The following is a 57671-nucleotide window of genomic DNA, read 5'->3' on the forward strand; positions in this document are numbered from 1 at the left end:
CCCGCTTCCCGTGCTCCGGTGTCCGAAGCACGAAAGAGCGAGATTCTAGCGAGCCAAACGGCCCCTTGCAAGCGTTATTTTGATACGCATGGACTGCGCCAGAAATGGCGCGAGAATTGAAAACGACTGGCACAACAAGCCCACCCGAAGCTCAGCCGAAAACCACCCCGTTCAGGCAGCCACGTGCTTCTGCATCACACGTTCCACTACGCTCAAATAATGATCGAGCCCCGGCGTCGCACAGCTCTCTTCTTTTGCGCGGTCGTCCCATTTGCGCAGACGCAAGGCGTCTTCCGCGTAGGGCTTCTGCAGGAACGCTTCTGCCTCTTCCTTACTGAAGATGCCGCCTTGCAATTCCAGGCTCCGCACCGAATCAGCGGAAAGCTGGCCGAAGTACGCATCGTCGATTGCGCAGAGACAGCGCTTGGCGTCGACGTGCAACCGGATCGGCTCCAGCACCGCGTCCGACAACACCGGCCGCAAGAACGGCAGCGCGAAATACTGATGCAGATCGTCGATGCCCCGCTCCGTCGGCGTTTCACCTTGCAGATTCAGCAGATGGCCGAGGTCATGCAGAAACGCGGCGGCGACGAGTTCATCGTCGGCACCCGCCTCTTCCGCCAGTGCGCCGCTCTGCAGCGCATGTTCAAGCTGCGTCACCGGTTCGCCGCTATAGGCGAGCTTGCCATATTGCTCATATAACGAACGGATGTCGTTCAGACTCAATGCCACGTTCTTACTCCCACGGTAATGAAAAGGTCTTCAGATTGGTGAAGCTCTTCATCGCTTCCTGAACACCTTCCTTATAGCCAAGCCCGGAATCCTTGATGCCGCCGAACGGCGTCAGTTCGATCCGGTACCCTGGCACTTCCCACACGTTGACTGTTCCCACGCGCAATTCATTGATGAAGCGCGTGATCGCGTCCTGCCGGTTCGTGCACACACCGGAGGACAATCCGAACGCCGTCCCGTTACTAATACGAATGGCGTCATCGAGCGTGTCGAAGGTAATGATCGGCGACACCGGGCCGAACGTTTCCTCGCGTACCAATGTCATCGACGGGTCGACGCCATCCAGCACCGTCGGCGAATAAAGCGCGCCGTCGCGTTGGTTTCCGATGCGCAAGCGCGCGCCACTCGCCACAGCCTCGTTCACACGCGCCTCGAATAGTTGCGCCGCGGCGACGTCGATCACCGTGCCCATCTGATTCGACGCATCGAACGGATCGCCATAGGTCCATGCGCGCGTCTTCTCCACAACCAGATCGGTGAAGTCCGCCGCGATGCTCTTCTGCACCAGCATTCGTTTGACTGCAGTACACCGCTGCCCGGAGTTCTTATACGAGCCCTGCACGGCCAGTGTCGCCGCGCGATCGAGATCGGCGTCTTCGAGCACGATCAGCGGATCGTTGCCGCCAAGCTCCAGCACGACGCGCCGGTAAGCCGCCTTCGACGCAATATATTTGCCGATCGCCACGCCACCGGTGAACGTGACGAGATCGGCCAAAGGATGCGTAATCAGTTCATCGGCGATTTCGCGCGGATCGCCGGTCAGCACCTGCAGCATCGGCGTCGGCAAACCCGCTTCATAAAGAATGTCCGCCAGATAAAACGCCGACAACGGCACCTTCTCCGAAGGCTTCAACACCACGCGATTATTGGTTGCAATAGCCGGCGCAATCTTGTGCGCGACCTGGTTCATCGGATGGTTGAACGGCGTAATCGCGACGATCACACCCGCCAGCGGCTCACGCTGCGAAAACACCCGGCGCTTCTTGCCATGCGGCGTGAGATCGCAGGAAAAACTCTGCCCGTCGTCGCGCAAGGCTTCGATCGAGGCAAACTTGAACACATCGGCGACGCGGCCGATCTCATAGCGCGAATCCTGCTTCGACAAACCCGACTCGAGCGAAATCAGGTCAGAAGCTTCCTCGGTCCGCTCCCGCAGCAGCGCCGCAGCGCGTTCGAGAATCTGCGAGCGCTCGTAGCGCGTGAGCTTCGCCTGATAGGCGGCGGCGTATTCGAACGCGGCGCGCACATCGTCGATGCTCGCCAACGGAACCGTACCCACCCGCGTCCCTGAATAAGGATCGAACACGTCGAGCGTGCGCGAGCGCATCGCGCGCTCGCCTTTGAGCCGCAGCGCTTCCGCCCGAAATGCCGGATGGTCCCGCAGCACGGCGTTCATGATGGCGACACGTGATTCAAAGCGACGTCGAAGATATCGAAGTTGCGCAACCGTTTCCCAGAAGGCAAACCCTCGACGCGGCGATTGAACAACAATGGCACTTCCTGCTCGGAGATGCCGCCGTGCGAACGCAACGGCACGGTCAGTCCGGACAGATCGTGTTCGTCGCGACGCGTGCCGAGCACCACATGCCGGGTACTGACCACGACGATATCGCCGACGCGGTCATTCGGCAGCTCGAAGCGCTCGCAAGCGGCGTGATTGTCGAGCACGACTTCAATGCCCTGCAATCCGCCGATCCGTTCGATCACCTGCGTAACGCTCACATCGTGCGGCAGGTAAATCGTCGCGAACGAACCGAGCGCGCCGTGATGCACGACATAGGGATCGGTAATCGGCAAGATGACACGGGCGCGCCCAACACCAAGCCAATCGTCCAGCACGTCCTGCAGATAGATCACATTCGGCTCGCCAGTCTTCGGATCGTGCTTGGCGTTCATGCCGTGGTCGGCGGTGAGGCCGATCACCCAGCCGAGCGCATCGAGTTTGGCGAGGTAGCCGTCCATCATCGCGTAAAACGCGTTCGCGCCTTCGGTGCCCGGCGCCCATTTATGTTGAATGTAATCGGTGGTCGACAGATACATCAGGTCGAGCTTGCGGGTTTCAGCAAGCCGCACGCCGGCGGCGAACACGAACTCGGACAAACCCGCGCTATACACATCGGGCACCGGCAAGCCGACCAGATCGAGTACTTCATCGATGCCGTTTTCTTCGCGCGTCACCTTGTCGGCTTTTTCCGCCGAGAAGCAGATGCCCTTCAATTGCCAGCCGAGCAGCCGGCGCAGCTTGTCTTTCGCGGTGACCACGGCGACCGCCGCGCCTGCTTCCGCCGCGGCAGCCAGCAAGGTCCCCGCGCGCAGATAGGCCGGATCGTTCATCATCACTTCCGCGCCTTCGCCGCCGTTCGCGTCCGGGTCCCAGAAGTAGTTGCCGCAAATGCCGTGCACCGAGGGCGGCACACCGCACACGATCGAAAGATTATTCGGGTTGGTGAACGACGGAATCACGCAGTCACCCTTGAAGGCCGCGCCGCCCTTGAGCATCTTACCGATGAAAGGCGCGACGCCGGCCGCGACTGCGGCTTCGAGGTAATCGTATTCACAGCCGTCGACGCACACCACGACCGTGGGTTGCGAGGGCAGCCGGTAACTGCGGCCGTTGACTTCGATCGTACGTTCGCTTGCGTTTGCCATTGTTACCTTCCGTCCGTTGAGAGCACGTGTGCTCCAGTCAATCCGTTGCAGCCAGTCTCAATCGTTCGATGCCGCCGACATCCGCACCGCACCCAACGACCCCGCCGGTTCGCACGCCTCACGCGCGCGCTGCAGGCCACCGTTCACATGAGCATGCATCAACGCCGCAGCATGTTCGGCATCGCGCGAGGCCAGCGCCGTCAGAATCGCGCGATGTTCGGCGAGCGAGCGTTCCATCGCATCGGCATGCACCACCAGCGCGGCGCGGCGAAACAGACTCAATTCGCTCACCAGCCTTCGATAGGTCTCGTACAGCTTCACATTGCCCGACGCCGCCACGATCGCGTCGTGAAACGCCACGTTGGCGCGCGCGTAGGCATCGTGATCCTGCGCATCGAGCGAGGCGCGCATCGCGTCGAGCCACTCGCGCAACACCGCAAGCTTCTGCGCATCGATACGCGAAGCCAGCATCCGGCACGCCGCTTCTTCGAGCACCGCGCGCACCGCATAAATCTCGTCCGCTTCCGCGAGCGATACTGTCCGCACGAACACGCCGCGGTTTTTCTCGGTGCGCACGAGACCCGCTTGCTCCAGCGCGCGAAACGCCTCACGCACCGGCCCGCGTGACACCTGCAGACGCGCAGCCCAGTCGGCCTCGTTGAGTTTGTCGCCGGGTGCGAGTGCCCCTTCGGTGATGTGCCGTTCGATTTCGTCGCGGACCAGCGTCGTCAGCGAATGCCTGCGCACAACCTCGATCGGATCGACAGAAGCAGTTTGCATATATTCGGTCATTTTGACAAATTTCGCCACATTGATATGTGTCTGCACGCCCGCCGCCTGGCATGCGCACGCAAACACAACAATCAGAAGGTGTGCCCGTCAGTCCACCCGACGGCGCGGGACACGCGCCGCGATCAGCAGCAACGCAGCAAGCGAGACCATCAGCAGAATCAGCGACAACGCGGAGGCCGGCAGGTAATAACCGCGCTCCACCTGCCCGACCACCACGATCGGTACCGTTGCAAAGCCCGGCGGGTACACGGTGAGCGTGGCGCCGAGTTCGCCGAGCGAGAGCGCGAAACCGAGTGCGAGACTTGCGCGGATCGCCGGCACCAGTTGCGGCAGCACGACGCGGCGCAGCACCATCGACGGCGGCGCACCCAGGCTCGCCGCAGCTTCGCGCAGAACGGTCAATTCCGGACGCAACGCGGCGGCCGCGCAGCGGTAGCAGAACGGCAGCACCAGCGCGAGCTGCACGAACACGACAATGGCCGCCGAGCTCGACAGATCGAGCGGACGCTTGTGGTACGCGATCAGCACGGCCAGCCCGAGCACCACGCTCGGCACGCCGTTGGGCATCATCGCGATGGTGTCGACGAATGCGCCGAGACCACGCCGGTCACGGCCTTCGAGCGCCAGCGCCAGCCACAGCCCGAGAATCGTGCCGAGCACGGCGACGCCCATGCCGATGCTGAGGCTTGTAGTCAGCGCGTCGAAGTCGCTGGAACCGAGCCGCTCGAACCAGCGTGTGCTGAGGCTGTCCGGCAGGATCGTGCCCGACCAGTGCCCGGCGACGCTCGACAGCGCGACCACCAGCACCGGCAAGACGAACAGCCAGAAGCACACCAACGCGGCAAAGCCGAGAAACAGACTGCCGAGTATGCGCACCGGCAGACTGCGGCGCACCGGCCGCGCCTTCTTGTGCATGACCGGCAAAACGGTTGGGTCGAGTTCAACGGCCATGGCCCGCTCCTTTCACCTTGCGACGGTTGACCTGGCGGTACAACGCGTACAGCGACAACGACATGATCAGCATCACGACCGCGCCGGCGGCGGCGGTCGGCAGATCCAGGTCGACGGTCGCCGAGCTGTAGATCGCGACCGGCAGCGTAATCAGGTGCGCGCTGCCGAGCACGAGCAGAATGCCGAACTCGTTCAAGGTCAGCAGAAAACACAGGATCGTGCCCGCGGCGATGCCCGGCCACGCGAGCGGCAGGATCACCTTGAACGCGACCATCCAGCCGCTTGCGCCGAGACTGCGGGCGGCTTCGATCAGACGCATGTCGAGCGTGGCAAACGACGCCAGCGTAGGACGCACAACAAATGGCGCGTAGAAGACCACTTCCGCGAGAATCACGCCGCCCACGCCGAACAGGAAATTGAGCGGTGGTGCCTCGAGATGAAACAGCTGCTGCAAGGCGATGCTGACCGAGCCTTGCGAGCCGTACAGAAAGATCAGCGTGAACGCGACCAGAAACGAGGGGAACGCGACGAACAGCTCGAGGAACCGCGTGACCATGCGCGCGCCGGGAAACGGCTTGAAGAACAATAGCGACGCGAGACCGATACCGAGCAAGGATGCGAGCCCGGCGCTCACACACAGAATCCACAGCGTGGTGCCGACCACGCCGCGCGTTTCCGGATTGCCGAAAAACGCCGAGTAGGCCTGCAGACTCAAACCGTGCGGACCGGTGAAACTCAGCAGCACCAGACGCACGAGCGGATAGATCACCAGCGGACCCAGCACGACCACCGCGAGGAACAGCAGGTGCCATTGCGCCGCGCGTTCGCGTCGCTTCACCGCCGCCGTGTGCGAGGCCGCGCTCGCGCTGCGGCGGGCATCCGCAGCAGCGTCGCTGATCGAATTGGGGGTATCAGGGGTTGATAAGGACGACATCGTCAGCCTCATAACGCAGGGAAACACGCGCGCCCTTCTCCGGCATCATGCCGTGGCCACGCTGCATGGTGACCAGCACAGGCTCGTTAGGCATCGCGTCCAGAGCGACCGACACCGACAACACCGCGCCGTACCATTCGACCGACGCAATCGCACCATGCAATTGCCCCTCGCCAAGCGGCACGATACGCAGCGCTTCCGGACGCAGACAGGCGACCCGCTCGCGCTCGTTGTAGCGCACGTCGTCCATGCCGAATGCCACCTGCGGCGGCAACAGATTGGCCGCGCCCAGATAGCGCGCGACGAAACCGTCGCTCGGCGTGTCGTACAACTGTTGCGGCGTGCCGAGTTGCGCGATGCGGCCTTCGCGCATCAGCAGCGTGCGGTCGGACAGCACCAGCGCGTCGTCCTGATCGTGCGTCACGCAGACGATCGTCAGATTCGGCAGGCGCTCGTGCAGCGCCTTCAGTTCGGAACGCACCGAGGCGCGCAGATTGGCGTCGAGTGCGGAAAGCGGTTCGTCGAGCAACAACACATCGGGCTCGATCACAAGCGCACGCGCGAGCGCCACGCGCTGCTGCATGCCGCCCGACAATTGCGCCGGCATGTGATGACCGGCGTCGCCCAGTTGCACGAGCTTCAACGCGTCGGCGACACGTCGCGCGACATCCTTCGACTGCGTGCGGCGTGCACGCAATCCGAACGCCACGTTGTCGAATACCGATAGATGCGGGAACAGTGCATAGCTCTGGAACAGCAAGCCGAGATTGCGCTTATGCGGCGGCACGTGCGTCAGGTCGTGACCGGCGACGGTCAAAGTGCCCGACAGTCCGTCCGCTTCGATGAACCCGGCGATGAAGCGCAACAGCGTGGTCTTGCCGCAACCGCTGCGACCAAGCACGGTGAGCAACTCGCCGCGCTGAATGGTCAACGACAGATCGTCGAGCACGGTGCGCGTGCCGAAGCGCACCGTCAGATGGTCGATCTGCACGCCGCCCGGCGTGTTCGAACGCGCGCCGTCGAGCGCGTCCGGTGAGGCGCCGAGCGCGCCTGGGTGAGCAAGACTGGCCGTATTCACCGGGTTCATCCTCCAACTGGATTAATGCTGATACGGCGCCCCGCACGGATGCGGGAAGCGCCGCCTGACTCAATTGCGAACTGCGGCTTACTTCGGCTTGACGACTTCGAGCTGCTTGCCCGACGAGCCGATCACATCGCTCTTCCAACGTGCCGTCCAGTCAGCCTTCTTCGCCATCACTTGCGTCCAGTCCACCGGAATCAGCGTCACGCCGGCGATCGCCTTCTTGACTGCTTCGCCGTTCTTGCCGGCGAGCGGCACGTCCGTGCGGCCCGGGATACCGAAGATGTCCGGCACCTTGGATTGCACATCGGTCGACATCAGGTAGTCGATCAGCTTCTTGCCTTCAGCCTGGTTCGGACCGTTCTTGATCAGGCCGATCGCGTACGGCAGCTGGAACGTGGTCGGCTTATCGCCGGCTTTGGCTGCGAGGAAGATCGGCTTGAGCGACAGGCCGCCGTTCGCTGCATCGTCCAGATCCATCTGCAGGTCGCCGTTAGCGAAGGCGATTTCGTTACGCGAGAGCAGTACGTCGAGGTAGCCCGTGCCCTTGGTGTGGAACTTGGCGCTCTCTTCAAGCTTCTTCAGATAGTCGAACGCCTTGTCTTCGCCCATCAGCGACGTGGTCAGGATGATCACGGCCATACCGTCGCCAGCCGTAGCCGGGTTCGAGTAGGCGACCTTGCCGGTGTAGTCCGGGTGCAACAGGTCGGCGAAGGTCTTCGGCTGGTTCTTGGTGACGTCCGGGTTGATCGCGAACGAGAAGTAGTTGTTCACGAAAGTCGCCCACGAACCGTTCGGCGCCTTGGCAATCGCCGGCACGTTCTTGTAGTTGGCGCTCTGATAAGCCTGCAGCAGGCCGGCCTGGTCGGCTTGCTGGATGAACGGCGGCAACGTGACGATGACGTCGGCCTTCGGCTGATCCTTCTCGATGGTGGCGCGGTTCACCACTTCGCCGCTACCTGCCGTGACGATGTTGACCTTCACACCTTCCTTCTTTTCGAAGGCCGGCAGCACATCCTTATAGAGGTTTTCGAGGCCGTCGGCGGTGTACAGCACCACGGCGTCAGCCGCATGGGCCTGCATCGCCGTGCCGCCGAATGCTGCCGCGGCGATCAGCGCCGGCAACAGTTTGCGTGCGAGGCCAGCCGTGGCGTGAAGGGAATTCGTCTTTGTCATGTCGCTCTCTCCGAAAGGCAAAAAACCAGACGGTCGGGATATCCCGATACCTGTTGTGATTGAACGGCGGTAGCGCCGCGCCGCTTGCGTGTTGCCCGCAGCCAGTTGCCGTGCAGTTTCGCCCGAATTCGCGGGGATTGCAGATTGCCGACAACTTTGCTGCTTCTTCTCCAGCCTGACTTACAGCTCACCTACCACATTCGCGCTGCCGGCCATGCCTGAACGGGCACGGCAAGGATCACAGGTTTCCGTGACAACGCCATGACGATTCTGGCGAATTCCAACAATTGACACAATTCGCCAATAATATCCAAATCAATCTTTTCGTCACCCTGCCTGGGTGACGGACATTCATCTGATGACGGAGGCGCTGTGATTCCTGGAAACGATCCAATCCTGTTGACGCCGGGCCCGTTGAGCACTTCGCCGCAAACCCGCGAGGCGATGCTGCGCGACTGGGGCTCGTGGGACGCTGCTTTCAACCGTATGACCCATAGCGTGTGCGCCGACCTCGTCAAAATCGTACATGGCGAAAATGACTATGTTTGCGTACCGCTTCAAGGCAGCGGCACGTTCGCGGTCGAAGCGGCGCTCGGCACGCTGGTGCCGCGTCAAGGCTGCGTGCTGGTTCCGAACAACGGCGCGTATTGTGCCCGTCTGATCCGAATATTGCAGCGTATGGGGATCGCTTATGTGGAACTGACGCTGCGCGAGGACGAACCGGTCAGCGCGGCCGCCATTGAAGACGCCCTGAACCGCGACTCGCGTATCACTCACGTCGCGCAAGTCCACCTGGAAACGAGCGCCGGTCTGCTCAATCCGCTCGACGATATCGCCGCGGTGTGTCAGCGGCACGGCAAAAGCCTGATCGTCGACGCGATGAGCTCGTTCGGCGCACTGCCGATCGATTTACGGCGCGGCGGCATCGACGCGCTGATCTCGGCGAGCGGCAAATGCCTGGAAGGCGTGCCGGGCATGGGATTCGTGATTGTGCGGCGCAGCGTGCTGGAGCGAAGCGAAGGACGTTCGCCGTCGCTCGCGTTGGATCTGTACGATCAATACGTCTATATGCAGAAGACGACCCAGTGGCGCTTCACCCCGCCGACTCATGTGGTCGCGGCTTTGCGTCAGGCGCTCGATCAGTTCTTCGCGCAAGGGGGACAAGCGGCACGCGGCGCACGCTATACGCGGAACTGCGCGGCGTTGGTAAGCGGCATGAAAGCGCTCGGCTTCGAACCGTTTCTGAAACCCGAAGTACAGGCGCCGGTGATCGTCACGTTCTACGCGCCGCGCGACCCCGCGTGGAATTTTGCAAACTTTTATGCCGCGGTGCGCGAGGCGGGTTACGTGCTGTATCCCGGCAAGCTGACGCAAGTGGACACGTTCCGCGTGGGTTGCATCGGCGCGATCGATGCGGACGAACTGCATAGCGCGGTGGCCGCGATCGACCGTACGCTGAAATGGCTTGGGATTCGCGTGAAGTGACGTGACGTGGATGCCGCAGAGCAGCCGTGGCGCGCAGGTATGCGGGGCGCTCGCTCATGCGTTTCTCCGCTCTGGCCACCTGCCGCCCGTGTGCTCCATGGGCGCAGCCGCTCAGGCGATCAGGATTTCCGGCCCATGCGCCGTGATCGCCTTGCCGAGCGCCTTCTCCGGCGCCAGCTCGGTGACCAGATAACGCGCCGATTCGATCCCGTTGATGCGCACCGGGGTCACGCGCCCGAACTTCGAGTGGTCGGCGACAACCACCACCATGTCGGCGGCGGCGATCATACGGCTGCGCACTTCGGCGGCCATGCGGCTGTAGTCGGTCAGGTAGCCGTCCGGCGAAATGCCGCCCGCACCGATGAAGGCGAAATCCGCGTGGTACTGCGTCAGCTGTTGCACAGTGTCGAGGCCGAAAGTGGCGTCTTCGATATCCGACAGCTCACCGCCGAGCAGCGTCACGCGGTTATCGTTGCGGCGGCCGAGCAGCAGCGCGATACGCCAGTCGTTCGTATAGACCGACAGGCGGTGCCGGTCGAGCAGCGCCCGGGCCACCGCTTGCGTGGTGCTGCCCGAATCGATGATCAGCGAGGCGCCGTCCGGCACGAACTCGGCCGCGCGTTCGCCGATGGCGCGCTTGGCGCCGGCGTTGGCGGCTTCGCGCGTATCGAGGTCCGGCTCGCGCCGGTCGCTGGAGAGCGCGCCGCCGTGGGTCGTGACGAGCAGACCGCGCCCGGCCAGCGCATTCAGATCGCGGCGGATGGTCTCGCGCGACACATTCAGTTCGCGCACCAGTTCAGCGACCGAGAGCGCGCCGGTTTTAGCGACTTGCGCCAGGATGTATTGGTGACGTTGTTCTGCGAGCATCTGTTGGAGGCCGGGAACCGGCACGCTTGGGTTTCGCCACGATTGGAGAAGGCCGCGGTATTGTATTACGCGTGGCACGGGGACGCTCCTCTTATGGCGCTTACCTGCTAATCTGAACGCCCTGGCCGCGCGCCGACGCCTGTCGAAACCGCGTAGCCCGTCAACCGAACTGCCGATGCCGCCACTGTTTCGCCGCTTACTGCTGCTGTTCCACGCGTTGCGTTATGGCACACGCCTGATCTGGCTTGCCGCCCCATCCGACCACAAACTGCACTGGATGATCGAGCTGATCGGCCGCGTGCACGCGGCCGGGCGCAGCGGCGCGAGCCTGCACGGCGTGCTGCCCGCGCTCGGGCCGCTCGCGAGCCGCTTCGCGCAGACCCTGGCCGAACGGCCCGAACTCGCGAGCGGCACCCTGCACGATGCCATCGACGCAATCGATCATCTGGAAGCCGCGCTGCCGCCGCAGGAATCCGAATTGGCTTTGGCACGCGCATTCGGCCGGCCGCTCGCCACGATCTTCAGCGCAGTCGATCTGGTGCCGGTGCGCGGCGGCTTTGCCGAACAGACGCACTTCGCGCGGCTCATCGTGCCGGTCAACGGCCATAGCGAAGTGGCCATCAAGCTGGTGCACGCCGATCAGTTGCAACAGATCGGCGACGAGCTCGCGCTTCTGCGCTGGGTCGCGCGCTGGCTGGAGAAATTTTCCGGCTCGGCCCGCCGCCTGCAACTGCGGACGTTGGCGCAGACCTTCACCGACGATATCCAGCGCCGTTTCGATCTGCGCGCCGAAGCCGCCAATCTGAGCCAGACCGGCCATCATTTCGACGGCGACCGGCGCATCGTCGTACCGGACGTGATCTGGGACCTGTGCACCAACCAGACGCTGACGATGCAACGCGTCAGCACCTTGGCCGCAAGCGACCTGCCCGGCCTGCATCTGCACCACGTCAAGCTTGCGCCGCTGGCCGCGCATATCGTCGAGGTGGTGACTGAACAGGCATTCGAGCACGGCTTCTTTCACGCGACGCTCGATGCGCGCAAAGTGCGCGTGAGCATCGAACCGGACACGCTGGGACGCCTCGTGCTGGCGGAGTTTTCGATCATGTCGAGCCTGTCGACCGGCGAGCGCGAATTCTTCGTGCACGGCGCGACTGCCCTCTTCGACCAGGACTACGGCCGGCTCGCCGAACTGCATCGCGACGCCGGTCATGTGTCCGACGACACGCGCAAGGAGATACTCGAAGCCGAGTTGCGCACGCGCGCCGAAGCGCACTTTGCAGCCGCGCCGGAGGACCGCTCGGCGGGTTCGCTATTTCATCATCTGCTGCATGCGGTGCATCCGTTCGACGGCGCCGTGTCCGGGCGGCTCGCCACCGCGCAGCGTTCGTTCCAGCAGGCGGAAATGCTCGCGCGTGCGCTGCATCCGGGTGTCGATACGTGGAATGTCACACGCGGCGTGCTGGCAGGCATAGCGCAGCGCGATATGGATCATCGCGGCTGGATCAAGCGCATCTCGCGCGAGTTGCCACATCTGGCGCATATGCTGCCGCGCGTGCCGCAATTGGCCGTGCGCTATCTGCAGCATGAGCACGATCGCGCCCGCACCCCGCAGCAGAATGCGCAGTTGATGGTCGATATCAGCCATGAATATCGGCGCACGCGTGTGCTGCTGTGGGCGTGCGCGGTGTGCGGCGGAGTACTCGGCGCGGGGACGGTATTGCTGATGTGGTGATGATTGCAGCTTCGAACAAGACGCGCGTCTTGCGTCCCGGCAAGATGGCGGCTTTTCAAGCTACCTGTTGCCGATGCTCGCCTCCTCCATCGCCGCTGTATTCGTCGTGTTGTGGTCGACCGGTTTTGTGGTCGCCCGGGCGATCACACCGTATGCTGATCCCAATCTGTTCCTGCTCGCGCGCTTCGGCGGCACCGCGCTGATATTCGCGCTTGCGGCGCTCGCTGCACGCGCCGCGTGGCCGACCGGCCGCGATCTTGGCAAGCACCTGATAGCGGGCGCGCTGCTGCAAGGCGTCTATCTCGGCGCGGGCTACTGGGCTGTCGCACAGGGATTGAGCGCCGGAGTGATGGCGCTGCTCGGCGCACTGCAGCCGCTTGCGACTGCCGCCGTCGCGGCGCCGCTATTCGGCGAACGGCTTTCCCGGCGTGGCTGGACAGGGATGGCGCTCGGCCTCGCCGGCGTCGTGCTGGTTCTCGAACCGAAACTCGCCGCAGCCGCGCCGTCCGCCTCGCATGGCGACGCGCCGCCGTGGCTGGTCGTGCTTATTTCGATCCTCGCGATCGGCGCGATCACTGCAGGCACGCTGTTTCAGAAGACTTCGCTCGCAAAGGCCGATATCCGCAGCGCAAGTGCGGTGCAGAACTTCGGCGCGGCAGTCGTTGCGGCGATGCTTGCGCTGGCGCTCGGCGAGCATCGCTGGATTGCATCGGCCACTTTGTGGGGGTCGCTGGCGTGGGGCATCGTGATGCTGTCCGGAATCAGCGTCACCTTACTGGTGTGGATGGTCAGGCGCGGCGATGCAGCGCGCGCCACCGCGCTGATGTTTCTCGCGCCGCCGCTCGCCGCGCTCGAGGGGTATGTCGGCTTTGGCGAAACGCTCCTGCCGGTGCAGATCGCCGGATTTGCGGTGGCGTTGGTGGGCGTGGTGCTGGCGCGGTCGTGAGCTTTTTCGATCGACGCAGACCGGCATGCGTCGATCAATGCGCGTTCGTCGCGCGTTCCGGGCGGCATGGTCGCGTGACCGTGGCCAGATCGATATCGGCTCCGGCACCCGCGCCCGCCACTCAACCCGCCGCTTAATCCGCTGTATCGGCTCCCGCAGGCACTTTCGCGCGCACCTTGCTGCCCGGGGCCGGTGCCCAGGCCGGGCGGCTCTTGCGCGCGGAATCCACCACGACGATATAGCGCCCCGCCCACGGCGTCACCTGGCGATCGCTTTTCAATACCCACAGCGATTTGCCCGACTCGACGAGCGCGACATATTCAGCGTCGAGAATGCCGTAGTGGTCGATAAACGCGTTGAGCGACGCAGGAATCCGCACGCAACCCTTCGAATGGCGAATACCGAGCAGCGGCTCGAGCCGGTCCGGATCGGTGGCGTGCATCTGGAAACGCATCTGCGACATGCCGCCCTTGCCCCAACCCCGTTCGCCCTGCGCCCAGCCAAGGTCGAAGATCCGCATGTCGCGCTTGCCGTAGCCGCGGATGTGGTTCTCGTTCAGCGTGCCTTCGGAGCGAAAGTCCATATTGGACGGCGTATGTTCGAACACACCGAGCGGCGTGATGAAGTGGTCGTACTCGCCAGGCCGGCCCGTCGAGACCGGCGAAGCGCCGATCATCTGCCAACCGTCGGACGGCGCTGCCCGGAAATAGATGAACAGCGCCTGCACGTTGGCGTTGCGATCGACCAGCACGACATACTCGCCTGACAGGTTGCCGAGCATATGTTCGCCGAGCGCCGTTTGCAGACGGTCGGCATAGGCGCGCTGCTCCGCGGCCGGCACTTTCAGCCGGCGCGTGACGTCTTGCGCGAACACGTCGCGCAGCAGGAACGCGCGACGTGGGTCGACCACGCCGGCCGCATCGGGCGCGGCAACGCCCGATGCGTCGACCGCACGCGCCGGGTGGTTCGCCACTACGGATGCCGATGGCCGTGCGGACGTGGCGACTGAAGCCGGAGCCGATGCCGTACCCGTCGCCGCAATAGCGACGCCACATGACACCGCGCAAATGACAGCCGTGAACACGCGCGCCAGGTAGCGCACTGAACCAACGGCGCGCACGAAACGCGGCACGAAGCGTAAATCCGACATGCACACCACTTCGCTTCGACGATCTACCGATGCAGAAGTACTGCGGTCCGGTGCAGGCTGACCAGGCCAATTGGGGTAGTTCATCGCGTGTTTGAGCAAACCTGATTATTATTGACTGCTCGCCGGCTCATGCGGCGCTCGGAACGAGGATGTTACTAAGCGCGTTGGCATCTGTCGATGAAGACTCGGCCAATTCACCCACATTGCCGTACCAACAATCAATATCCAACGTTCTGCGCCGCGGTTTTAAAAGCAGCGCAAAGTGAATTGAAAGCCAATATCCGCGATAAAACCGTACAACCGATTCGTCGCGACATACTCGCAGAATCGACTCGTTTGTGGACCGGTCGCTCATGCAATCAGCGCGAGCATTCATGGTCGACACTCGCGTTACCGCACATGGAGGAAAGAGGAACATGACGCAACAAGACCCAGCCGCACGCCAGGCAAGCATTGCAGCGGAAATGCACATCGCCGCCGAGTTCGACGCCGCACAGGAAATCGAGCGCCGGGTCGCCTTTCTGGCGAACTATCTGCGCAGCAATGGCCTGAAAACCTACGTGCTCGGTATTAGCGGCGGTGTCGATTCAACTACCGCCGGCAGGCTTGCACAACTCGCGGTCGAGCGATTGCGCGCCGAACAGTACGACGCGCGTTTCGTTGCGATCCGTTTGCCTTACGGCGTGCAAAAGGATGAAGCCGATGCGCAGCAGGCCTTGAGCTTCATTCGCGCGGACGAAAATCTCACCATCGATATCAAAGCCGCCGCCGATGCAATGCTCGCCGCACTGGATAACAGCGGCATGCGATTTAACGACGACTCACAGCAGGACTTCGTCCACGGCAATATCAAGGCGCGCCAGCGAATGATCGCGCAGTACGCGGTCGCCAGCGCACGAGCGGGCGTGGTGATCGGCACGGATCATGCGGCCGAATCGGTGATGGGATTTTTCACGAAGTTCGGTGACGGCGGCGCCGATGTGCTGCCGCTCACCGGTCTGAACAAACGTCGTGTGCGGGCACTGTCCAAAGCCTTGGGCGCACCCGAATCGCTGGCGCACAAGGTGCCGACTGCCGACCTGGAAATGTTGCGTCCACAACGACCTGACGAAGACGCGTACGGCATCCCTTACGACGATATCGACGACTTTCTGGAAGGCAAACCGGTGAGCGATGCGGCGCGCGAAACTGTCCTGCGCTTCTACGACATCACGCGACACAAGCGGGCGCTGCCCTACACGCCGTTCGATTGGCCGATAAAGACAGGCGGGGAATGAAAAAAGGGAAGTAACGAGCAGAATGCGCGGGGAGGATGGGCGTCAGGAATTTGCGCCTGACGCAGGGCGTTCTCCCCACTCGGCGCTTTCGAAGCAATCGGCAAATGCGGTTGTGACTGACTCAGTGAGCAGGCGGTGTGTCGTCACTGAACAGATCGGCGCTGGCTTCGAGCGTCAAGCCACCTAACTGCTTGCCGTGAATCTGCCGCGCGATCACCTCGCCCACATATGGCACTTCCGCGTTTAACTCGACCGTGGCGTAGGCGCTGGGCTTCCCGGCATCGACCACCTCAACGTTTTTCGCGTAATGCCCAAGCTCACGCTTGAGGAACTCCCGCACTTCCTGCTCGCTGCACGATTCCGCGATATTGCGCACGATCAGGTTCATGCCGCCTACCCTCGGCGCGCGCTGCGATCCGCGGCCTGTACCCGCACCGGGCGCAGCGCTGCACGCTGTTTCGCCTGAGCAGCCGCGAGTTCGCGGATCAAGGCGGCGCCGGCCGCACCCACAGCAGCCAATGTCAGATAGAAGGCAATCATTTAAATCTCCCCTTCGAATTTCGTCCTGTTTTCAGGATAGCCACAATCGACAACAAAAGCGATGCGACACAATGTCGTAAAAACGGACCTACAAAAACTTCCGTTAATGCACTGTACCTGAATAAGCGGCCGTAAAAATAGCAAAACACATGTTCATTCAGTGGTGCAGGCCCGGCACACGCGCCAGACGCGGACTCTGCGCAAAAACCGGGCCGCACAGGACAGCGACATTTATCGCCACCGGCATCCTACGGGGGACGTGGGCAAAGGGCGGGCTGATCGTCGGGATCAGTCCGCCGCTTGCACGTTTGCCGCGCTCACCCACCATGCATTCTTGCCTTGCGGCACGTGAACCAGTACCGCGGATGGATCGTCGACGCCGTCGTCGGCAACTTCACATACCGCCAAACCGTCCGGCAGGCGTTTCACCTCGCCGGCCGCCTGAAACAGCGCGACGCGCTGCGCGTTCAGCGGCCGCAGTTGCCGGTACACGTCGAAACTGATTGCTGCGGGCACGTCGCCGCGAATCTGCAGCGAGTCGGCACTGCCGCAGTGCACGGGCTCGGCGGCAAGCGCCGCAGCGCTGCCGAACAGAGAGCCGAATGCGAGCGCCAAGGCGGTAAGGCGTGAATGGGTCATGGTGGTCCTCCGGGAATATGTTGGGGCAGCGCGCCGCGAGCGGCGCTGAGTGAACGCGAATGAACCGCGAGGACAACGCAGGCAAAGACAGGCAGCCTCATGGCGCGCTGTCGTGACCTTCGCCTCGTCCGTTGCTGTCGCCGGTTGCGACATCGAGACGGCTCACGTCGCAAGACGTCTGGCTGAAGCCCGAATAGACCACCGACCAGTTACCGACAATCGCGGCTTGCGCCTCCGCGAGACTCAGCTTCCCTTCGCAAACGCAGCGTTTGAGCATGACCGCGGCGCGCGCCTTGCGACGCTCGCCCTGGTGGCCTGCCCACGGCAGAAGATCGAGATTGGCGGGTGCGTTCGGCGAGCCGCCGAGCACGATGGGCACGCGCCTGTCCAGCGCGAAAGCGGAACCGTTCTCGGCACCGATGCCGCGCGCGGCAAGCATGCGGTCCTTGTGGGCCATCAACTCGTCGAACGGCGGTGCAACCGTGTCCGCATAGCCGGGTCGGCAAATCGTTTCGCCGACGGACTCCTGCGTGACGCGCTCGTCGAGCATCGATGAATCCTGAGCCCGGACTTCACCGATTCGCAAAGCAAGCAGCGCGGTGAAGCCGAGCAGGAACGCAAGACGCATCTTGCGGCCGGGACGCGCGGCACTGCACCGGCGCGCGAGCGTCGACGGAGCCTCCTGGTGTGTCCTGCTGGTTGCGTCGCTGTAATAGATGATGCGGCGCCTGTCTGCAATGCCTGCGTTCATTCGTCGGCGCGCCGGCAGCGGCGCGCAATAGTTCAATTCGCAGACTAATTAAAACACATTCAATATGCCTACGCTAAAAAGGCTTACATACGCAGGTTAGTGAAGGTGCGTCCCAATGCACTCGCAGGCGAACGCCGGCGCGGCCCTGGCCTGCACGGATACAGGTAGCAGGACCGTGCCGAAACACCGTACAAAGGCAACGCAGCTGCCTGAGCCTCGCTCAGGCGCGGCCCAGGCACCGCGCGACCGCAACCTACTTCGGCTTTTGCACCACCCGGGCCTGCAAGGCGCGGATACGGAAGAGCGCCTGGGTGTTGGACACTGTCGTCTCGTACATCTTGGCGAGATCCGCCTTGAGCGCGGTACGCGAACCGCCGTCGAGATAGACCATATGCCCCGACGGATAAAAACGCGCCGACAGATTCTGCCGGACCTGCTGACTGACAAGCGGCATTTGCTGCAGATCGAGCACGGTCTGGTAGAACGGTGTGACGTAGTCGAAGAACCCGTTCGCCGACAGCACCTTCAGGTCAGGATTGAGCGCCATCACGGCGGCAAGATCGCCGGCGGTGTACAGAATGATGTTGCCCTTCGCGTCCAGCCCCTTCTGCGCGCCGGTCGGATCGATATGGCTGAAGTCCCAATACTGAAATGCCTGATCGTTGAGGTCCGTGAACGCCGAATTCGACGTGTATTTCAACTGCTCGTTCAGATACACGTTCCACATCGTCGTATAGACGCCGGTCACCGCCGTCATGGTCGGATCGTTGCCACCGGAATTCGGGTCGATCTTGCCGGCGATGCCGGTGTTGATCGCCGTCACCCGGCCATCGTATTCACCGAGCGCGAGACCCTGCGATTTCAGCAGCGTGGTCAGGAACAGCGAATTGCCGCGGCTGTCGTACGACGCGATATCGAGGCTCCAGGCGAGCAAGGTGGTTTTGTCGATACCGGTGTATTCGCTGAGTTTTTCAACCGTTGCGGAATCGGTCGTCGGAAACTTGCGCAGCGCCGCCAGATAGTCGGTGCGCGCGAATTGCGCCACTTCTTCGGCAAACGTGCCGAGGTCGGTCGGCCGCGGTGCAATGCCGAGCTTCTTGTGATACCACGCGTCCGCCGCGGTGGTGGGCAACGCGCCGACCGGGTTGCCCGATTGCGTGTAGTCGAGAATGGACGATTGCAGCGTAATGCCGTTCAGATCGACGCCGTCTTCGTGCAGCCGGTACGCCAGCACGCAACTGCGCGCCGTGCCGTAAGACTCGCCGAACAGGTACTTCGGCGAATTCCAGCGATTGTTTTTCGTGAGAAAGCGCTTGATGAACTGCTTGATCGAGTCGGCGTCCTGGTCGACACCCCAGAAGGCGCGGTTCGTTTTCGGCGCAATGGCCGCCGAGTAGCCCGTGCCGACCGGATTGATGAAGACGAGGTCGCTCTTGTCGAGCAGGCTGTCCGGATTGTCTTCCATCGAATACGGCGCGGGCGGCGTAAAGCCCGGCATCGACGTCTTGATGCGGCGCGGCGCGAACGAGCCCAGCAGCACGAACACCGACGACGAACCCGGGCCGCCGTTGTAGAAGAACGTCACCGGGCGGGTTTCCTCCTTCTGGCTGTCCTGCGTGAACGCGACGTAGAACATCTTGGCTTCAGGCTGCGAACTGCTTGGGTCGACAATGACGAGGTGACCCGCCGTCGCCGTGTAGTTGATCTTCTGGCCGCCGATCGTGGTCGAATGGTGCGTGACCGCGGCTGTTTCAGTGGTATCGGTGACGGAATCGTCCGGTCCGTTGCCATAAGCGACCGGATCGAAGAACGGCTGATCTCCGCCTTTGTGCGACGCACCGGCGGCGGCCGTTGCGGACGAAGCATGCGTGTTGTGTGACGACTGCGGACTAACGGAAGCTGACTCGGTGTTCGTCATGATCGCTCCATGGATTCGTTAAAGTCTTGGTGTGTCTTGGTGTGTCTCTCTGGATGTGTCTCGATGTCTCTTGATGTCACTCGTGTGTCCTGCGTTGCCTGCGCCTCCTGAAGACAAGCACCGAACCGCCTGCGGCCTGAACGCAACGTACCGGGACCAAGCGCGGACAGCCGGTCAGCGCCGGAGCTGGCAATCAGCGAGGCGTCTTCCGAACTGAACCGCGACTCATCAGACTATAGTGCCGCCGCCACCTTCTGACCATTGGGACTGCCGAGTCCCGTGCACGCATCCCAGCCTGGCGACGCGGCGAAGCTGCCATTGTTGCCCTGGGTGATGTCGTTGAGCGCACTCGGCGCCTTATACAACTTCGGGTTGATGAAACCAGCCGGTTGCCCCTTCGCCGCGTTGATCCGCGCAATCAACGCCGCCCACAGCGGCGCAACCGCACTGGTGCCGCCGACCACCGTCTGCGTGCCGTCGATCAATACGCTATAGCCGGTGATGGGCGATGCATCGCCGGCCACGTCCGGCACGCCGCGCCCGCTGAGCGCCGTCTTCGCGCCGCTCGATGAAGTGGCCGACAGACCCTTTTGCCACACCGGCACCGGAAAGGTCCGGCTCACGCCACCGCCGCCTGCGCCGCCCTGTGCGCCGTCGCTCCACACCACCTCGTGAGAAATCGATGTGCCCGACGCGGTCAGGCTCGTGCCGCCGCATGCCAGCACGTAAGGGCTCGACGCCGGAAAGTCGACCTGATCGCCGCTGGAACCGTCGCTCGAGCCGCTGTCGCCCGACGCCGCGCAGACCGTCACACCGAGTGCTGCCGCCGTTTGCAGCACGCTGTTGAACGCCTGCTGCGACTGGCTGGTCCAGTTCGCCTCCGGGCCGCCCCAACTGATCGAGACGACCGAGGGTTTGTTGGTGGTGTCATGCACCGCGCGGCTTACTGCGTCGATGAAACCTGCATCGCTGTTCTGTGTGAAATAGACCGCGATCGTTGCGCCAGGCACAATCGCACCGACGATTTCGATGTCGAGCGTGACTTCGCCGTCAGGCCCGTTCGGGTCGCCGCTCGGCTGATTGCTACCCTGATCGACACCGACAGATTTCACCTTGGGTGAAGCGACGCCGAGGCTCGCAAAGTAACTCTTGAGGTCGGACGTGTTGTACCCACCGCCGAGCTCGATGATGCCGACGCATTCGCCGCTGCCGTCGCCTTGCGGAAACTGATACAGCGACGCGAGCTGCAGCGGCGTAAAGGACGCCTGATGCGCTTTGGCCGGCTGGAACGGCGGCCGGATGCGAAAGTGCGGCCGCGCCTGAGGCCGGTTATCGAGGCCGAGCACGGCTTGCACGATGCCGTGCAAATCGTCCGGCACACTGATCGTGCCGGTGCGGCCGCGGAACTGGCCCGCAGTGTGGTGCTGGTAATGTTCCAGCTTGACGCCGAAGGCGGTCTGGAACTGCGCGATCGTGCCGCTCAGCACTACCTGGCGCGCTGCCGGATCTTCCCGCGCCACCGTCAGACCGTGTGCAGTGGCAAAAGCCTTGACCTTCGCGATGTCGTCCGGAGTGGCGCTGTAATCTTTTGCAAAGGCCTCCCGCGATAGAGGTTTGACGCTCGGGTCGCCCGCTTCGATCTTGCTCATCAGTGCATCGAACTGCGCCTGGTGTGGACGGCGCAGCAGCACGAAAACCTCGATCCGTTCTGCCGGATCGCATTGCCCAACGACTGTCGAACCTTGTTCCGCCGTGCGCTCGCTGCCTGGCAACGGTTGTCTATTGACCATGGTATCGATTCTCCTGTTAGCGTGACGGCGCGGGCCGCAAGGTGGACCCCAAGCACGGCACGCGCCTGCACGAACTCTCCGCCGCGTGGCCAGCGACGGATTGCTGTTTCAAGGACTTCGCCAAACCGTCCGACCCATGCATTCGAACACAGTTCCGGCATGCGCGGCAGTTGTCCGAATGGCTAACGTCGCGTTCGATCAATGCGCATCGCGCAGCACCCGCGCTATGATGCTGAAGCGGCAATCCAGCCGTCGCAGCGCCTCGCGCGCCACCCGCGCGCACGATCGAAGAATCAGAGGATCCCCATGTCAATTTCGATGTATCAAGCATCATTGCCCGTGCTGGTGCGCGGCATGACTAACCTGCAAGTCATCCTCGGCAAGGCCGAGGCGCACGCTGCAGAGAAACAGATCGACCCGTCCGTGCTCACGAACGCCCGGCTCGCACCGGACATGCTGCCGCTATTGCGCCAGGTCTATATCGTGAGCGACACGGCAAAGGGCTGCGCGGCGCGTCTGGCCGGCGTCGAAGCGCCGAAGTACGACGACGTCGAACAGACCTTCGAGGAACTCGATGCCCGCCTTCAAAAGACGATTGATTATCTGAAGGAATTCAATCCGCAACAGATCGACGGATCTGAAGAACGGCCGATCACACTGAAAATGCGCGTTGGCCCAATCGAGTTCACAGGGCTGTCATATCTGCTCGGTTTCGTGTTGCCGAACTTTTATTTTCACGTGACGACGGCATACGACATTCTGCGTCACAACGGTGTCGAACTTGGCAAGCTCGACTATCTGGGCGGCGCCAAGTAAGAAGGCGTGTTCGCTGTGGCGTGGGTGACATGTGATTGCGACATCACACACGCGGCTGGAACGCGATGATCGCCATGCCGGCCAGGGTGAATACCACGCCAGCCGCATCCCACAGCGTGGGGCGCACTTTGTCGACGCCCCATAGCCACACGATCGCCACCGCCACGTACACACCGCCGTAAGCCGCATACACGCGGCCTGCGGCGGTGCCGTGCAACGTCAGCAGCCAGGCGAACAAGGCAAGACTGAGCGCGCCGGGCACCAGCAGCCAGATGGAGCCCCCCTCCTTCAGCCAACGCCAGGGCAAATAGCACCCAACGATCTCAGCCACGGCGGTCACGGCATAAAGCAGAAAAGTTTTCATCGACAGATGGAAGCGAGCGGTTGTTTTGCCGCGGAACGGTGCGCGGCTGCCTATCGGCTTTTTTAACACACTCACTTCGCGCGTGGGCATGATGCATGCGTCGAGTGCCGCGCCTCGCTGCTCTATTCGCTACCTGTCATGGGCATCACATCAGCTTGATGCCGACATCCGCAAGTGCGGAAGTTCGGAAGTCAGTCAGTCCAGCGAAAGCCGCAACGCAAAGCCGATCAGCGCCGCTGAGAAAGTCCAACGCTGCAGTGTCTGCGCGAGAGGATGAGCCCTCATCCACCCGGCAATGCGCGCCGCGCCAATCGCGTACACGACGTCGAAACATGCGCCGATGGCAAGCAGCACCAAACCCAGTTCGACCATCTGCAGCGCAACCGGTCCGGCCGCAGGACGCACGAACTGCGGCAATAGCACCGAGCAGAACAGCAGTGCTTTCGGGTTCAACAGATTGGTCAGCAAGCCCTTGACGAAAGCGGTCCGCAACGGCCGCGACTCGGCGCCCATCACACCGCCTTCGGGCAATGCGAATACAGGTGAGCGGAAAATCTGGATGCCAACCCACGCGAGATAAACCGCGCCGCCGTAACGCACCACGTCGTACAACCAGGGCGCACTGCGCAGCAGCGCCGCCACCCCGCATGCCGACAATGTGACGTGTGTGGCCCGCGCCACCCCAAGGCCGCCAGCCGCGGCGAAACCACTGCGCACGCCGCGTCCGATACTGGTCTGCAGAACCAGCGCCATGTCGGGTCCAGGCACCGCATAAACCACAAACAACGCAGCGATATAAACGACCAGAAGGTGTGCGGAAATCATAGAAGCCTCTTGTTTTAAGGGCTCTATCTTGCCGTCGTCCGTGGAGGGTTTGCTGGCGAAATACAGGGGCAGTGGCTTCGTCTTTGAAGGAATACGCTAATATTCCACTCCCGAGTCATGTTTTCCGCCAACGCACTGTCAACACCTCAAAACCATGACAACCGACCTCGATAAAACAGACCGCGCGATCCTCGCCGCGCTGCAGAACGACGGCCGCATGTCGAACGCACGGCTGGCCGACTTGGTCGGCCTGAGCGAGACGCCTTGCGCCCGCCGCCTCAAGCGCCTCGAAAACGACGGCTACATCGATCAGTACCGCGCGATGCTTTCGCGCTCCGCCCTCGGCCTCGGCGTCGTCGCGTTTGTCTATGTGCGTTTTGCCGTGCACGACCGCGCGGTGGCCACCCGTTTCGAGCGCGAGGTGCAGGCAATCCCGCGAATTCTCGCGTGCCACAACGTGTCGGGCAGCGCCGACTATATTCTGCAGGTGGTCGCGCGCGATCTCGACGACTACGGCACGTTCATGCGCGACGAGATGCGCAGCCTGCCGGGCGTGACGTCGGTGGAATCGGCGTTGTCGCTACGGGAAATCAAGGCTAACGGCGGCCTGCCGCTGTCCTGAACGCGGACGTGGCATAGTCACGCATTTGATACGGCGCGAGCCGACCAGACGAGCACGGAGTTTTCATGGATCACGAACAGGCAAGAGCCGAAGAATCAGCCGCGATGGAGCGCGTCTTGACTGCAACCACGCGGGTAAAGGCAGCCTTCGCGTCGCTGCAATCGCAATTCCCGCCGGCCGGCAGCGGCCAGCCTTCGCAGTTCGCGCTGCAAACATTCGACGCTGCATTGCAGGAGCTCGAAGATGCCCAAGCCGCCTTCGACGAATTGCTTGGCGATCTGCTTGACGGCAATCGTTGAGTGGCATAGCCGGTCTCTTCACTGCATAGCTGCTGCGTAGGACGCGAGCGGCGGCCGTCTTCAGTTTCCACCGAGGCGGGCGTCGCGTTACTTGGCGGGGGCGGCCGGACCTGACCGTTAGTTGCGTATTAACGTCCTGGAACTGGAACTCCCGCACCGCTGAATCCTCGTTTCAACGCACTAATGCGTTCAGAACCGGATCGAAACAGCCACTCTATCCACTCGGAAAACGATAGGGGGTCCGCAACCCGAAGATGGCTTCGTTACCGACGCGTTGGACGGATTGCCCGGATCCGGAATTCCGCCTGCCGGCCGGGACACATTCATAAAATCGCAAGTGAAAATCACATAAAAGAGATCGCACTCCGAATTTCCAGGCGAGCCGGTTGCCTGCCCTTGGCGTTGCCCTGCCGCTACCCGTCGTTACGTTATTTAAGGCTGCGTCCGCGCCCTTCATTCCCCTGTCCTTCCTGCCACTTCTGAAAGGCTCAGCCCCGCCAGAGATAGCGAAGTGCGTTGTCGCACGCATAAGAAAAGAATATTTGCTTCGCTTAACGAAGCATGTTGACTTCTGCTTGCGGGAGTGCCTAAAATTCGCCCGTCATCACAAACGGGGCCATTGCCTTGGACACCAGCAGTAGTCGATCTTCGAACAGTTTCACTGCCTGACCGGCCCGACGCCCGCGCTCTCTTTTCTCAGCCGCCGTCTTGCCAGCAGGCAGACGGTGCGCGCCGTAACAAGTAACTCTCCCCGTGCACCTTAACTAGCGCCATTCGGCCGCGCCGTGCTTACGCACGTCCCGCAACCGTATGGCATCGCGTCGCGAGCATCCACTCGCGGCAGCGTTCGCTCACGCCGGTTCGATTCGTTCGAATCCGGCGCGGCCGAGCGCGTGGACAAGCACGTGCCTGACGAACGCAAATAGCAATGCAGATCAGCAACGTCGATAAACAAAACCGATAAGGAGCCGCCATGCCCGACAGTGACAGTTATCCCTTATGCCGCTCTATTGCCGTGCAATTTTTCTTTTTCCTGAGGAAAGCAGGTAGACGTTCGCCGCCGCGCGCATAGTGCCGGCCGCACTCCGTGTCTGCTGGCTTTCCGCAACTCGCGTCAAGCCATACGCACCGGAGAAATACCATGTACATCGCCGTCCTCGTACCGACCCTGCAGCAAACGCATATCCACAGCGACGCTGCACTCGCGCTTCACAGCATCAAACCGCACTGGCTCGCCATGTCCTGGCACCGTGTCAAGGCGCTCTTCTCAACTCGGCTCCCTAATAGCCACTGACAGTACCCGCACGTCTTCGCGATCCGCACGCGTCGCCGTCGCTCAAGCCCATTCGACGACACGCGTACTGCGGATTCCGAAGGCGCGCCACTGCATTCAAACCACACTGCCAAGGCGGTTAAAAATGTCCACTCCAATTAACGTCTCACCACCACGCAGCGCTGTTCTCGACGAAGCCCATCTCGGCGACATCAAAGGCGCGCTCGGCACCATCGCGCACCACGACACCGCCCCGCGCAACAACTGGTGGGCCCGCATCCGGACGCTGCTCGCTATCCTCGGCCCTGGTCTCATCGTAATGGTCGGTGACAACGACGCCGGCGCCTTCGGCACCTACACGCAAGCAGGACAGAATTACGGCACCACCTTGCTGTGGACCATGCTGCTGCTCGTGCCCGTTCTCTTCGTCAATCAGGAGATGGTGCTGCGTCTCGGCGCCGTGACCGGCGTCGGCCATGCCCGACTGATCTTCGAGCGCTTCGGCAAGTTCTGGGGCGCATTCAGCGTCGTCGACCTGTTCATCCTGAACGCGCTCACCATCGTGACCGAGTTCATCGGCATCACGTTCGTGCTGGATTTCTTCGGCATTTCGAAAGTGACCGGGGTCTGCATCGCCGCGGCAGTGACGATGGCCGCGGTCAGCACGGGTAACTTCAGGCGCTTTGAGCGCTTCGCGGTCGCACTCTGTCTGCTGAGCCTGCTGCTGGTACCGGTACTGGTGTCGATTCATCCGCCGGTTGCGCAGATGACGCACGATTTCTTCATTCCAGGCTGGCCCGCCAATTCGAAACTGAGCGATGTGATGTTGCTCGTGATCGGCATTGTCGGCACCACGGTCGCGCCCTGGCAGCTGTTTTTCCAGCAGAGCTATATCGTGGATAAACGCATCACGCCGCGCTTCATGAAGTATGAGAAAGCCGACCTGTGGATCGGTATCGTCTTCGTGATGATCGGTGCGGTGGCCATGATCTCGTTCTGTGCTGCACTGTATGCAGGCAAACCTGAGTTCGGCAATTTCACGGATGCGGGCGGCGTGATCGCCGGCCTCGAAAAATATGCCGGCCGCACACCCGCGGTTCTCTTCGCGATCGCGCTGCTAGACGCCTGCATTATCGGCGCGGCAGCTGTATCGCTGTCCACCGCATACGCAATCGGCGACGTGTTCAAGATCCGCCACTCGCTGCATCGTGGTGTGACCGACGCGAAGGGCTTCTACCTCGTCTACTTCGGCATTATCTCGGGCGCGGCTGCGCTGGTATTGATTCCCGGCAGCCCGCTCGGTCTTCTGACTGAAGCCGTGCAAACGCTCGCTGGCGTGCTGCTTCCGAGTGCAACGGTGTTCCTGCTGCTGTTGTGCAACGACCGCGCCGTTCTTGGTCCGTGGGTGAACTCGAAGAAACTCAACTTCTTTACAGGCGCCGTTGTCTGGGTGCTCGTCATGCTCTCCATCATCCTCACTGCATCGGTGTTGTATCCCGACATTACCGGCGAAGCGATTATTGAAGTACTGGCCGGAGGCACGCTACTGGCCGTAGTCGGCTACGTTGCAACCGTGACGGTTCGCAGGCTGCGGCTCGCATCGACGGATACAACGGCTTCCGCGATTGCCCAGGCTTCCGGTAGCGAGCAGCAGTTTTCAAAAGAAGCACGCAATACGTGGCGCATGCCGCCTCTCGAAGAACTGCCGGCGCCGCAACTGAATCTATCCAAACGCATCTGGATGGGCGTGCTGCGCGGCTACCTGATCGTGGCGGTCGCACTCGTTGTCGTAAAGGTCGTGCAGATGACGTTGCTGCATTGAGCCAATGCTGCCCGCCTGCTCACGGTTACTCCGGTGAGCGGCGGGCAAACGGCGGACCTTCGCATTACACACCCCAGCGTAATCCCGGCGTATGCACTGCGCTGTCCCAATGGCGCTTCATCTCATCGTCGAGCACGCACAGTGTGATCGATGCACCAGCCATCTCCAGCGAAGTCGTCAGTGCGCCTACCTGCACCCGACCGATATTCAGCCCGCGCTGTTCGAGCCACGTACGCGTGGAATTGAAGAGCAGATACAGTTCTCCAAGCGGCGTACCACCGAGCCCATTGACGAGCACAAGTAATTCAGCATCTGCCGCCGGCTTCAGATCTTCAGCAATCGCCGTCAGCAATTCGCCCGCAATCGCGTCAGCGGGTGCGAACTTCGCGCGCCGACGCCCAGGCTCACCATGAATGCCGACGCCCACTTCGATCTCGTCGTCGCCGATTTTGAACGTTAGCGTACGGGCCGCCGGGACCGTGCAACTGGTGAACGCCACGCCCATCGACGCGGTGCGCTTGTTGATGCGGTCGCCAAAGGCCTTGCATTGCTCGAGATCCGCGCCGCTCTCCGCCATACTGCCAACCAGTTTCTCGACGATCACGGCGCCGGCCACGCCGCGCCGCCCTGTCGTGTAACTCGAATTCTCCACGGCCACGTCGTCGTTGATCAGCACCATTGCATTCGGCAGCTCGGACATCTCCGACGCCATTTCAAAGTTCATCAGGTCACCGGAGTAGTTCTTCACGATGAACAGCACGCCTGCGCCGGTATCGACAGCCTTTGCCGCAGCCATCATCTGGTCGGGGGTCGGCGACGTGAAAATCTGCCCCGGACAGGCTGCATCGAGCATCCCATAACCGACGAAGCCAGAGTGCAGAGGCTCATGGCCCGAGCCGCCACCCGAAATCAGCGCAACCTTTCCGGGCTTCAACACCTTACGGCGCACGAACACCGGCTCAGTGTTCAGCACGACCAGGTCGCTGTGCGCAGCGGCGAACCCCGCCAGACTCTCGGTGAGAAAATCGTCCACATGATTCATGAATTTTTTCACGGTCTCTCGCTCCTTCACTCGTTATGAAGCGCCAGGCGCGCGCATACCGACGCAATCATGATCTGACTCGAACGCGCTCCCGGATCGATGTGCCCACGCGACCGTTCGCCGAGAAACGACGCCCGCCCTTTGGTCGCCAGCATATCGCGGGTAGCGAGCATGTTTTCCTCCGCGACCCGCGGCAACGCATCGCGCACCTCTTCTGCGGTCGCACCCTGTGCGGCCAGTTCGTCGAAACGCTTCGCGACCGGGATCAGGACGTCCATCATCGTTTTGCTGCCCACACCGGTCTTGCCGCGTTGACCGACCGCTTCGACCCCCGCGGCAAAAACGTGCGCAAAGCCCGCTGTATCCAGTGCATGTCGTTCGGAAGCTTTAGACATGCCGCTCAGCAGCGAAAAGAACAATGGCCCCGACGATCCGCCTACTGTCGAGAGCACCTTGGATGCCGCGATTTCCAGCGCGGGGCCGAATGCTGCGCCTTCGATGTCCGACCTCACAGCGAGCAGAGCCTCCATGCCTCGCAGCAGATTGAAGATGTGATCGCCATCGCCGATCTGCTGGTCGAGCAAAGCGATCTCGTCAGTATGTTCCTTCAGCGACGCATATGCGGCGTCGATGCACGCCATGACCGTTTTGCCGTTCATGTCGCTATCCTCCTGCCGTCGGCACGAAAAAATAAAAGGCTGCGCGCCGGCAGCGAAACGCCGACCGATTGCCCGGGCGTGAAATTGCGCTCCGCCACTGTCGTTGCCACGACGGCGGTCCCTGCGCGATCGAGGATCAGCAGGTGCCGCAGTGGCGAGTATTCGAGCACCTTCAGATTCAACGCGTCCTGTGCGCCTGAAACATCACGTTGATCCCGCGTGTCCCCGTCATGCAGCACCACGTCCTCGGGACGGATTGCCACTGTGGCCGTACCCGCCGGCATGTACGCCGAATCGAACAGCGCCGGCGGCAGCAGGTTGATCGGCGGAGAGCCCAGCCGCTGCGCCGCACCGAGCGAAACCGGATTGCCGTAGACCTCGCGCGGCGTGCCGAGCTGTACCAGACGCCCATGTTCGAGAATGCCGATACGATCCGCGAGCGTCGTCGCTTCGACCTGATCGTGCGTAACGTAAACAATCGTTGCGCCGATCGTGCGATGCAGGCGCTTGAGTTCGATACGCAACTCTTCGCGCAGCTTTGCGTCGAGCGACGACAGCGGTTCGTCCATTAAAAATGCCTTGGGTTGCCGCACGAGCGCACGCCCTATCGCCACGCGCTGCATTTCGCCGCCTGACAGGTGTGTCGCCATATTGTCGAGCTTCGATTCCATATGCAGCATCTCGGCCACCGCGTGGACTCGCGCTCGCACCTCGGCCTCGCTGCTGCGTCTTCTTGGCGAGCGCAGCGGAAAAGCCAGATTGCCGAACACAGTCAGATGCGGATAGAGCGAGTATTGCTGGAAGATAAACGCGACGTCGCGATCCGATGGATGCACGCCCGTTGCAATGGCGCCATCGATCAGTACATCGCCGGTATCCGGTCGTTCCAGCCCGGCAATCAGACGCAGCGTCGTCGTCTTGCCCGCACCGCTCGGCCCAAGCAACACGATGAACTCGCCATCATCGACGTCGATCGAAAGATCGTCGACAGCGTGGATGTCGCCAAACCGTTTCGATACATTGCGTAACTGGATTTCAGCCATGAGCCTCTCCGTATGCGGGAATCGTTTGAGTGGCGCGTGGCAGCAGGCGGCCCGTTTGCGCGTCGTACAGCAGTGTGCGCTCCTTGCGAAACGACAAACCGACCGGTGATCCGGCAGGCAACCCATCGTCCTTGCCCGCCCGCACGCGCACGACGCCCAACGCGGTTTCAATCACCAGCACCTGATGCGAGCCGAGATATTCATCCGCGATGACCTTGCCGCGCAGTGGACCGCGCTCGTCGAGCATCACATGTTCCGGGCGAATGCCAAGCAGAACTCGCTCGGATGCCGCCTCACAACGTGGCACCGACACCGTGGCGCCGTGAAGTTGTACCGCTTCGCTACCCGCGTCGACACCGCGATCGACCGGCAGGAAATTCATCGGCGGACTGCCGATAAAGTTGCCGACGAACACGGTGGCCGGAAAATGATAAATCTCATGTGGCGGCCCGGCTTGCAGCACTTCGCCCTTGTTCATCACGACAATGTCGTCGGCCATCGCCATGGCTTCGCTCTGGTCGTGCGTCACATAAACCGTCGTTGCCGCGAGCGCGTTATGCAGCTTGCGCAGTTCAAGACACATCAGCTCGCGGAAGTCCGCATCGAGCGTCCCAAGAGGCTCGTCCATCAGAAAAGCCTTCGGCTGCCGCACGATCGCGCGGCCGAGCGCGACGCGCTGCCGGTCACCACCCGACAGCCCGCCCGTTTTGCGATCGAGAATGTCCTCGATGCGCAGCATGTGTGCGACTGCATCGACCCGCGTCGCGATTTCCTTGCGCGACACATGCTCGTTCTTCAGCGGAAATGCAATGTTGTTGCGGACCGTCATATGCGGATACAGCGCGAACATCTGAAACACGAACGCGATATCGCGCTGACGTGCACGCAGCGCCGTCACGTCTTCGCCGTCGATCAGAATCTGCCCTGAGGTCGGCAATTCGAGCCCGGCGATCATCCGCAGCGTGGTGGTCTTGCCGCAGCCCGACGGACCGAGCAGTACGACAAAGCGTCCCGCATCGATCGTCAGACTGGTGCCGCGCACCGCGACGAAATCGTCGAAGCGTTTATGGAGGTTGGCAAGCACGATGGTCGACATGGCGCTATTCCGGGAAATGGCTCGTCACGAGGAACGCAAGTGCGCCCACCAGAATGACCGGAAATGACCACGTGAACAGCGCCAGCGAAAACGGCTGAACCAGCATCGCCATGCCGGCGCCGATCAGCAAGGTGGAGGCCGTTTCGCTATAGCCGCGGCGCAGCCATCGCCTCTGCGTGAGAACGAAATCACGTTTCATTTGCGCACCGCTCCAAATGTGATACCGCGCAATAGATGTTTGCGCAGCACGACAGTAAAGAAGAGAATCGGCAGTACGAATAGCGTGGTCGCCGCCGCAACAGCGGGCCAATCCTGCCCGCCTTCGCCGATGATGAACGGAATGAACGGCGGCATGGTCTGCGCATCGCCGCTTGTCAGCAAAGACGCGAACGCATACTCGTTCCACGCGAAGATCAGACAGAAAATCGCGGTTGCCGCAATGCCGGTGATTGCCTGCGGCAGCACGACTTTGACGAAGGCCTGCAGACGTGTGTAGCCATCCACCAGCGCCGCCTCTTCGTATTCGCGCGGAATCTCGTCCATGAAGCCCTTCAGCAGCCACACCGCCAACGAGACATTCACTGCCGTATAAAGCACGATCATGCCGACATAGCTGTCGCTCAGGCCCAACGCGCGATACATCAGGTAGATCGGAATCGCGACCGCTATCGGCGGCATCATGCGAGTCGACAGGATGAAAAACAGCAGGTCGTCGGCGAGGGGGACTTTGAAACGCGAAAAGGCATACGCCGCGAGCGTGCCGAGAAACACCGCGAGGAAAGTCGAACCGAATCCGATCACGAGCGAATTGACGAAGCGCGGCAACACCTTCGACGGTCCGGCGATCACCATGCCGCGCTTGCGCACGTCGCGCTCATACCAGGTTTGCGCAGGCGGCAGACTGGCGATGAATTCCGGCGTCTGCCGCGAACGGATCGTAAACAGGTTCACGTAGCCTTCCATGGACGGCTGGAACAGCACGACCGGCGGATAGGCGATCGCGTCTTCCTGGGTCTTGAAGCTCGTCAGGAAGATCCACACCATCGGCAAGGTGGCGAGCAATGCATACGTAATGACGGCCGCGGCGGCGAAGCGCTTGCCGCGCGGCGACGACGCCACCACCGAATATTGACTGGCAGTCGGTCTCATCGTTGTTTCACCCGGTTGAGTGCCTTCACATAGATGTTCGCCGCACCGAACACCGTCACGAAGAGAATGATGGCCAGTGCCGACGAATAACCGGTTTGCCACTTCTCGAATGCGGCGCGCTTTAGCGTGATCGACACGGTTTCGGTTACCGAGCCCGGTCCGCCGGAAGTCAGCAGGTTCACCATGTCGAACATCTTGAAGTTCTCGATGCCGCGAAACAGCACCGCCAGCATCAGGAACGGCAAGGTCATCGGCAGTGTGATCGACCAGAACTGCCGCCACGGCGTGGCGCGATCCACTTCCGCCGCTTCGTAGATGTAGTCGGGAATCGAACGCAGACCCGCGAGGCAGATGAGCATCACATAAGGTGTCCACATCCACGTATCGACCATCACGATGGTCCACGGTGCAAGCGAGACGTCGCCGATCATCTGGAACGACCCGGGCGCAATGCCGGTGAAGAAGCTGACGATATCGTTGAAAAGACCCGTTTGCGGTTGCAGCAGAAAGGTCCAGAAATTGCCCACCACGGCGGGCGAAAGCATCATTGGCAGCAGGATCAACGTGGTCCAGAAACTATGCCCGCGGAACTGCCGGTTGATCAGCAATGCGAGGCCGAAGCCGAGCAGCACCTCCAGTCCGACCGACCAGAACACGAAACGCGCCGTGACCTGCATGGCGTACCAGATGTCTTCGTCGGTGAGAATATCGACGTAGTTGTCGATGCCGACAAAGTGCGCCGGCACGCTCGGCATATTCGACTTGAAATTCGTGAACGAGAGACGCAATGCCCAGATCAACGGGAAGATGTTGATGGCGAGTAGCAGCAGGATCGTCGGAAGAATGAACAGCCACGCGATGGTTCTGTCCGATAGCCCGGCAAGGCGCGTGCTCACGCGCGCCCGTGCGCCTGACTCGAGCCCAGCCGACGGAAAAGGCTTGTTTGCCAACATGCCTGACTCCTTTAAGCGGACCGGCGGCAATCCGTGCAGGCGGCGCCGGTCCAGTCGGGAAACGCGCTAGTTCTTGCCTTCGGCCTTGAAGACCTTGTTCCAGTCTTTCACCAGGAGATCGAGCGCTTCCTTGGCCGTGCCCTTATCGGCCACCACGTAATCATGCACGCGCTTTTGCATGTCGAGCAGCAGTTCGGCGTAAGCGGGCTCCGCCCAGAAGTCCTTCACGATCGCCATCGACTTCAGGAAGGCCGGTGCAAACGGGGCGCTCTTTGGGAAGTCCGGGGCATCGACCACCGACTTCGCCGCCGAATAACCGCCCAATTGCCACCATTTCTTCTGGACATCCGGCTGCGCGAACCATTTGATGTACTCGAGCGCGTCGTCTTTATGATCCGAGTACGAAACGACCGAGATGCCCTGCCCGCCCAGTTGGGTGAACTGCTTCAACTCACGCGGATTGACGAAGAACCCGATCTTGTCGCCGCCGACGTTCGGGTCTTTATAGAGTCCCGGGAAAAACGCAAACCAGTTCATCTGCATCGCCACCTGGCCTGACTTGAACGCGTCGAGTCCTTCCTGCATGTACGCGTTGGTCATTCCAGGTGCCGTGCAACACTTGTAGAGCGCCTTATAGAACTCCAACCCTTTGATCGCGCCCGGTGAATTGACAAAGCCGTCCAGGTGATAAGGCTTCTTCGGGTCCTGATATTCGAAGCCGAAGTTATAGAGCGCGTTGGTCACGCCCATCGTGATGCCTTCGGAACCGCGCTCGGTGAAGATATACGCACCATACACGGTCTTGCCGTCGATCTTGCGGCCCTGGAAGAACTCGGCGGTTTGCTTGAGCTCATCCAGCGTGGTGGGCGGTTCGAGTTCGCGTTTATATTTTTGCTTGAACTCCGCGCGCAACTCCGGACGCGCGAACCAGTCCTTGCGATATGTCCAGCCGACCGCGTCAGCCATTGCCGGCAATGCCCAGTAGTTCGGCGTATTCTTCGGCCACTCCGAATAACCGACCACCGTCGCCGGCACGAAGTCGTCCATCGATATCTTGTTCTTCACGAAGAAATCGTTGAGCTTGACGTAGTGCCCATTAACCGCCGCACCACCAATCCACTGGCTATCGCCGATGATCAGATCACATAGTTTGCCATGCGAATTAAGTTCATTGATGAAGCGATCGGCGTAACTGGTCCACGGCACGAACTCGAACTTCATCTTGATGCCGGTCTTGCTCGTGAAATCTTTCGACAATTCGACGAGTGCGTTGGCTGGATCCCATGCCGCCCAACATAATGTCAACTGCTTGTCCTGTGCTTGCGCGCCTGTCGCCATGCCGAATCCCAGCGATACGATGGCCGCCGCCACTACCCTTGCTGACGTAAGACGTAACATGTGTCTTCTCCTTGTCTTTCTCGGGTCTCCAACCTGATATGGAACAGCGCCCATGCGCCGGGCACCGTGTTTCGGCTCCAGCGGATTCAGACGGCAATCCGCGTGTCGCGAGCTTCAGGCATGCGCATTCTCACGAAGATAAATTCGGGTCTCCGGCGTTGGGATGGCGAGCGCGCCACGCACGTCGTTGAGAAAATTAATCGCGGCAAGGCCGGCCCAGTGCACGATGCCTCGCACGTCCTGATCGAGAATCACATCGATCGCGCGTTCGGTGAGCTGGCTGCGGGTCTCCGCGGTGCATTCATGGCCGATCACAACCAGACGGGTCTTGTCGCCGGATTCCTGCAATGCCGCGGCGATCCCGGAGATGCCGCCGCCCGTTGCATAGACGCCGACCAGATCCGGATGGCGTGCCAGCAAACCCTGCGCGGCGAGACCCGCGCCGTCGTCGTCTTCGGCGAAATCGGGCTCGGCGATCCAGCGCAGATTGCGAAAATCCTCTTCCAGCACCTGCGAAAAACCAGTGCGCCGTTCCAGTTGATCATGCAGGCGTGACGAGGCGGAAAGCACCGCCACCGTGCCAATGCGGGAACCGAGAAATCTGCCCATCAACAAACCGGCCGTACGACCGGCGATCCGGTTATCGACGCCGACATACGCGGCGCGACGGCTCGAGGGCAGATCGGAGAACACCGTGACGACAGGCACGTTCGCCGCGCTCATGTCTTCAATCAGACGTTCTACCCATGGATAGTCGAGCGGCACGAGCACGAGCGCGTCGTAGCCGGCCACCTGTTCGGCGAATGTGGCCGTGTCGCGCTGACTGGAAAAATCGCAGCGATAGAACGAAGGGATGATGCGGTGTTCGCGAAAGAAGCTGGCGGAGAGCGCAATACCGCGCTCGACATGATCGAGAAAGCGCGAGTTGATCTGGGGAAGCACAAAGGCGACGCGAAACGAACCGGCTTTCGCCGGGCGGCCGCGACTCGCGCGTTCGTCGCGCAGCGTGGCCAGCGCAAGGTGAACGCGCTCGGCAGTTTCCGGACGCACGGCCTGATCGTCGCGCAACACACGATCGACCGTGGCCACGCTAACGCCCGCACGACGCGCAATCATCATACGTGTAGCCGGCATGTGTCTCCTCCGGTGCCGAGCCAGAAGTCGTTTTGTTTTATGAAGGTAGCTTTTTCTGTACGAAATGCAAGTTTTTTTACTTCAATAAATCCATCATTTTTGATGGCATGGTGCGACGCACATGAAGGTGTGAAGCAATTGGCAATGCGACGCCGAACGCTCGCTATGCTGAATCACTTGCGCCGCACAAGCGTCAGTTCCCATCCATTTCGATAGCCGGCTCGCACAGAATCGGAAAGTTAACCGAGTTCGCGATATAGCACTTCTCATGCGCCGCATGATGCAAACGCCCGGCCAGTTCGAGATCACCGCCTGCCCGAATGACGACATGCGGCCGTAGAACGATCTGTGAAAAACGGCCCTGCTCCGGACTATCGAGCATCGTGCCTTCCGCATTGTCGCGATAGCTCAAAACAACGATGCCCGCATCCGAACAAAGATGCAGATACCAGAGCTTGTGACAGGCGGACGCTGAGGCAACCAGCAGATCTTCCGGGTTCCACCGGTTCGCGTCGCCGAGAAACGCTGCGTCCGATGAGCCGGGAATGTCGGGCTTATTTCCCGCAGCGATGATGTGGTCACGACCATATTCGCGGTATCCCGAGGTGCCGCTGCCGCGGTTGCCTGTCCATTGCACCGATACCGCGTATTTGTGCTCGCCGTACGCCATGCCGATCTCCCTCGCTGTTGACCCGGATTTGATTTCGCAACAGGTGCATTCTAGCTGCGCAAACCTATTTTGGTATACCATTATTCCAAACGACAGGGACCCGACACATGGATCACAAACTGGATTCGACGGCCGATGCCATCGCCGTCTCACTGCGTGAACTGATCGCGACCGGCGAATTGGAGGATGGCGCACGGCTGGTCGAGCGTGAACTCGCCGATCGCTTCGGCGTAAGCCGGGTGCCGATGAGAGAGGCCATACAAAAGCTCGAGGGTGAAGGACTGGTCGAGCTCATGCGCAATCGCGGGGCGGTCGTGCGCACCTTGACCGAGTCGGACCTGGACGAGATTTACGGCCTGCGCATCTTGCTTGAAGGCGACGCCATTTTCCACGCGGTCAAACGCATGGACAGTGAGACGTTATCGCGCGCCGAACTCGTTCATCGGCTTCTGGGAGATGCCGATACCGCGCAAAGACAGGGTGAACTGAATCGCGAGTTTCATGAACTGCTATACCTGCCGTGCGCAAACGGCCGGCAATTGAAAGCGATCCGCGAGCTGCGCACTCAGGTCGAGCGCTACGAGCGATTGCAAAGCACGCTGCTTGCCGATACTCCGGCGTTCCAGGACGAGCATCTCAAGATTCTCGAAGCATGCGAGGCGGGCAACGCCCGCCTCGCGCGATCGATGACGGTGGAACATCTCGCCTCGGCGAAGCGCATTGTTCTGCAACTGGTTCAGGCCGAGTGATTGCTACTGTCCGAACGCTTTTCCCGTTACGTTCGGTGCGCGAGGATCCGGGCTCATATTCAGGCTCGTGCCGTTCGCCCGCATGTTGTTGAGCGCCGGGCCCGATCCCGTGCCGCCAGTTCCTCCGATCACTGGGGCGTGGCCCACGGTGCCCCCGCCTGGCGTTGGGCTCAGCCCGGCCGCGCCCGCCCCCAAACCCGTTCCCTGCCCTGCGCCATTCATCCCACCGGCTTGCAAACCGACCATACCGTTGGTGCTGAGGTTTGCCGATTGAGCGCAAGCCGCGCCCGTCAGACCCATCATCAGCGCCGCGGCCAACATGGTCTTTGTTACGATTCTCATAGCCCACTCCATCATGCCGTCGAATTTCCCGGCCCATGCTTCCGCACATCGTAGCGATGTCGAGCCAACGATGCTCGCAAAGGAACCCGGTCAAACAGTAAGACTGCCCGTCAACCACTTTTGTTCATCGCTGAAATTCAGGGATTGATCGGCGATCGGCGATAATCGGCGGCTCTTTTTCTCGCCCGACACCATGACAAAACCTGCCTTCGCTCCATTTCAGGACCTCGCCGCAATCCTGTTGCCTCACGCGTGCGACGACAACGGCGACGGCTCCCACGACACCTCACACTTGCAGCGAGTCTGGAAAAACGCGGCCGCCATCCAGGCGGGAGAAGGCGGCGATGCACAGGTGCTGTTCGCCTCGACGTTGCTGCACGACTGCGTCGCAGTAGAGAAGAATTCACCGCTGCGCGCGCAGGCCTCGCGGCTGTCAGCGGAAAAAGCCGCGCGCGTGCTGGCGTCGCTCGGTTGGCCGGACGCGAAAATTCAGGCCGCGGCGCACGCGGTGGAGGCGCATAGCTTTTCGGCCGGCGTCGCGCCGACCACGCTCGAAGCAAAAACGCTGCAGGATGCCGACCGGCTCGACGCAATTGGAATGCTGGGTGTCGCGCGTTGCTTCTACGTGGCCGGCCGGATGGGCCGCGCCTTGTACGACCCGGCCGACCCGCACGCGGCGGAGCGTCCGTTAGACGACACCGCGTACACGCTCGACCATTTCCATACCAAGCTGCTGAAACTCGCGTCAGGCTTCCAGACAGCAACCGGCGCGCGTCTGGCGAAGATTCGCCACGACCGTCTGCAGCGCTTCCTCGACGAATTTACCGACGAAATCTGAGCGAGCCGATCTTCATCGGCAAGTTGTACAAATGCTTACAAAGCAGCATGCGTCCGGCGTCCACCGGCCGCGCTGCTGAGGCGTTATTGCAGGCATCTACCCGCGGAGCCCGCAATGAACACGAACCTCACTTCCAGTAATCCGCAGCGCAACCGCATTCATCCCCTGGTCGCAGGCGCGGCGGTCGCCGTCATCCTTGCGAGCGCCACCGGCATCGCGGCGATGACTGGCCTTCTGCCTACCTCGCGCGCCGTGACCGAGCCCGCGCAGCCGGCCACCACGGTCGCGGCGCAAGTTGCCAGCGCACCGGTCGCCGCGCCCCAGGCGGCCCCGGTTCAGCAAACGGTCCAGCAAGCCGCACCGGCACGGCCACCTGTGCATCACACGCACAGCACGCCCGTCGCGCCGACACCGAGGTACGCAAACAATCAGGGCTACCAGGCACCCTACGAACCCGCGCCGGCAAGGCCGGTTGCCGATCCTTATGCGGGCGAAGTCGTCGCCATCAACACGGTGCAGGCGCCTGAGCCGACTACCGGGCTCGGCGCGCTGGGTGGCGCGGTCGCCGGCGGCCTCGTCGGCAATCAGATCGGCGGTGGACGGGGCAAGATTCTCACCACCATCGCGGGCGCTGTCGGCGGAGGTCTTGCCGGCAACGGGATCGAGCACGCCGTGCGCAAGCAGACCACCTATCAGGTTCAAGTGCGCATGCAGGACGGCAGCTACCGCAACTTCAGCTACCCGACGCAGCCGGACGTCCAGATCGGCGAGCGGGTCCACGTATCCGGTGATTCGTTGACGGCTTCTTAACGGATGAACGCATCTGGCGATTTGCTGACGGCTTCGTGAGATTGTGCGCCGGCATCTCGCCCGATGCCTGCCGGCAAAAATGTGCGGCAGCGCCGCGCGCGTTATGATCAACCGTTACGCCAGAACGGCTGATCGCGCACGATGGAGCATGCCTACATCCACCTTTTGCACCTGCTTGCCGGTCATCCGGCGTGGATGCTCACGGTCGTCTTTCTTGCGGCCTTTCTGGAGGCCATCGCCGTCATCGGCACCTTCATCCCGGGCAGCACCGCGATGTTCCTCGCCGGCGCACTGGCCGGCACGGGTTCACTGAGCCTCGGCTGGGTGTTCCTGTGGGCGATCTCCGGCGCCATCGCCGGGGACGGCATGAGCTTCTGGATCGGTGGCCGCTACAAGAACAGGATCGTCCAGTTCTGGCCGTTCCGCACCCACCCGCAGATACTCGACGCCGGCCACCGCTTCTTTCAGAAACACGGCGCCAAAGGTGTCGTGTTTGCCCGCTTCGTCGGACCATTACGAGCGATCGTGCCGGTGGTGGCCGGCATGCTGGGTATGACGCCGTTGCGCTTCTACTGCATGAACGTGCTGTCGGCACTGCTATGGGCCCCCGCGCATATCCTGCCGGGCGTGGTCTTCGGCGCCTCGGTGCTGCTGGCCGGCGCAGTGTCGTTCCGCCTCGTTGTCATCATCGCGTTGCTGGTCGGCATCGTCTGGCTGAGCTTTCGCGCGATGGAGTTTCTGGTCTCGCATGCGAGTGCGTGGTCTAGCGCGGCGGGCCGCTATCTGGGAAGCTGGGCGTGCCGCCACCCTGGCCCGTTCGGCCGATTCGCGCGGCGGCTGCTCGACCCCGAACAGCCGGATGCCAGCAGCATCTTGCTGACGTCGGTGGTTGTGCTGGCAGCGGGTGCGCTCTTCTTCGGCGTGCTCGAAGACGTCGTCAGCGGCGATCCGCTGGTGAGCGTCGATCTGTCCGTCTATCACTTCCTGCAATCGGTGCGCACGCCTTGGAGCGACACGGTTCTTGCAGGCGTGGCGACACTCGGCAGCGTCTTCACGCTGACGGCAGTGGTCGTGACGGTGGTGGTGTGGATGCTGCTTGAGCGGCGCTGGCGCGCCATCGGCTACTGGCTCGCCGCGGTCGTTTTTTCCCAGTTGCTGATCTTTGCCCTGCAGTTCGCCATGCACCGCGCGCCGCCCAATGAACTCCTGTCCGACGCGTACGTGTTTCCGAGCAATCACGTCGCCGCGACGGTGATCGTCTACGGCTTCCTTGCGTTCCTGCTCGTGCGAAGGGTCGGCATGCTGGAAGGTTTGCTCGTGGCGACCGCGAGTATGGTTGTCGTGATCGTGGTCGCGCTCGCAGGACTTTACTTCGGCAGGTACTGGGTCTCGGACGCCATCGGCGGCGCCGCGCTCGCGTACATGTGGGTAGCCATCGTCTCACTGACTGCGATATTGCGGTATCCGACCGTGCCGCCCTCACGCGGCTTCATGCCGGTCGTGGTTCTGGTGGTCATGCTCGTGAGCGTGGGCGTGCAACTGAGCATCAATCCCCCGACAGCGCCGCCGGACAACATGCCGCGCCCACAGCCCGTGCTGGTCACGCAAGCGCAGTGGACCGTGTCGCTGTGGAAGAGACTGCCATGCTATCGCTCGGATATGGGCGGCGACCACAAGGAACCACTCACGCTGCAATGGGTGTCGAACCTCGATTCGATCAAGGGACAACTGCGCGCCCAGGGATGGATCGAAGGCACGGACCTGTCCGCGCGCAGCCTGCTCTCGCTTGCTTCACCGAACGTCGCGGCGACCTCGCTGCCGGTATTGCCGAAGCTGAACAACGGCGTGCCTTCGTCGCTGGTCTTCATGCGTCCCGGCGACACGCGCGACGAACGCGACGTTCTGCGTTTCTGGCCGAGCGGCTATGCCGTGGAGAACGGCGTGTCCTCCACGCCGCTGTGGGTCGGGTCCTTTGCGCATGAACGGCTCTCCCGAGCGTCGTGGCCAATTAACATTCTGCGGGTCGACAAGGAAGAGTCGTCGTTCGACGCGCACACAAAAGCAAGCGCCGACCTCGGCGCGGCGCTTGTGGCCAGGGTGAGTTGTCACGGTGTGCCGGTGTCGCTGCTGGCCTCGCCGGTGGAATGAGCGGCGCGTTGCCGGTGGTCTGCCTGGATGTGGGGGGGGGGGGGGGGGGGGGGGGGGGGGGGGGGGGGGGGGGGGGGGGGGGGGGGTTTGGCCAGGACTTGTCCACAAGGATATGAACATTTTCTGTGGATAACCTTACCAAGGCGATCGGGGCGTTGCAGGGCGATGCTACCTCATTGCCTGATACCTTCAGCCTGGATGTGCAGCACCGTTTGCATCCTGAAGCCGTACGTCTTGCCCATGTCAACGCCAAAATCCGACCGGTCGAAACTCGCGGTCGATTCCGTGCCGCACACTTCGCGTTTGAGCAGCGGGTTCTGGAAGCACTTGAACGATTCGATCTTCAGATTCAACGGCTTTGTCACGCCGTGCAGAGTCAACTCGCCGATCACTTCGACCGGCACATCGCCCTTAAACGTCATCGACGTGCCCTTGTAAACAGCAGTTGGGAATTGAGTGGCATCGAAGAATTTCGAGCTCTTCAACGCCGTATCCAGCGCATCGTTGCCGATATCCACCGACGTCATGTCGATTGTCGCTTCCAGCGTGCCGGTTCTGGCTTCGCGATCGATCGTCACCCTGCCGCTGCTCTTGTTGAACTTGCCGCGCCAGATCGAGACGCCGCCGAAGTGATCGGCTTCAAAGCTCGGGTACGTGTGCGTGGGATCCAGTTGATACGTGGTCTCCGCTGCCTTTGCGCCGAACGATGTGCCGGCTGCCAAAGCAGCGATCGCTACGGTCAAAAATTGCTTCTTCATTGTGATTCTCTCCTGGGTGTTCTGAGCGGTTTGCTGCTTATTTTTTGGCTTCGACAATGTGAAACCTGATCAACACTTCGTCGGCGACGACCGACGTGTCTTTCCATTCGCCTGTGCCGATGTCGAACTGGCTACGCTTGATCGGCAAGGTACCGTCGAAGGTTTGCACCGCACCCTGCTGCGTGACGCTGACCGGCACCGTCACGTTCTCCGACTTGCCCTTGATGGTCAGCTTGCCGCTGACCTTGAACTGGTTTCCGCCGGCCGGTGCAATAGAACTCGAGACGAATGTGGCATTGGGAAACTGCGCCGAGTCGAACCAATCTTTGCCGCGCACCTGCTGGTTGTAGCTCTGGTCGCCGAGATCGTAGCTGGCGGTGTCGATGCTCAGTTGCGCGCTGCCTGCCGTCGGCCTGGCCGGATCGAAGACAAGCTGCGCAGTGAACTTCCTGAAGGTCCCGTCGACAGGCACGTTCATCTGCTTCGAGGTGGCGGTCACCGTGCTTTTCGACGTATCGACCTGCGCATGCGCAACACCCAGAAAGGGCAACATGGCAGCTGTGGCGACCAGTATCAGTTGATGGAATCGGGATTTCATATAGAACATATTGTTATCCTAACAATGCAATCGAGCAAAAAAATCACATTTAGAACAGGTGTCGAATACCCACCATCGCACCGGTTTGACCCACGCCCGGCAATGGCGTCGAAGCAGGCGGAACCACACCGCCGTCAATCGAGAACGCTGCGTTACGCTGGTTAAACACATGCCCCGCCGTGACGTACACCGCGGTGCCCTTGGACAGGAAATACATGGCGCGCGCGGCGATCACGGAGCCCCCGGCGTCATTGTTCACGGTCATATGGCCGAACTGTGCGTCGAGCGAAATATATGGAACGGGCAAATAGGAACCACCGACCCACCAATAGTTGCTGGTCGCGTCGAAAATTTTCGGCGTCTGCACGCCGTGATTGATCCGGTGCTGGAATCCCGCGCCAAGAGTCGAATTGCCAAACTTCACATAGCCGTCGATGACGGCGCGTGTATCGGTTTGAGAGCTAAGTGGCAAGGGCGAGCCGGTGCCGCCCCCACCGTAGTTGCGATCGATGGCCGCTGCCGCACCCCATTTCCCGGCGTCATATTTCACCATCGCGGACATTGATTTGCAGGCCCGCCAGTCAGTCGGCGATTGGCCGGCGCACCCTCCGGCCGGCGCACTATCGGCCACGTCACGTCCCAGTGAATACATCGCGCTCACAGTCAGTCCCGACGACGTGAAGGTATAGGCGATCGAATTGTCGACGCGCGGCTGGGTCAAGTAGGGGTCAAGATCGGCGGCGGCAAAGATATTCGGCGCCAGCGTGTCGCCCGTTAATACCGCCCAAAAGATTTGCGAATATTGCCGCCCGAGGGTCAACGTCCCCCACCGCCCCGCGAGCCCGACGTAGGCCTGCCTGCCGAACAGACGTCCCCCTTGATTCAGCGTGCCCTGCGCTGGAGCAAACCCCGACTCCAATACAAAAACCGCACTCAGACCACCACCCAGATCCTCTTTGCCACGGAGACCCCACAGCGATGGCAGCGATGCCGTGAGAGACGGCATGTGCACCGAGCTGGATTTTTGAGCACCGACGTTCGTCACATATTCAACGCCGGTATCGATGATCCCATACAGGGTGACCGAGCTCTGCGCATACGACACGCCCGACACACATGCCGCAAGCGACGGAAGCGTCCACCAAAACAGCCGGTACCATGAATGGCCACCTCTGGCCCAATTCAACCGTGCGCTCATTTTCTCGTCTCCAATGTTGTTGAAATCTCAAGACGACGGCACCCCTGCGCCGTCGCGCGTCGAGTCTGCTGCGTGGGGCTGACCGATACTGATTTGCTTCGATTCATGCGGCTCGGTCAGCCGCTGCTGATCGAGCCCATTGCGCGGTTTGCGTTGCTATGTCCTGTCACCTTCGCGGCGAGATCATCGACGGCCTGCGGGAGCCGATCTCCGCGCCACGCGACATGCATGTCGGGCCGCACGAGGATCAGGTCGCGCTCATAGACGGTGCGAAGCGCCGAATCCGCGAGCACGAGCACATCGAGCGGCGCGCCGAGCGTTTCGAACGCGGCGAGCAGCGGGCTTGCATCATGCCTACCCGCCGTGTCGATCAGCGTGTAGCGCGCCGGCCGCAGCCGGTCCTGGACCGCGCTTCCGTCCTTGAGCCACATATGGGGAAGCCGCGCGCCCGGCCATGTGGTGGGAAGATAGGCCCGCAGATCGTGCTGCGGCCCTCCCGGTACATTGTCGATAACAGGCGAATCCACATAGCGATAGCCCAGTTCCGCGCCGATCATCTCGTTCGACTTGCGCTGCTCCACGTTCGCCACAACGGCCAGGTGAGCACGAGCAGTCGTGCCTTCGGGCGTGTCGTCTCCGATCTCCGGGCGTACCTCGGCCAGCCAGGCGCGATACCCAAGCGACGCGTAACGCGATGCGCCGACGACCCGCTCGCCAATCTGGCGCCGTTCGACTTCATAGGAGGCCAGCAATCCCGGGCCGCCCCACCCTTGCAGCGTGGCGGCCAGTTTCCAGGCAAGGTCGGTGGCGTCGCCAACGCCAGTGTTCATGCCGAGACCGCCCGTAGGAATCACGAGGTGCGCCGCATCGCCCGCGAGAAACACCCGTCCTTTTCCATAGCGTTCGGCCAGCAGCAAATTCTGCCGCCATTCCGCGCAATACAGCATCTCGTAGGGCAAGGCAACGCCGATGATCCGCTCGAACATCCGCCGCATCTCGTCATCGCTTTCGACGGCGGAATGAATCGTCCAATGTCGTGTGGAATCCTGCATGATCATGAACGTGGGAGGTCCGCCCGCCATCAGGTAGTGCCGCCCCCGGCTCGGTCCGTTGCCAATCGGAAGCTGCTCGTAGAGTTGCTCGCAGTAAAACAGGCCCTGTCTCAGCCGCGCGATGTCGCCCTCGCCTTCCAGACGGATGCCCAGTTGCTTACGCACGGAACTCGCACCACCGTCGCAGCCCACGAGGTAAGCGGCCTTCAATGTTCTTCTCGCACCGTCGGCGGCATTGACCGCCACCAGAACACCATCGTTCTGCTCGGTGAATTCCAGAAACGTCGTGCTCCGCATCACCGTGACGTCCGGCAATTGCTCGGCCACCTCAAGAAGAAGCGGCTCTAGTGTGTACTGCGAGATCAGCTGATAAGGTTCGAGCGGAAGGCTGCCGTCGTGGCTCTCGTGCGTGAGCGCGCGAGCCTCCGCCACCGAGGGATAGGGCAAGCGCAGAATCGCAGGCTCCGCCATGGAGCGGATGATCTGGATGTCCATGGGGACGTCTTCGGGCATGCCGGCCGCCCGGATGCGATCCGCGATATCAAGCCGCCGGAAGATCTCCATGGTCCGCGCGTTGCAACGCTCCATCTTCGGCAGAAACTGCGGCTCCGCCTTTTGCTCGACGAGCGCACACGCTATACCGCGCTTGCCGAGGTCGATCGCAAGTGTCAGTCCTACCGGGCCAGCGCCGACAATGATGACTTGAGTGTCCAAATCCGATCTCCGTTCGTATAGATCGTCACTGCAATTATTATTTTTATTAGCAATGCCAATGAAGTGATTGAAAGACCAACGTTGAATCTTTCATGTCCAGCCAGGATCGTTCGATCCGACTCCTCCCTCACGTCTGCACCAGTTCAGCGTATGACGCGTTGCTCACCCGGAACGAGGCGGTCTATCCGAATTCACCCGGGTAACATTTATTTGATTTTTCAATTACATTTGAAGTGGAGTATAGTTGATTTGTCAAATATACGTACCCATGTAAACCCGCAACCTACCGATGACCATGAAGACACCGAAGCGACCGCAAGAACTCGAACAGGCGATTCCGTTCCTGCTGACACGGGCCGGAGGCCGGATGGGAAACGCCTTCGCGAAGGCGCTGAAACCGTTCGGCCTGAACCTCAGCGAGTGGCGCGTCTGTGCCTCGCTGCTGTACGTTCCGCACCAGACCTTGTCTGAACTATCGGTGCATGCGACATCGGATATTTCCGCGCTGTCGAGGATCATTGATCGTCTTGAAAGCCAGGAGCTGGTCAAGCGCGAGAAGAGTACGACGGACGGACGATCAATCAGGATTGTCCTGACGAGCAAGGGCGACGAACTGGCGCTGCGCATCGTCCCGGTCGCGAAGCAACATGAGTCGGTGATACTGAGCGGTTTTACGGCAGACGACGTTCAGGTGCTGCGCGCCATGCTGCTCAAGGTGTATGAAAACGCCGGCGCGCTTGATGACCTTGTTTAACCCGACTCGATCGCGACCGACGTGTCGCTCTTCTTCCATCTGCCGATCGGTGTTCATCTCGAAAAGTGGTTATAATTGAGCGCGTAATCACTCTATTTTTTCTTCAGACATACGATGGCACGTCCTTTGAGTCCGGAAAAACGCGGCGCCCTGCTACTGTCCGCAACGCAGACCGTTGCTGAACAGGGCGTGCTGGCCACCACGGCGGGCATCGCCAAGCGCGCCGGCGTGGCAGAAGGCACCCTGTTCACCTACTTCGAGAACAAGGACGCGCTGTTCCAGGAACTCTACCTGCACCTGAAGCAGGATCTGGCCAGATCCGTGATGCCGGACTATCCACACGAGGCGGGCTATCGCCAGCGCATGCAGCACGTCTTCGAGCGCTATGTGAATTGGGGGCTGGCCAACGCGGCTGGGCGCTTCGCCCTCTCGCGGCTTTCGGCTTCCGGCCACATACTCGACGACACACGGGCACAGGGAATGGGACCGTTTCTGGCGATATCCCAGATGATGGAGGACGCCGTGCGCGATGGTGTGCTGGTTGATGCCTCGATCGCATTTCTTTCGTCCATAATCGAGCACATCGCCGACACGACGATCGAGTACGTCGACAAGCACCCCGAGAGCGCCGAACGTCACTTGCAACTCGGCTTCCATGTCGCCTGGCGGGCAATTACGGTTTAAAAATTTTCGACCATTATTGAGCGCGTACGCGCTCATTATTCGTAAGGAGGACGGTATCATGGCAAATCAGAAGTGGTTCATTACCGGCGCGTCCGGCGGTCTCGGACTCGCCCTCACGGAAAAAGTACTGGCCCAAGGGCATCCTGTGGTTGCAGCCGTGCGGCGTGTCGAAGCGATGCAGGCGCTGAAGCAGGCCCATCCGGATCTGCTCCAGGTGGAGTCGGTTGACCTCGCCGATCACGAACAGGTTCGGGCCGCCGCAGCGCGCCATTCCGATGTCGACGTGGTGGTCAACAACGCGGGCGGCGCCGTGATCGGCGCGATGGAGGAAATGAGCGAGGCCGATATCGAGCAGCAGATTGCGCTAAATCTGCTGGCGCCTATCCACGTCACTCGCGCCTTCCTCGGCGCGCTGCGCGCCAGGAAACGCGGCACGTTCATCCATGTCACCAGCGTCGGCGGACGTGCGGCCTTCCCCGGAGGCGCGCTGTACCACGCCGCGAAGTTCGGTCTGGAAGGTTTTGCCGAAGCGGTGAGCCAGGAAATCGCCGAGTTCGGTATCAAGACCATCATCATCGAACCAGGCTCCATGAGGACCGACTTCGTGGCCAATATCCGCTGGACCGCAGAACTCGATGAATACAAGGACAGCGTGGTTGGCAAGCTGCGCCGCTGGATCGCGGAAAACGGCGACGCATACGCTTCGGGCGACCCCGTGAAAATGGCCGACGCCATCTATACGGTCAGCCAGATGCCGGAGCCGCCGCTGCGCACTGTCCTCGGCGGCGATGCCTATTCGGTGCTGGAGGCCGGCTACGCCGGGAGTCTGGCCAAGCTGCAGGCGCAAAAGGACATCGCAGAGTCCGTGATGTTCGAGGGCAAGGCCGGCTTCGTGCCCGGGTGAGCGATACCGCTATCCCTTTGATGAGGGGTACGGCGTTTCGTCGAAGCTATGGCATTGCTGCCGTCGTTCATCAACGGATAGGCGTCAGTAGTGCGTAGCTTGCGTCAAGTGCGGCGGTAGAGGTGCGCCCTGGACCCCAGCCGAGTGCTTCGCGATAGCTGCCGAGGCGCACACCGTGCGGAAGGCGTGCTTCGTCTACCATGACGGAGGCGTCGGCCTGCGGCGCGACGAACAGCGCATCCGCCGGACAGTACAGCTCGCACATGAAGCAGGTCTGACAGTCGTCCTGCCTCGCGATCCGCGGAATGCCACCCTCCACCGCCTCGAACACATTCGTGGGACACGCGCGCACGCAGATATTGCATCCCGTGCAGCGCGATTCGCTCAAAATTTCAATCATGCATGGGCTCCTTGATGTTCAGTTGGCGCCAATCCCGTGTCTACCTCCTTCCTGCGGACCCATACGTCGTCGAGGCCTCCACTGATCAACCTGTGACGCTGCCCGACATCGATCGACTTATATTCCGCGCGTCGATGCATGCCGCGCGTCTCGGTACGTACCTGCGCGCTGCGATACATCCAGCGCGCGGTCGCAACCATCGCCGCCGCCTCTCGCGCACGCACGGCCTCGTGTGCGCCGCGTGCCGGCGCGCTGGCGCGCAAGCTCGCCCACAGTGTGTCGAGGCGGCCCAGCGAATCGTCCAGCAGGTCCCCGCTGCGCGTCCAGTTACGCTCATACGGGAACACCTCGTCTTGCACGGCCTTCACGACGCTCGCGCTGTCAAAAGCCAAGTTGTGCGATGTGTCGCGCAAGCCGACATCGCCCGCGCAATAGAGTCTGCCGGTCCCGGCGCGACGCTTCGCGAGCGAGTGGTCAGCGGCACCGGCGCCCGCCCAGAAACCCGACGACATCGCCCATGCTGCGTTATGGCTGCCGCCTCCGGTGAACCCGCCGCAAATCATCTCGCGTGTCGCGGCGTCGCCTGACGCATAGAGACCTTCCACCGACGTCGAACAGTCGCGACCCGTGACGTGCAGGCCACCGGTTCCGCGAACCGTCCCCTCTAACCTGAGCGTTACCGGGAAGTGCTGGGTGAAGGGATCGATGCCCAGCCGGTCGAAAGGTACGAAGAAGTTCGGTTGCGCCGTTCGCATCCACGCGCGAACCTGTTCGTCGGCGTGATCGAGGCATGCGAACACGCGGCGCGTCTGCAGCTCACGCGCGATGATGCTGCGCCCGAATGCCGAGCCCGCTCCCTCGAGCTTCACGCCCTGTTCGTCGTAGAACGTCGCCCACTTGTAGAAGAGCGATTTGGTGACCGAAGCGAATGCCGGACCAAGCCCATACGCATTCGAGAACTCCATGCCGGACATCTCCGCGCCTACTTCGGCGGCCATCAGATGGCCGTCGCCCGTCAGCACATTGCAGCCGAGCGCACGGCTCTGAAACGCGCAGCCGCCCGTCGCAATCACCACGGCCTTCGCGCGCACGACCCACGTGTCCCCGCTCTGGCGCTGCACGCCGCGCGCGCCGGCAACCGCGCCGCCTCCATCCACGAGTAATTCGAGGGCTGGGCTGTGATCGAGGATGCTTGCACCGCTCTCCTTCACGCGCTTGCGCATCAGCCGCATATAATCCGGCCCCTGTAGCGATGTGCGCTGCTCCTCGCCATTTTCGTCGACGGGAAATGGATAGCCCCATTCCGCAAGTTGGTGGACGTTCACCCAGGTTTGCTCAAGCACACGATCCATCCATTCGTGTTCCGCAAGCTGGCCTCCCAGATCAAAACGGCTCTGTTTCGCCCGCTCACGTGTATCGCTCTGCGGCGAGACATACCAGATCGCGGTGCCTGACGGCGCCGTCGCGCCCGATGTCCCGCAGAAGCCCTTGTCCGCGAGCACGACCTTCGCCCCCCTCGCAGCAGCGCCAATCGCGGCCCAGGTGCCGGCCGGACCACCACCGATGACCAGCACATCGACATCATGACGCGTAGCTGCGGTTGCATCGTCCAGCGCGCCGCCGCTCACAATCGGTTGACTCATGTAAAACTTCTCCCATTAGGGCGAGGTCCAGATGGCTCTCGTTCCAACGTCCCGCCGGCTGACATCCGGCGCTCACAAGAAAACGTTCCTAAAGCGGCCCTGCACCCATGCCGCGATACACGTTTATCGTTTATCGTTTATCGCTCGAGACATTTCATTCACACAGCTCGCGTTTATCGATACTCGATTCAAACCTCTCGAACCGGACTGCCGCATGCAAGGTGCACCGCAAAACCTTTCCCCTGTCGACCGCGCTGAAGATATCTCCGCCAAAGCAGCGGCAAATCTGCCATTGCAGTCGAGCGGCCGCGATCTGTCACGTAAGCAGCGGGAAATCATATGGACTGCGTTCCGTAACCATGAGGCCCTGAGCGCGTGGCCCGAAGCTGTCCTCGACGCCCTCGTCGAAGCTGGCTCTCTGCGCACGTATGCAGATGGCGAGCTGATCTATCTCGCCAACGATCCCTGCACCGATATCCACATCATTCTTTCCGGCATGCTTGAATGGGGATGGCCAAGCACTCAGGGCATTCGGGCCGTCGAGACGTTCATCCCGCCAGGCGAGCTGGCCAATCTGACCGCCGTGATGACCGATCAGCGCTCCATTCACAACCAGCGGGCGCGCGGACTCACCCGACTTTTCCACATTCCCGCCGATGCGTTGAACGCCGCACTCGAACGCGATCCAACCCTCACCGCAAGCCTGCTCCGGCTACTCGCCACGCGTGCACGCCACCTTCACGACTGCCTCGGCAATCTTGGTTTGATGTCGTTTCGCGCGCGCCTCGCGGGCCATTTACTTGCGCTCGGCAAACGCTACGGCCACACCGATAACAATGGCGTGACGCTCGGCATACGTCTGTCGCAGGAGGATCTGGCTGCACTGCTCATGGCCTCGCGCCAGCACGTCAACAAGGAACTGCGCTGGTTCATAGACCGGCAACTCGTGCGCATCCGATACGGCCGGATCACTCTGGTCGATACCGCCGAACTCGAGTCCATTGTCAGGCAGCCCCCCGCCCATTCGATTGAACCGTTCGAGCCGCACCGCTCCGTTTGAGCAAGCGCACGCGATCGTTACCGGTACGACCTGTCGCCGTCGTATTCGAACGATGACGGGGTCATTATCCAGGCTGACCGATTAGGTAATCTGTCGTTGACACGACAGTGCTTTGCTGTTTTTCTTTTATCTAAATCTGTCGCAGCACATTAGCACTCAACGCAATCGATCCGATTTCTCGCCGAAGCACGGCTAAGAAGAACAAGCATCAAACACGATGCCAACGCGGGCACCGCAGCCGCGACAAACAACGCGGTATTCGACCATTGCAGCCTGATCAGTTGTCCGGCCACCACAGGACCGATAATCGAGCCCGCCCGGCCGATTCCCAGACTCCAGCCAACCCCGGTGGCCCGCAACGAGGTGGGATAGAGCGTCGCGGTCAACGCGTTGACCGCCGGCTGCCCACCGACGATACAGATTCCGCTTATCAGCACGACGGCATAGCGCAGCCCCGTCGATAGATCGGGGAGACCGACAGATGCCACTGAAAATGTCGCCACCAGAAAACTGAGCGCCAGCACACGATAGAAGCCGAAGCGATCCATTAACGGACCCAGCAGCAGCGCACCTGCAGTACCGCCGATCTGCAATGAAGTGCCGATGAGCACAGCCGTCGCCACCCCATGACCAACTCGCAAGGAAAGCATCGGAAGCCAATTCGACAGGAAAAAAAGATCAAGCAGATTCGCGAAGTTGATCCCCCATAGCAACAACGTCATCGTGCCGCGACCATGGCGAAAGAACTCGCCAACGGAGGCCTTCGCTTGCGGCTGCCCGCGAACGGCGAAGCGGGTCCCGGGCGCGAACTGGACGCTCGGCGCAATTCGCCCGAGCCACTGAACCACCTTCTCCAGGTTGCGCTGTTTGACCACCAGCAGTTGGAGCGATTCCGGCAGATACCTCGCCATCGGGACGGCAATGAGCAGCGGCAATACACCGCCAACGAAGAACACCGATCTCCAGCCCATCGACGGAAGCAAGGCTGCGCAGAGAAGTCCTCCAGCAATGGCCCCACCCGTGAAGCCACACGAGACCCAGGTCATCAGTGATGCCCGATATTTCTGCGGACTGTATTCGCTGACCAGCGCGATAGCGTTACCCATCACGCCGCCGATACCGAAGCCGGTCAGGAACCGAAGGACAAGAAATTCCGGCACACTCTGAACCAGGGTGGTACCGAGCATGCATAGCCCATAGAAAACAGTCGCGCCAATGAGCACCGGCCGACGCCCCGCACGATCGGCCATGGCGCCGAGAACGATGGAGCCCGCGAGCATCCCCAGCAAGCCGGCGCCGAAAATCGGGCCGAGCTCGGCCGGGCTGATGCCCCACGCACGGACAATCGCAGGCGCGACAAAACCCATTGTCTGCACATCGAACCCATCCATCACCACTGAGCAACCGATCATCACCATGATCCATTTCTGGAAGGTGCTCAGTGGCTGGCTATCGATCAACGCGCCAATGTCGACGATCGAAGCAGGCGCCTTTTTGACTCGCTGCACAGTATCGGGGGTCACGCTTCACCTCGCTCCGTTTGCGCATGAAATCGTGCGCCAATGGGTCACTGCTGTCTTCTCGACGTTGCCGGGCGACGCGACTCCGTGCGCGTATGCGGCTAGCCCGGCACAACAGCTTTCTAGAACGGATAAGCCGGAAGTTCGTCGCGGCTCGTCACCCACTGCCATTCCGTAAACTGGTCGATGTTGGTCAGCGTGCTGTAGTTATGCCCGTTGCCTGACAAACCCAGACCGCCCATCGGACCAAACACCTCGTGCATGACCGTCTGATCATTGATGTGGACGATGCCCGCATGCAGCCGGTCCGCAATCCGTTGGGCGCGACGCAAATCCGAACAAGCCACTGCCGCGACCAGGCCATACCGGTTCTGATTGGCGAGCGTTACCGCCTCGTCATCGTTCTTGAACACGGTCACCGCGGCGACGGGACCGAAAATCTCTTCCTCGAACGCGGGCATCCCAGGCGCGACGTCTACCAAAACGGTCGGGTTAAAAAACAGTCCGTCGCGAGTCCCACCGGCGAGAAGCTTCGCGCCCTTGCTCACAGACTCAGCAACGATGCGATCGACGTTTTCAGCCTGCCGTTCATTGATGATAGGACCGAGATGGACATTGCCCTTGAAAGGATCGCCAACCGATAGCGCTTTGGCGCGTCTGACGAGGCTTTCAATGTAGGCGTCGGCAATACGTTCGTGAACGAGATGCCGGCCCGCGGACATGCAGACTTGCCCTTGATGCAAAAACGATCCCCACGCTCCCGCGCTCGCCGCAGCTTCGACATTGACATCATCAAGCACGATGTAGGGATTCTTGCCGCCGAGTTCGAGGCTCGCTCGCTTGAGCAAGCCGCCTGCTACTGCGCCGATCGCTTGCCCTACCCGTGTGGATCCCGTGAAGCTGATCATGTTGACAAGCGGATCCCGGACCAGCGCATCACCGGTTTCCGCTGCACCGGGAAGAACATGGAACAATCCCTCGGGCAGCCCCGCTGCCTCGAATAGCCGCGCATACAACACGCCGCCGCTAACCGGCGATTGAGGGTCGGGCTTGAGCAGCACTGCATTGCCGGTGGCCAACGCCGGAGCGATGGCGCGCGCCGCTAGAATGAACGGAGAATTCCATGGAGTAATAACGCCGACCACGCCCATTGGAATTCTGCGCGCTACGCTATGCCGCTCCTTAACGTCGCTTGTCGTGATCATCCCGGTTGGCTGGCTGCCCAAGGCCGCCGCTTCGAGAATCTCGCGTATCGCCAGCTTCACCTCCAGTTGCCCCTTTGGCCGTATCGACCCAGTTTCGCGGACAATCTGAACAGCGATCTCCTCTTTGTGAACCTCCAGCAAACGGGCGACCTCGCGCAACACATCCCCTCGCTGAGGCCCTGGCGTCGCGGCCCAGGCGCGTTGCGCTTCAGTCGCGATCGCGGCAGCGGCGGATACGTCGGCAGCCGATGCGCAACCAATCGATCCCATTTCCGCGCCGGTCGCCTTCTCGGTCACCGGGATCGTACCCGCGCCTCCGGTCTTCCATCCGCCGCTATAGATTCTGTTACGCCATACATCTGCTGGCGCCAATTGAGTCAATTGAGTCACGGACATTCGATTTCTCCTATTCCTCGCATCATTCAAGACCGAACAAACGCTGTGCGTTTTCCCGTCCAATCTTCACGCGATCCGTTTCGCTGATCGAGCATGTGTCGAACCACTGGGACGCCTCGTCATGCGTTTCGAACGGATAGTCGACCGAATACATGATCCGGTCGCTGCCCATTTCGAGCATCGTGGACAGCAGCGTCTGGGTTCTGAAATTCCCGCTCGTCGTGACGTAGACATTCTCCCGGAGGTATTCGCCCACGCTGCGCTTGCAGGGCAATCCCCGTGGCGCCTTTTGAAGAATGTGGTCGACGCGCCAGATGTTGAACGGAATCCCCTCGCCGAGATGGCCAAGAATCATCTGCAACTCAGGATTGCGGTCGAAAAGACCTGACGTCATCAGTCGCAGTGCGTGAGTACTCGTCTCAACCGCGAACGCCCAGGTCGCGGCGGTCAACCACGGAAAGCCATCGTAGATCGGTTCACGGGACGGCAACGGATCGCGAGGATGCATATAGAAAGGCTTGCCGAGCGCCGCCGCATTTGTCCAGAAGTCGGTGTACTGCGGGGCATCGTAGTACACGACATTTTCCGCATCGCCCACCTGGGAAAAGCCATTCACCATGAAGCCATGGAATCCGAGATCCTTCACGCTTCGCTCGAGTTCACGTGCCGCCGCTTCGGGGTCCTGCATAGGCAACGCGGCAAATCCACCCAAACGGGTTGGATGGCGGCCAACATGTTCTGCGAGGACATCGTTAGCCCGGCGCGCGACATCGATCGCCTGCTTGATGTCCGGGATACCCTGAATGCCCGGCGAGTTGAGCGACAAGATTGAATACTCGGTTCCGCCCTGTTCCATCCGCTCGAGTCTCTGCTGCTCGATGTCCATCAGATTGGACTTCAGCATTTCCCAAACGGGCGCAGGCGCATAAATCTTCGACTGCTCGATAGTGAGGTCTGTCGCAAAGTGTTCCTCAAGTGCAATCTTGTTTCTCATTGATCTGCTCCAATTCAAGGCATCGCAACCTCATCTGCAAAGGAGAGATGAGGTGCATCACACGGGTTTGTCCCAGAGGCTAATTTATTTGATTTTTCAAACATGTTGGGACCGAGTGTACTTGATTTTTCAAATATGTGCGCACCGCGTAAACCCTGAATCGACTGACTGAAACCTGCAAGCAATCCACGGTCGAGCCGCGGACCAAAGTGGGCCGCTACGAAGCCTAAGGAAGGGGGAAGACGATCATGCAGGCTGATGTAATGACGCGAATATTCGAGTCATTCAGGCTGCACGGTATGGCATGGGCAAAAAAAAACGGTGCGGCTCCGATATAACCGGAGTCGCACCGCGACATGCAGAATTACCTTCGCAAGCTGAGGCAAGGTTCCATCAGGGTTGCAGCAACCCTGACGGAACCCGCACACCTGCTCAGGCGAGGTCGAAGCGATCGAGGTTCATCACCTTGACCCACGCAGCAACAAAGTCGCGAACGAATTTCGCCTGCCCGTCCTCGCTTGCATAGACTTCGGACAGCGCCCGCAACTGAGCGTGCGAACCAAACACCAGATCGACACGGCTACCGGTCCACTTCACCTCACCGGTTTTGCGGTCGCGCCCTTCGAACACGTCACGGGAGACCGGTTTCCATTCCGTACCCATGTCGAGCAGGTTGACGAAAAAGTCGTTGGTCAGCGTTTCCGGACGCTTGGTGAAGACACCATGCGAATCCTGCCCGCTCTGGACCTTCAGGGCGCGCAAGCCGCCGATGAGTGCCGTCATCTCGGGTGCGGTTAGCGTCAACAATTGCGCCTTGTCGATCAGCAACGCCTCAGCCGGGACACTGTACTTGCCCTTCAGATAGTTGCGGAAACCATCGGCAACGGGTTCAAGCGCGCCAACGGACTCCACGTCGGTCTGATCCTGCGACGCGTCCGCGCGTCCCGGCGCAAACGGCACGGTCACCTGATGGCCGCCGTTTTTCGCGGCCTGCTCGATGCCGGCGCTACCGGCCAGCACGATCAGGTCGGCCAGCGACACCTTCTTGCCGGACTGTGCGCCGTTGAACTCGCTCTGGATCCCTTCGAGGACCTTCAGTACCTTCGCCAGCTGCTCGGGCTGGTTGACCGCCCAGTCTTTCTGCGGAGCGAGGCGAATGCGCGCACCGTTGGCGCCGCCGCGCTTGTCCGAGCCGCGGAACGTGGATGCTGACGCCCAGGCCGTCGACACCAGTTGCGAAACGGACAGCCCTGACGCCAGAATCTTCTGCTTGAGCGAGGCGACGTCCTGATCGTTCACCAGAGCGTGGTCGACTGCCGGAATCGGATCCTGCCAGATCAGTTCTTCAGCAGGCACTTCCGGTCCAAGATAGCGGACGCGCGGTCCCATGTCGCGGTGAGTGAGCTTGAACCATGCACGGGCGAAGGCATCGGCGAGCTGGTCTGGATTCGCCAGGAAGCGCCGCGAAATCTTCTCGTAGGCGGGATCGAAGCGCAGCGAGAGGTCGGTGGTGAGCATCGTCGGCCGCTGCTTCTTCGAGGCATCGAAAGCGTGCGGAATCGTTTCGCCGGCATCCTTGGCGACCCACTGGTTGGCGCCGGCGGGGCTCTTGGTCAGTTCCCATTCGTACTTGAACAGGTTCTCGAAGAAGCCGTTGCCCCACTTCGTCGGCGTGGTGGTCCAGGTGACTTCCAGTCCGCTGGAGATCGCGTCGGCGCCCTTGCCGGTGCCGAAGCTGCTCTTCCAGCCCAGCCCCTGGTTCTCGAGGTCTGCAGCCTCGGGTACCGGACCCACATTGTCGGCAGGACCGGCGCCGTGCGTCTTGCCAAAGCTGTGGCCACCGGCGATCAGCGCGACCGTTTCCTCGTCGTTCATGGCCATGCGAGCGAAGGTCTCACGGATGTCATGTGCCGCGGCGAGCGGGTCAGGATTGCCGTCGGGACCTTCCGGGTTGACATAGATCAGGCCCATCTGCACGGCGCCCAGCGGGTTTTCCAGGTTGCGCCCGTTGTCGTCGCGGCTGACTTCGCTGCCGTGCAGTGCTGGATCGGCCACGATCACGCCTTCGCCCTCATTGCCGGCAGCGCCCTTGCCGTAGCGGACATCGCCGCCCAGCCAGGTCTTTTCGTTGCCCCAGTAGACGTCCAGGTCCGGCTCCCAGGTGTCGGCGCGACCGCCACCGAAGCCGAAGGTCTTGAAACCCATGGTTTCGAGCGCGACGTTGCCGGTCAGGATCAGCAGATCGGCCCAGGAAATTTTCTGACCG

General features: G+C 61.5%; 55 protein-coding genes (1 of these 55 running past the window's edge). 16 read left to right on the forward strand and 39 right to left on the reverse strand.

Going from position 1 to position 57671, the window contains the following annotated elements:
• Positions 1-171: 171 nt before the first annotated feature.
• From M0D66_RS28970 to phnS, 8 genes are all read right to left on the reverse strand, one after another.
• The gene (locus M0D66_RS28970) at positions 172-732 is read right to left on the reverse strand and encodes a phosphonate degradation HD-domain oxygenase (RefSeq protein ID WP_266212329.1); all 561 of its coding nucleotides are present in this window, start codon (positions 730-732) and stop codon (positions 172-174) included.
• Between the two features lie 4 nt (positions 733-736).
• Positions 737-2188, reverse strand: coding sequence for a phosphonoacetaldehyde dehydrogenase (phnY, locus tag M0D66_RS28975; RefSeq protein ID WP_266212330.1), 1452 nt, complete (start codon positions 2186-2188; stop codon positions 737-739).
• A complete protein-coding gene (gene phnA, locus M0D66_RS28980; protein ID WP_200619613.1) occupies positions 2185-3441 on the reverse strand; it encodes a phosphonoacetate hydrolase in 1257 nt (418 codons plus the stop codon). Before phnA ends, phnY begins: the two co-directional genes overlap by 4 nt.
• A 57-nt stretch (positions 3442-3498) precedes the next feature.
• Positions 3499-4233 carry a phosphonate utilization associated transcriptional regulator gene (locus tag M0D66_RS28985; protein ID WP_266212331.1) on the reverse strand — a complete coding sequence of 245 codons (735 nt, stop codon included), beginning with the start codon at positions 4231-4233 and terminating at the stop codon, positions 3499-3501.
• 87 nt (positions 4234-4320) lie between these two features.
• Positions 4321-5184, reverse strand: coding sequence for a 2-aminoethylphosphonate ABC transport system, membrane component PhnV (gene phnV, locus M0D66_RS28990; RefSeq protein ID WP_266212332.1), 864 nt, complete (start codon positions 5182-5184; stop codon positions 4321-4323).
• Positions 5174-6118, reverse strand: a complete 945-nt coding sequence (locus M0D66_RS28995; RefSeq protein WP_093632796.1) for a 2-aminoethylphosphonate ABC transporter permease subunit — start codon at positions 6116-6118, stop codon at positions 5174-5176. Before M0D66_RS28995 ends, phnV begins: the two co-directional genes overlap by 11 nt.
• Positions 6096-7196, reverse strand: coding sequence for a 2-aminoethylphosphonate ABC transport system ATP-binding subunit PhnT (phnT, locus tag M0D66_RS29000; RefSeq protein WP_200619616.1), 1101 nt, complete (start codon positions 7194-7196; stop codon positions 6096-6098). Before phnT ends, M0D66_RS28995 begins: the two co-directional genes overlap by 23 nt.
• A gap of 87 nt (positions 7197-7283) precedes the next feature.
• On the reverse strand, positions 7284-8375 hold the full coding sequence (gene phnS, locus M0D66_RS29005; protein ID WP_054039254.1) for a 2-aminoethylphosphonate ABC transporter substrate-binding protein: 1092 nt from the start codon (positions 8373-8375) through the stop codon (positions 7284-7286).
• A gap of 375 nt (positions 8376-8750) precedes the next feature.
• Between phnS and M0D66_RS29010 the strand changes: the two genes are divergently transcribed.
• Complete coding sequence (locus tag M0D66_RS29010; protein ID WP_266212387.1) at positions 8751-9860, forward strand: 2-aminoethylphosphonate--pyruvate transaminase; 1110 nt, start codon at positions 8751-8753, stop codon at positions 9858-9860.
• A 111-nt stretch (positions 9861-9971) separates the two neighbouring features.
• Here M0D66_RS29010 and M0D66_RS29015 read toward each other — a convergent pair whose 3' ends face one another.
• Entirely contained in the window at positions 9972-10727 is a 756-nt protein-coding gene (locus M0D66_RS29015; protein ID WP_266212333.1) for a DeoR/GlpR family DNA-binding transcription regulator, read from the reverse strand.
• Positions 10728-10902: 175 nt separating this feature from the next.
• Between M0D66_RS29015 and M0D66_RS29020 the strand changes: the two genes are divergently transcribed.
• On the forward strand, positions 10903-12462 hold the full coding sequence (locus M0D66_RS29020; protein ID WP_266212334.1) for an AarF/ABC1/UbiB kinase family protein: 1560 nt from the start codon (positions 10903-10905) through the stop codon (positions 12460-12462).
• Positions 12463-12535: 73 nt separating this feature from the next.
• Entirely contained in the window at positions 12536-13408 is an 873-nt protein-coding gene (locus M0D66_RS29025; protein WP_200619619.1) for a DMT family transporter, read from the forward strand.
• 133 nt (positions 13409-13541) lie between these two features.
• On the opposite strand, the gene M0D66_RS29030 is transcribed toward M0D66_RS29025, so the two are convergent.
• Complete coding sequence (locus tag M0D66_RS29030) at positions 13542-14558, reverse strand: L,D-transpeptidase (protein WP_266212335.1); 1017 nt, start codon at positions 14556-14558, stop codon at positions 13542-13544.
• Between the two features lie 416 nt (positions 14559-14974).
• Between M0D66_RS29030 and nadE the strand changes: the two genes are divergently transcribed.
• Complete coding sequence (gene nadE / locus M0D66_RS29035; protein WP_266212336.1) at positions 14975-15835, forward strand: ammonia-dependent NAD(+) synthetase; 861 nt, start codon at positions 14975-14977, stop codon at positions 15833-15835.
• A 121-nt stretch (positions 15836-15956) separates the two neighbouring features.
• Here the strand turns inward: nadE and M0D66_RS29040 are convergent, their stop codons facing one another.
• The 6 genes from M0D66_RS29040 to M0D66_RS29065 all read right to left on the reverse strand — a co-directional run bounded on the left by M0D66_RS29040 (position 15957) and on the right by M0D66_RS29065 (position 21473).
• Complete coding sequence (locus M0D66_RS29040) at positions 15957-16223, reverse strand: RNA-binding protein (protein WP_054039246.1); 267 nt, start codon at positions 16221-16223, stop codon at positions 15957-15959.
• A 5-nt stretch (positions 16224-16228) separates the two neighbouring features.
• A complete protein-coding gene (locus tag M0D66_RS29045) occupies positions 16229-16375 on the reverse strand; it encodes a hypothetical protein (protein WP_172737774.1) in 147 nt (48 codons plus the stop codon).
• Positions 16376-16663: 288 nt separating this feature from the next.
• Positions 16664-17014, reverse strand: coding sequence for a hypothetical protein (locus M0D66_RS29050; RefSeq protein WP_266212337.1), 351 nt, complete (start codon positions 17012-17014; stop codon positions 16664-16666).
• A gap of 97 nt (positions 17015-17111) precedes the next feature.
• Positions 17112-17765: a hypothetical protein gene (locus tag M0D66_RS29055; protein WP_211702803.1), complete on the reverse strand. Its 654-nt coding sequence runs from the start codon at positions 17763-17765 to the stop codon at positions 17112-17114.
• Positions 17766-18018: 253 nt separating this feature from the next.
• Complete coding sequence (locus M0D66_RS29060) at positions 18019-19683, reverse strand: S10 family peptidase (RefSeq protein WP_200619624.1); 1665 nt, start codon at positions 19681-19683, stop codon at positions 18019-18021.
• Positions 19684-19916: 233 nt separating this feature from the next.
• Complete coding sequence (locus tag M0D66_RS29065) at positions 19917-21473, reverse strand: protease pro-enzyme activation domain-containing protein (protein ID WP_266212338.1); 1557 nt, start codon at positions 21471-21473, stop codon at positions 19917-19919.
• Positions 21474-21779: 306 nt separating this feature from the next.
• On the opposite strand from M0D66_RS29065, the gene M0D66_RS29070 reads away from it, so the two are divergent.
• Positions 21780-22289, forward strand: coding sequence for a DUF1993 family protein (locus M0D66_RS29070; protein WP_093633227.1), 510 nt, complete (start codon positions 21780-21782; stop codon positions 22287-22289).
• Between the two features lie 43 nt (positions 22290-22332).
• Here M0D66_RS29070 and M0D66_RS29075 read toward each other — a convergent pair whose 3' ends face one another.
• Positions 22333-22653 (reverse strand): YnfA family protein, encoded by a 321-nt coding sequence (locus M0D66_RS29075; RefSeq protein WP_175050059.1) that lies wholly within the window; start codon positions 22651-22653, stop codon positions 22333-22335.
• 195 nt (positions 22654-22848) lie between these two features.
• Complete coding sequence (locus tag M0D66_RS29080; RefSeq protein WP_093632806.1) at positions 22849-23478, reverse strand: LysE family translocator; 630 nt, start codon at positions 23476-23478, stop codon at positions 22849-22851.
• Positions 23479-23632: 154 nt separating this feature from the next.
• On the opposite strand from M0D66_RS29080, the gene M0D66_RS29085 reads away from it, so the two are divergent.
• From M0D66_RS29085 to M0D66_RS29095, 3 genes are all read left to right on the forward strand, one after another.
• The gene (locus M0D66_RS29085; RefSeq protein WP_211702799.1) at positions 23633-24100 is read left to right on the forward strand and encodes an Lrp/AsnC family transcriptional regulator; all 468 of its coding nucleotides are present in this window, start codon (positions 23633-23635) and stop codon (positions 24098-24100) included.
• 65 nt (positions 24101-24165) lie between these two features.
• Positions 24166-24399, forward strand: coding sequence for a hypothetical protein (locus tag M0D66_RS29090; protein ID WP_054039234.1), 234 nt, complete (start codon positions 24166-24168; stop codon positions 24397-24399).
• Positions 24400-25817: 1418 nt separating this feature from the next.
• The gene (locus M0D66_RS29095) at positions 25818-27494 is read left to right on the forward strand and encodes an NRAMP family divalent metal transporter (RefSeq protein ID WP_266212339.1); all 1677 of its coding nucleotides are present in this window, start codon (positions 25818-25820) and stop codon (positions 27492-27494) included.
• A gap of 64 nt (positions 27495-27558) precedes the next feature.
• Here M0D66_RS29095 and dhaK read toward each other — a convergent pair whose 3' ends face one another.
• From dhaK to M0D66_RS29145, 10 genes are all read right to left on the reverse strand, one after another.
• On the reverse strand, positions 27559-28548 hold the full coding sequence (gene dhaK / locus M0D66_RS29100; protein WP_266212340.1) for a dihydroxyacetone kinase subunit DhaK: 990 nt from the start codon (positions 28546-28548) through the stop codon (positions 27559-27561).
• 14 nt (positions 28549-28562) lie between these two features.
• Positions 28563-29195, reverse strand: coding sequence for a dihydroxyacetone kinase subunit DhaL (gene dhaL, locus M0D66_RS29105; RefSeq protein WP_256457836.1), 633 nt, complete (start codon positions 29193-29195; stop codon positions 28563-28565).
• Positions 29192-30238, reverse strand: a complete 1047-nt coding sequence (locus M0D66_RS29110; protein WP_266212341.1) for an ABC transporter ATP-binding protein — start codon at positions 30236-30238, stop codon at positions 29192-29194. Before M0D66_RS29110 ends, dhaL begins: the two co-directional genes overlap by 4 nt.
• On the reverse strand, positions 30231-31334 hold the full coding sequence (locus M0D66_RS29115) for an ABC transporter ATP-binding protein (RefSeq protein WP_266212342.1): 1104 nt from the start codon (positions 31332-31334) through the stop codon (positions 30231-30233). Before M0D66_RS29115 ends, M0D66_RS29110 begins: the two co-directional genes overlap by 8 nt.
• Positions 31335-31338: 4 nt before the next feature.
• Entirely contained in the window at positions 31339-31533 is a 195-nt protein-coding gene (locus M0D66_RS29120; protein WP_266212343.1) for a hypothetical protein, read from the reverse strand.
• Positions 31530-32483, reverse strand: a complete 954-nt coding sequence (locus M0D66_RS29125) for a carbohydrate ABC transporter permease (protein ID WP_200619633.1) — start codon at positions 32481-32483, stop codon at positions 31530-31532. Before M0D66_RS29125 ends, M0D66_RS29120 begins: the two co-directional genes overlap by 4 nt.
• Complete coding sequence (locus M0D66_RS29130; RefSeq protein ID WP_154564339.1) at positions 32480-33436, reverse strand: carbohydrate ABC transporter permease; 957 nt, start codon at positions 33434-33436, stop codon at positions 32480-32482. Before M0D66_RS29130 ends, M0D66_RS29125 begins: the two co-directional genes overlap by 4 nt.
• A 66-nt stretch (positions 33437-33502) precedes the next feature.
• Positions 33503-34834, reverse strand: a complete 1332-nt coding sequence (locus tag M0D66_RS29135) for an ABC transporter substrate-binding protein (protein ID WP_093632814.1) — start codon at positions 34832-34834, stop codon at positions 33503-33505.
• A gap of 114 nt (positions 34835-34948) precedes the next feature.
• A complete protein-coding gene (locus M0D66_RS29140) occupies positions 34949-35968 on the reverse strand; it encodes a LacI family DNA-binding transcriptional regulator (protein WP_200651320.1) in 1020 nt (339 codons plus the stop codon).
• A gap of 193 nt (positions 35969-36161) precedes the next feature.
• A complete protein-coding gene (locus tag M0D66_RS29145; protein ID WP_256457833.1) occupies positions 36162-36638 on the reverse strand; it encodes an OsmC family protein in 477 nt (158 codons plus the stop codon).
• 107 nt (positions 36639-36745) lie between these two features.
• Here M0D66_RS29145 and M0D66_RS29150 point away from each other — a divergent pair, with 107 nt between their 5' ends.
• Complete coding sequence (locus M0D66_RS29150; RefSeq protein ID WP_266212344.1) at positions 36746-37387, forward strand: GntR family transcriptional regulator; 642 nt, start codon at positions 36746-36748, stop codon at positions 37385-37387.
• A gap of 3 nt (positions 37388-37390) precedes the next feature.
• On the opposite strand, the gene M0D66_RS29155 is transcribed toward M0D66_RS29150, so the two are convergent.
• Complete coding sequence (locus M0D66_RS29155; protein WP_093632817.1) at positions 37391-37729, reverse strand: hypothetical protein; 339 nt, start codon at positions 37727-37729, stop codon at positions 37391-37393.
• Positions 37730-37922: 193 nt separating this feature from the next.
• Here M0D66_RS29155 and M0D66_RS29160 point away from each other — a divergent pair, with 193 nt between their 5' ends.
• From M0D66_RS29160 to M0D66_RS29170, 3 genes are all read left to right on the forward strand, one after another.
• The gene (locus M0D66_RS29160; RefSeq protein WP_266212345.1) at positions 37923-38567 is read left to right on the forward strand and encodes an HD domain-containing protein; all 645 of its coding nucleotides are present in this window, start codon (positions 37923-37925) and stop codon (positions 38565-38567) included.
• 114 nt (positions 38568-38681) lie between these two features.
• On the forward strand, positions 38682-39377 hold the full coding sequence (locus M0D66_RS29165) for a glycine zipper 2TM domain-containing protein (protein WP_093632819.1): 696 nt from the start codon (positions 38682-38684) through the stop codon (positions 39375-39377).
• A 141-nt stretch (positions 39378-39518) separates the two neighbouring features.
• Positions 39519-41525, forward strand: a complete 2007-nt coding sequence (locus M0D66_RS29170; RefSeq protein WP_266212346.1) for a bifunctional DedA family/phosphatase PAP2 family protein — start codon at positions 39519-39521, stop codon at positions 41523-41525.
• A 173-nt stretch (positions 41526-41698) separates the two neighbouring features.
• Here the strand turns inward: M0D66_RS29170 and M0D66_RS29175 are convergent, their stop codons facing one another.
• The 4 genes from M0D66_RS29175 to M0D66_RS29190 all read right to left on the reverse strand — a co-directional run bounded on the left by M0D66_RS29175 (position 41699) and on the right by M0D66_RS29190 (position 45845).
• Positions 41699-42283 carry a YceI family protein gene (locus tag M0D66_RS29175; protein WP_093632821.1) on the reverse strand — a complete coding sequence of 195 codons (585 nt, stop codon included), beginning with the start codon at positions 42281-42283 and terminating at the stop codon, positions 41699-41701.
• A gap of 37 nt (positions 42284-42320) precedes the next feature.
• Positions 42321-42881 carry a YceI family protein gene (locus tag M0D66_RS29180; RefSeq protein WP_093633230.1) on the reverse strand — a complete coding sequence of 187 codons (561 nt, stop codon included), beginning with the start codon at positions 42879-42881 and terminating at the stop codon, positions 42321-42323.
• A gap of 49 nt (positions 42882-42930) precedes the next feature.
• Positions 42931-44079: a porin gene (locus M0D66_RS29185; protein ID WP_266212347.1), complete on the reverse strand. Its 1149-nt coding sequence runs from the start codon at positions 44077-44079 to the stop codon at positions 42931-42933.
• 116 nt (positions 44080-44195) lie between these two features.
• Positions 44196-45845: an FAD-dependent monooxygenase gene (locus M0D66_RS29190; protein ID WP_266212348.1), complete on the reverse strand. Its 1650-nt coding sequence runs from the start codon at positions 45843-45845 to the stop codon at positions 44196-44198.
• A gap of 289 nt (positions 45846-46134) precedes the next feature.
• On the opposite strand from M0D66_RS29190, the gene M0D66_RS29195 reads away from it, so the two are divergent.
• The 3 genes from M0D66_RS29195 (at position 46135) to M0D66_RS29205 (ending at position 48187) form a co-directional block, all read left to right on the forward strand.
• Positions 46135-46599, forward strand: coding sequence for a MarR family transcriptional regulator (locus tag M0D66_RS29195; RefSeq protein ID WP_308112715.1), 465 nt, complete (start codon positions 46135-46137; stop codon positions 46597-46599).
• Positions 46600-46713: 114 nt separating this feature from the next.
• Complete coding sequence (locus M0D66_RS29200; RefSeq protein WP_266212349.1) at positions 46714-47283, forward strand: TetR/AcrR family transcriptional regulator; 570 nt, start codon at positions 46714-46716, stop codon at positions 47281-47283.
• 16 nt (positions 47284-47299) lie between these two features.
• Positions 47300-48187: an SDR family NAD(P)-dependent oxidoreductase gene (locus tag M0D66_RS29205; RefSeq protein WP_244179235.1), complete on the forward strand. Its 888-nt coding sequence runs from the start codon at positions 47300-47302 to the stop codon at positions 48185-48187.
• A gap of 70 nt (positions 48188-48257) precedes the next feature.
• Here the strand turns inward: M0D66_RS29205 and M0D66_RS29210 are convergent, their stop codons facing one another.
• Both M0D66_RS29210 and M0D66_RS29215 read right to left on the reverse strand, forming a co-directional pair.
• Entirely contained in the window at positions 48258-48587 is a 330-nt protein-coding gene (locus M0D66_RS29210; RefSeq protein WP_266212350.1) for a ferredoxin family protein, read from the reverse strand.
• A complete protein-coding gene (locus M0D66_RS29215; RefSeq protein ID WP_266212351.1) occupies positions 48584-50230 on the reverse strand; it encodes an FAD-binding protein in 1647 nt (548 codons plus the stop codon). The genes M0D66_RS29210 and M0D66_RS29215 overlap by 4 nt, the downstream gene beginning before the upstream one ends.
• 214 nt (positions 50231-50444) lie before the next feature.
• On the opposite strand from M0D66_RS29215, the gene M0D66_RS29220 reads away from it, so the two are divergent.
• Positions 50445-51290, forward strand: a complete 846-nt coding sequence (locus tag M0D66_RS29220; protein WP_266212352.1) for a Crp/Fnr family transcriptional regulator — start codon at positions 50445-50447, stop codon at positions 51288-51290.
• Positions 51291-51439: 149 nt separating this feature from the next.
• Here the strand turns inward: M0D66_RS29220 and M0D66_RS29225 are convergent, their stop codons facing one another.
• The 4 genes from M0D66_RS29225 to katG all read right to left on the reverse strand — a co-directional run.
• On the reverse strand, positions 51440-52750 hold the full coding sequence (locus tag M0D66_RS29225) for an MFS transporter (protein ID WP_266212353.1): 1311 nt from the start codon (positions 52748-52750) through the stop codon (positions 51440-51442).
• Between the two features lie 182 nt (positions 52751-52932).
• The gene (locus tag M0D66_RS29230) at positions 52933-54474 is read right to left on the reverse strand and encodes an aldehyde dehydrogenase family protein (RefSeq protein WP_308112717.1); all 1542 of its coding nucleotides are present in this window, start codon (positions 54472-54474) and stop codon (positions 52933-52935) included.
• Positions 54434-55405, reverse strand: coding sequence for an amidohydrolase family protein (locus M0D66_RS29235; RefSeq protein ID WP_266212354.1), 972 nt, complete (start codon positions 55403-55405; stop codon positions 54434-54436). Before M0D66_RS29235 ends, M0D66_RS29230 begins: the two co-directional genes overlap by 41 nt.
• Before the next feature lie 432 nt (positions 55406-55837).
• On the reverse strand, positions 55838-57671 hold the 3' portion of the coding sequence (katG, locus tag M0D66_RS29240; RefSeq protein ID WP_093632832.1) for a catalase/peroxidase HPI. It continues 416 nt past the right edge of the window; the window shows 1834 of its 2250 coding nt (coding positions 417-2250); its start codon lies beyond the right edge, outside the window; the stop codon is at positions 55838-55840.

This window comes from Paraburkholderia sp. SECH2, assembly GCF_030464795.1.
GTDB classification, from domain to species: Bacteria; Pseudomonadota; Gammaproteobacteria; order Burkholderiales; family Burkholderiaceae; genus Paraburkholderia; species Paraburkholderia aspalathi.

Excerpts from the sequence above, each read along its gene's own strand:
- M0D66_RS29075 (WP_175050059.1), bottom strand. The coding sequence starts at position 22,653 with ATGAAAACTTTTCTGCTTTATGCCGTGACCGCCGTGGCTGAGATCGTT.
- M0D66_RS29090 (WP_054039234.1), top strand. The coding sequence starts at position 24,166 with ATGGATCACGAACAGGCAAGAGCCGAAGAATCAGCCGCGATGGAGCGC.
- M0D66_RS29025 (WP_200619619.1), top strand. The coding sequence starts at position 12,536 with ATGCTCGCCTCCTCCATCGCCGCTGTATTCGTCGTGTTGTGGTCGACC.
- M0D66_RS29140 (WP_200651320.1), bottom strand. The coding sequence starts at position 35,968 with ATGCCGGCTACACGTATGATGATTGCGCGTCGTGCGGGCGTTAGCGTG.
- M0D66_RS29115 (WP_266212342.1), bottom strand. The coding sequence starts at position 31,334 with ATGTCGACCATCGTGCTTGCCAACCTCCATAAACGCTTCGACGATTTC.
- M0D66_RS29080 (WP_093632806.1), bottom strand. The coding sequence starts at position 23,478 with ATGATTTCCGCACACCTTCTGGTCGTTTATATCGCTGCGTTGTTTGTG.
- phnY (WP_266212330.1), bottom strand. The coding sequence starts at position 2,188 with ATGAACGCCGTGCTGCGGGACCATCCGGCATTTCGGGCGGAAGCGCTG.
- M0D66_RS29040 (WP_054039246.1), bottom strand. The coding sequence starts at position 16,223 with ATGAACCTGATCGTGCGCAATATCGCGGAATCGTGCAGCGAGCAGGAA.
- M0D66_RS29180 (WP_093633230.1), bottom strand. The coding sequence starts at position 42,881 with ATGAAATCCCGATTCCATCAACTGATACTGGTCGCCACAGCTGCCATG.
- M0D66_RS29070 (WP_093633227.1), top strand. The coding sequence starts at position 21,780 with ATGTCAATTTCGATGTATCAAGCATCATTGCCCGTGCTGGTGCGCGGC.
- M0D66_RS28985 (WP_266212331.1), bottom strand. The coding sequence starts at position 4,233 with ATGACCGAATATATGCAAACTGCTTCTGTCGATCCGATCGAGGTTGTG.
- dhaL (WP_256457836.1), bottom strand. The coding sequence starts at position 29,195 with ATGAACGGCAAAACGGTCATGGCGTGCATCGACGCCGCATATGCGTCG.
- M0D66_RS29045 (WP_172737774.1), bottom strand. The coding sequence starts at position 16,375 with ATGATTGCCTTCTATCTGACATTGGCTGCTGTGGGTGCGGCCGGCGCC.
- M0D66_RS29150 (WP_266212344.1), top strand. The coding sequence starts at position 36,746 with ATGGATCACAAACTGGATTCGACGGCCGATGCCATCGCCGTCTCACTG.
- M0D66_RS29020 (WP_266212334.1), top strand. The coding sequence starts at position 10,903 with ATGCCGCCACTGTTTCGCCGCTTACTGCTGCTGTTCCACGCGTTGCGT.
- M0D66_RS29130 (WP_154564339.1), bottom strand. The coding sequence starts at position 33,436 with ATGTTGGCAAACAAGCCTTTTCCGTCGGCTGGGCTCGAGTCAGGCGCA.
- M0D66_RS29215 (WP_266212351.1), bottom strand. The coding sequence starts at position 50,230 with ATGAGTCAACCGATTGTGAGCGGCGGCGCGCTGGACGATGCAACCGCA.
- M0D66_RS29125 (WP_200619633.1), bottom strand. The coding sequence starts at position 32,483 with ATGAGACCGACTGCCAGTCAATATTCGGTGGTGGCGTCGTCGCCGCGC.
- M0D66_RS29050 (WP_266212337.1), bottom strand. The coding sequence starts at position 17,014 with ATGACCCATTCACGCCTTACCGCCTTGGCGCTCGCATTCGGCTCTCTG.
- M0D66_RS29015 (WP_266212333.1), bottom strand. The coding sequence starts at position 10,727 with ATGCTCGCAGAACAACGTCACCAATACATCCTGGCGCAAGTCGCTAAA.
- M0D66_RS29235 (WP_266212354.1), bottom strand. The coding sequence starts at position 55,405 with ATGAGAAACAAGATTGCACTTGAGGAACACTTTGCGACAGACCTCACT.
- M0D66_RS29155 (WP_093632817.1), bottom strand. The coding sequence starts at position 37,729 with ATGAGAATCGTAACAAAGACCATGTTGGCCGCGGCGCTGATGATGGGT.
- phnV (WP_266212332.1), bottom strand. The coding sequence starts at position 5,184 with ATGGCCGTTGAACTCGACCCAACCGTTTTGCCGGTCATGCACAAGAAG.
- M0D66_RS29145 (WP_256457833.1), bottom strand. The coding sequence starts at position 36,638 with ATGGCGTACGGCGAGCACAAATACGCGGTATCGGTGCAATGGACAGGC.
- M0D66_RS29165 (WP_093632819.1), top strand. The coding sequence starts at position 38,682 with ATGAACACGAACCTCACTTCCAGTAATCCGCAGCGCAACCGCATTCAT.
- M0D66_RS29185 (WP_266212347.1), bottom strand. The coding sequence starts at position 44,079 with ATGAGCGCACGGTTGAATTGGGCCAGAGGTGGCCATTCATGGTACCGG.
- nadE (WP_266212336.1), top strand. The coding sequence starts at position 14,975 with ATGACGCAACAAGACCCAGCCGCACGCCAGGCAAGCATTGCAGCGGAA.
- M0D66_RS29200 (WP_266212349.1), top strand. The coding sequence starts at position 46,714 with ATGGCACGTCCTTTGAGTCCGGAAAAACGCGGCGCCCTGCTACTGTCC.
- M0D66_RS29085 (WP_211702799.1), top strand. The coding sequence starts at position 23,633 with ATGACAACCGACCTCGATAAAACAGACCGCGCGATCCTCGCCGCGCTG.
- phnA (WP_200619613.1), bottom strand. The coding sequence starts at position 3,441 with ATGGCAAACGCAAGCGAACGTACGATCGAAGTCAACGGCCGCAGTTAC.
- M0D66_RS29220 (WP_266212352.1), top strand. The coding sequence starts at position 50,445 with ATGCAAGGTGCACCGCAAAACCTTTCCCCTGTCGACCGCGCTGAAGAT.
- M0D66_RS29095 (WP_266212339.1), top strand. The coding sequence starts at position 25,818 with ATGTCCACTCCAATTAACGTCTCACCACCACGCAGCGCTGTTCTCGAC.
- M0D66_RS29065 (WP_266212338.1), bottom strand. The coding sequence starts at position 21,473 with ATGGTCAATAGACAACCGTTGCCAGGCAGCGAGCGCACGGCGGAACAA.
- M0D66_RS29170 (WP_266212346.1), top strand. The coding sequence starts at position 39,519 with ATGGAGCATGCCTACATCCACCTTTTGCACCTGCTTGCCGGTCATCCG.
- M0D66_RS29055 (WP_211702803.1), bottom strand. The coding sequence starts at position 17,765 with ATGAACGCAGGCATTGCAGACAGGCGCCGCATCATCTATTACAGCGAC.
- M0D66_RS29160 (WP_266212345.1), top strand. The coding sequence starts at position 37,923 with ATGACAAAACCTGCCTTCGCTCCATTTCAGGACCTCGCCGCAATCCTG.
- phnS (WP_054039254.1), bottom strand. The coding sequence starts at position 8,375 with ATGACAAAGACGAATTCCCTTCACGCCACGGCTGGCCTCGCACGCAAA.
- M0D66_RS29110 (WP_266212341.1), bottom strand. The coding sequence starts at position 30,238 with ATGGCTGAAATCCAGTTACGCAATGTATCGAAACGGTTTGGCGACATC.
- M0D66_RS29175 (WP_093632821.1), bottom strand. The coding sequence starts at position 42,283 with ATGAAGAAGCAATTTTTGACCGTAGCGATCGCTGCTTTGGCAGCCGGC.
- M0D66_RS29210 (WP_266212350.1), bottom strand. The coding sequence starts at position 48,587 with ATGATTGAAATTTTGAGCGAATCGCGCTGCACGGGATGCAATATCTGC.
- M0D66_RS29120 (WP_266212343.1), bottom strand. The coding sequence starts at position 31,533 with ATGAAACGTGATTTCGTTCTCACGCAGAGGCGATGGCTGCGCCGCGGC.
- M0D66_RS29195 (WP_308112715.1), top strand. The coding sequence starts at position 46,135 with ATGACCATGAAGACACCGAAGCGACCGCAAGAACTCGAACAGGCGATT.
- M0D66_RS29060 (WP_200619624.1), bottom strand. The coding sequence starts at position 19,683 with ATGACGAACACCGAGTCAGCTTCCGTTAGTCCGCAGTCGTCACACAAC.
- M0D66_RS29135 (WP_093632814.1), bottom strand. The coding sequence starts at position 34,834 with ATGTTACGTCTTACGTCAGCAAGGGTAGTGGCGGCGGCCATCGTATCG.
- M0D66_RS29030 (WP_266212335.1), bottom strand. The coding sequence starts at position 14,558 with ATGTCGGATTTACGCTTCGTGCCGCGTTTCGTGCGCGCCGTTGGTTCA.
- M0D66_RS28995 (WP_093632796.1), bottom strand. The coding sequence starts at position 6,118 with ATGTCGTCCTTATCAACCCCTGATACCCCCAATTCGATCAGCGACGCT.